This is a genomic window from Psychrobacillus vulpis, from assembly GCF_006861825.1.
Lineage (GTDB): Bacteria > Bacillota > Bacilli > Bacillales_A > Planococcaceae > Psychrobacillus > Psychrobacillus vulpis.
This window is the reverse complement of sequence record NZ_VDGI01000001.1, coordinates 248,051-305,721: the sequence shown is the minus strand read 5'-3', so window position 1 is coordinate 305,721 and position 57,671 is coordinate 248,051. Positions and strand designations below refer to the sequence as shown.

Below are 57,671 nucleotides of genomic sequence, written 5' to 3'. Positions count from 1 at the left end.
GCATCAGACACTCTAATAATCGATAAATTAGGTGAGCTAAAGGAACAAATATTAGATAATGTCCATCTTATTCGAGAAACGTGTATGGAATTACGTCCCCCTCTCTTAAGTGAGAGAGGTTTGTTGGAATCATTACATCAATTAATCCGACAAACAAAACTACGGTGTAACTTTCTTCTATATGTTTCTTTAGAAAATAAAATTCATATGAATAAGGAGTATGAACTTATTTTCTATCGAGTTTTTCAAGAGTTGCTTAATAATGCAATGAAACATTCAAATGCAACGGAGGTACACCTAAGCCTTAGCTCAATAAATGAATTGTTTGTATTGCAATATGAAGATAATGGAGTTGGATTTGATATAAATAGTGAGGGATACTCTTTTACTTCGATGGGGCTTTTGGGTATAAAAGAACGCATTAGAAGTATTGGAGGTAACATGGACATTGTATCAAAAATAGGTCAAGGAGTGAAAGTTACAATAGAAGTTAAAGGGGAGGAGGAACAAAATGATTGAGTTGCTGATAGTTGATGATCACCCTTCTGTAAGTGAAGGAACAAAAGCACTTATTAATCAGGAAAAAGATATGAATGTGACGGTCATTACAAATAGTTTAGCAGTTATGAGCCACTTGAAGCAAAAGAGCTATGACGTGTATTTATTGGATATTTATATGCCTGAATTAAATGGGTTGGAATTGTTGAAGATGATCAGGGAAAAAGAACCGGCTTCAATTATTTTAATATATACAGGATTTGATATTGACCTCCATTATAATCTGTTAGTGGAGTCGAATGTTTCGGGCTTTTTAAGTAAAACTGCATCGAGAGAACAAATTGTTACAGCTATTCGTTGTGCGCTAAGAGAAGAAGTTGTTTTGCCAGTATCTCTACTTCGCCAACTTAGAAGAATAGATGTACCTAAGGCAAAGTTGAATTTCCCATTAGTAAATGTTCGATTAACCGATAAAGAGCAAGCTGTTTTAAAAGAAGTAGATAAAGGTTCAACTAATAAAGAAATTGCAATACTCCTATGCATGAGTCAGCGAACAATAGAGCATCATTTGACGAAAATTTTTTCAAAATTAGGTGTAGAATCGAGAATGGAAGCTGTATTAAAAGCAAAAGAACATCAGCTTCTAAAGAAATAATAATTTATTTGTAGAAGAAAATAAGGGCATAATTTCGAATATAATTCCGTCATTATGCCTGTAAATAGTTTTCTATAGGATATGTGCAAAAAAGATGGCTTTCCAAAAGGTCATCTTTTTTTGTATTGCAAATATACAGATTAGAGTGATAAATTTAACATAATATATATATGTTTAAAATTTTTTACAGTAAGTAGAAAGGGTGATTACTATGAATGGAGCAGCAATGATGAAAATGACGTTATCAATGGCTATTTTCGGTTCCATCGGATTCTTCACAGGTAAGACAGGCATTCCAGCAACTGAATTAGTGTTTGTACGATGTATTTGTGCCACATTATTTCTAAGTTTGTGTTGGTTCATCTCTGGGCAGTACAAAGTGGAAGCTTGGCAGAAAAAAGAAGTTTTACAAACAATGCTATGCGGTGTTTTTTTGGTGTTAAACTGGGTGTTTTTATTCAAAGCATTTGAGGAAATGTCCATTACGGTAGCTATCACGATATATAATTTAGCGCCAATATTCGTTTTAATATTAGGTAGTTTATTCTTAAAAGAAAGGATGACGTTAACTTCACTGCTAGCAATTATTATCTGTTTTCTCGGGAGTATATTCATAATTGGTATTCAAAACTTCACCTCGGTAACGGATTTTATCGGTTCTGGATTTATATGGGCTTTACTATCGGCTGTTTGCTATGCAATGACTGTGTTACTCGGGAAAGGAATTAATGGGCTTAGTGCTTATGCAATGACGTTTATTCAGACTACCATTGGTATTCTTATTCTATTTCCTTTTATGAACTTCAGCGTTTTTCACAGTTTAAACGAAGCAAATTGGCTTTATATATTAGGTACTGGCTTGATACATACCGGATTTGTCTATTATTTATTTTTTGATAGTCTTCGAAAGTTATCAACGGTTATCATATCTGTATTAGTTTTTGTCGATCCTGTTGTTGCAATCTTACTCGATACAATTCTTTTAGATTTCCGTCCCTCTATTTTACAAACAATCGGAATTTTATTCATATTTGGTGGAATTATTTACACATTAATTAAACCAAATACTAAATCGGTGGTAGAAGTTTGAAAATAGACGTAGAAAGGAATAATGATTACTAAGGGTTAGATAAAGGAGGAGGACAAATGGGGAGACTAACAATAAAAGAGCAAATATTACTTGCCTATTATGTTTATAACTTCGAGGAGGACTCAGAGGAATCAATGAAAGAGTTAGAAGGTGTAATAGATAGTATACAGAATGGACATAAAGAAGTATTATATGAACTTGAGCGTGAAGGATTAATAAGCAGAGCACAAGAAGATAATAAGCGAAGGATTACAAATGAAGGAATTCTTTATATTGATAACATATTGAACATTCAATCGTATGCAATTGAAGGAAATAAATTAGCTTATGTGAAAGACAGCCTGCTTATTAATGAGATAGACATTTCTGCAGATCCATTGAAAGAATATATTTATCAACATGTGGGTATAGAAGATTAAACATATTATGGCACGTTAGACTACGGTATTTGTAGTCTAACGTGTTTTTTTAAAGATAAGAAAGTATATAAAATTAATGTACTATAAACCCAGTGTTTATAGTACTTTTACTAGGATTAGTAAAAACTTGTAAGGGCGTTGAAAGAGTGTCATTCCAATAAATTAGATTATCTATCAAATAGCCGCTACGAGAATTTGACGCTTTGGCATTCGCTTTCCGCGGGCGAGCGACAAGCCTCCTCCTTCGCTCTAAATTCTCTTAAATAAATACAGCAAATTGTTCCTACAAAAATACTAATTCGAGTTTTTCAGTGCCCTCCAGCGTAGCGAGGAGGCTGAGGTAACGACCGCGGAAAGGGAGCCATTTCAACGATTTTCTTATTAATTGGACTATTGGACAACCCCATCTGGCAAAGTCGAATTATAGGGACTTTTTTAGTGCCCTCACTTCGGCTTGCCACTTGCCGTCCCTCTTAAAGCTTATCCGGTAATAAGATGGCCGACATACTGTCCAAAGCACGCAAAAAAAGATGAAGAGAAGATGCTCTTAGAGGGCGCTTGCGCATTTCTTAGATGATTCGTCAATTGTAAGGTGCGGTATTTAGTATATAAAGGATGTTGTAACTCTCTATTTATATTTTCTAGCACCATATCCTCAATTGTGGTAAGATTCAATTTATGTAAAAATTGAATCGAAAAAGAAGGAATACATATGGCAACAATTGGTGCGAAGAATGGCCTTGGAGAGAAGTTGAATTTATTTCACTTAACTTGGCCAATTTTTTTAGAAGTGTTTTTATTTATGTTAATGGGAATTGCAGATACGTTTATGCTAAGTAGCCTTTCAGATGATGCAGTTTCTGGGGTAGGAGCAGCAAACCAGTATATTCATATAGCAATATTAATATTAGAGGTAGTCGGAAACGGAGCCGCTATAGTCGTTTCTCAGTATCTAGGGTCTAAGCGATACATGGAGGCTTCCAAGATTTCTGGGTTAGCTGTAACATTGAACTTAGGAGTTGGAATTCTTTTAAGCATTGGGTTCTTATTATTTTCCAAAAGTATGATGACTGCAATGAATTTGCAAGGAGATGTACTCGTACATGCTCATCGATATTTGTCTATTGTCGGTGGAGCTATTTTCCTACAAGCTGTCATTAATGCATTAGCAGCAATTATTCGAGTGCATGGATTTACAAAGCAGACAATGTTTGTTTCGTTAGGCATGAATATCATCCATGTTATTGGGAACTATGTATTAATATTTGGGAAGTTTGGTTTTCCGGAGTTAGGAGTGCAAGGTGCGGCAATTTCGTCAGTTGTCAGTCGATTTGTTGCGCTTATTGTTTTCTTTTGGTTGCTTTATCAGGTAATGGAGTACCGTGTGAAAGTACAATACTACTTCACTATTTCAAAAGAGTATATACGTAAGATATTACAGATTGGACTTCCTTCCGCATTTGAACAAATTTTATACCAAGGATGCCAAATTGTATTCTTATATTATGTAACTTATTTAGGAGCAGAATCGTTAGCTGCAAGACAATATGCAGTGAATATATCGATGTTCACGTATTTATTTGCGATTGCAATTGGAATGGGAACAGCAATTATTGTAGGTAGATTCGTTGGAGCGAATGAAAAAGAGGAAGCATACAGATCTGTGTGGTCAAGTGTAAAATGGGCTTTATTATTTACTTTGGTGATGGTTGCGATTGTAACGATATTCCGAATACCGCTTATGGGGTTATTTACGGATAATGAACAAGTTATTAAAATCGGAGCATCAGTATTAGTTTTAAGCCTGTTATTAGAAACTGGTCGTACAATGAATATTGTCATTATTAATTCATTACGAGCTGCAGGAGATGCTAAATTTCCGGTTGCCATGGGAGCTCTGTCCATGGTGATGATGAGTTTACCACTAGGGTACTTTTTAGTATTTGTATTAGATTTAGGTCTTCCAGGGATTTGGTTAGCAATTACAGCAGATGAATGGACACGAGCGACCATTATGTATTTTAGATGGAAAAGTAGACGATGGGAAAAGTTTGCACTCGTACACCCTATTGACGTAAAAGAAAGATCAAGTGAAAGCTAAACGTATTATACGTTTAACTTCCCTTGATCTTTTTTTGCTTATTGATAAGTTTTTATACTTCAAGACTTCGTGGCGAGCTCATCGCAAAGGAATATCCCTGTCGCCTGTCCTCAAATATTTTCACTGTAATGGTTTAGTAGATTGCTATTGTTCATCATTTAATTATTTACTAGGGTAGCGCAAGTTTCTATCTTTAACGATTTTAATTGTTCGACTGCTTTTTTCAATGTTTCCACATCTTGTACAAGAGCCACTCGAACGTAACCGGCACCTTCTGATCCAAATACAGTTCCAGGTACCATAACAACCCCAGTTTGGTTTATTACTTCAAAAGCAAATTCTTTATCGTCCATATCATATGGATATTTGGCCCATACAAACATTCCACCACTAGAAGGTGTTACTGTCCAACCTAAATCGGTTAAGCCTTGCATCAATACTTTATGACGTTCTGCAAAGATTTTGCGTAAACGATCAGTAATTTCCTCTGCATTATTCAAAGCAGCAATTCCAGCTTCTTGAATTGGCTCAAAAATACCAAAGTCTAAATTAGATTTAAGTTGCTTCATGATGCTAATCATTTCAGCATTTCCAACAATATATGCAATTCGTGTACCAGCTAGGCTAAAGCTTTTAGATAATGAATTAATCTCCATTCCGACTTCCTTTGCTCCAGGTGTAGTTAAGAAACTACTTGGAGTATCGCCAGTAAAGTAAAACTCAGAATAAGCAGCATCGTGAAGAATAATGACATTATATGTATTTGCAAACGCAACGACCTTTTCAAAAAACGCTGCATCAGGCATTGCTGGAACAGGATTTCCTGGTAAGTTTAATATCATTAACTTTGCTTTATAAGCAACTTCTTCTGGAATCGCATCTAAATCAGGCAAATAATTGTTCTCTTCTAATAAATTCATATAATAAGGAACTGCTCCAGCCAGTTTTATACCAGCATCATAAGCCACATATCCAGGATTGGTTGTTAACACAATATCTCCTTCGTTACAAAATGCAAGAGGGAGATGGACAAGTCCTTCTTGAGATCCCATTGTTTGAATAACTTCTGTATGAGGATCAAGGATAACGTTTGTACGTCGTTTATAATAATCTGTTACCGCTTCATAAAATCGTTTTGTACCGTTAAGCGTATAGCCATATGAATTCGCTGAGAAACTTTGTTCAGAAAGAACTTTTCTTATTTTTTCATCTGGTGGTAAATCAGGGCTACCTAAACTTAAATCGTACAGTTCAAAACCTTCTACTTTTTTAGCCGCGGCGGCTGCTTTTAAATCACCGAAAATAGCAGGTTCAAATATAGACATTTTTCTAGATGGTTCGATATTCAATTAAAAGCACTCCTCGCGTAAGAAAATAAATTTATCATTCATTTTATCACAAGTTACATCAATATTGTGAAAAATTCAAAATGGAATATATTAATATTTTCTTATTAAATGGTTTTTATAATTTACTAATAAGTAGACTCCTTTACTGTACGATTTATCCATCAAAATTTAAAAAGCTACTAGTTCACTTATATGTGAGTACTAGTAGCTTTTTGTTGTTGGCTAATTCTATGATTAGATGTTTTTGATGATAATATGAAACTTAGTTTATTAAACTAAAGAACCACCATTTTTTAGATATTTTTCAATTCCTTCTGCAGCACGGTAAGCGAGAGCACCAACCGTTCCTGTAGGATTCATACCAGAGTTATGTGGGAAAGCTGATGCACCTGGAACAAATACATTTTCACAATCCCACATTTGAAGGTAGTTATTTAATGCGCTTGTATTAGGATCTGCACCCATAATAACTCCGCCAGTGTTATGAGTAGTTTGATATTTTGTTGTATCCCAATCTCCTTGATCTCCTGGGGAATTAATGATATCTGCTCCCATTTCTTCAAGAATCTTAGTTGTTATTTCTCTTATATATTTTTGTTGATTTCTTTCATTTTCTTTATAGTTAAATGTCATACGCAATAATGGATCACCAAATTGATCTTTGTATGTTGGATCTAAATCAATATAGTTTTCTTTATTTGGCATAACGGAACCTTGAGAACCAACTGATAAGCTTCTATTAGCCCAATAAATGGATTCATCTTTAAACTCTTTACCCCAACCTGGTGTTCCTTTAGGAACAGAATTGTTTGAAATAGGGCGTTTTCCGTAATGACCAAGTGCAATGTTACCACCATGGATAAAATTCAAATCAGAGTGATCGAAATTGTCGCCATTAAAATCGTCAATAACTCCTGCAAGTGAACCTGTCCCTGCATACAGATTGAATTCTTTATCTTTAAAGAAACCAGTTGATGCTGCTGATGTCATTTGGTAAGCATAGTTTTTTCCGATTACTCCTGTTCCAGATTCCGGGTTATATGGACGACCTAGTTGAGAGTTTAATAATATTCTAATGTTATTAAGTGCATATGCAGATACAACTACAACGTCTGCTTCTTGGATAAATTCTTCTCCAGTGCGTGTATCAACATACAAAACACCAGTAGCTTTTCCGTTCGTATGTAGAACTTTACGAACAACTGAATGTGTTCTAACTTCAAAGTTTCCAGTTTCTTTTGCGACTGGTAAAACTGTTACTACTGGAGATGCCTTTGCACCATATTCACAACCAAAACGCTCACAGAAACCACAATATTGACAAGCACCACGTGAGATACCATCCGGGTTTGTATAGCTTTCAGAAAGTGTAGCAGCCGGAGCTGTGTAAGGATGGTAACCTAAGTTTTTAGAAGCTTCTCTAAACATTTTCATAGAGGGTGTTTCTTTTAGAGGAGCGGTAGGATACTTAACCTCTGGAACGTCTGGATGAGGATTAGTTTCACCCGAAATACCAGCCATTGTTTCGAACTTTTCAAAATATGGTACTAATTCATTATAAGTAATCCCCCAATCTTGAAGGGGCATATCTGCTGGAATTTTATCTTTTCCATAACGTTCTACAGTTTTTGTGTAAATTTCAAAATCGTACGGGAAAAAGCGATATGTTAAACCATTCCAGTGTTCTCCAGAACCACCTACACCATCACCGATTAAAAACGAACCGTGCTGACGATAAGGTAATGCTCTTTGAGAACGGTCATGACGTACTGTCAATGTTTCTTTTGAAAGATCTTGCATCATTTCGTTTCTTTGTTGGTATCTAAGCTCATCATGAACCATTAGATAATCTTCCGTTTTTCTCTCTTTTCCACGTTCTAAGCCTACTACTTTGTAACCTTTTCTAGTAAGTTCGGCAGCGATAATACCACCTGTCCAGCCAACACCTGCCAATACTATATCTGTTTTTGGTAATTTTTTAGCCATATCTAATTAGCTCCCTTTCGATTAATGTTTATGTTGTGAATTTAAGCTAGTTGGTTCGATTTTTACAAATTCATCTTTTTCAATGATATTTGCATAACTCATTTGGTGACCTGGGAAATTTTTCATTTTCCAACCTTGCATATCTTTATTCCCACCGTATAGTGGATCCGCATAAACGCCCTCAATAGTTGCACTTTTTAGTAATGCAAAAAAGTAACTTGAAGTTACAGCACCATTTAAGTTTACTTCTCCTGCTTCAAACGCTTTTAAAATAGCAACCTGTTCTTCTTCTTTAATTTCATGGAATTTTGCTTTATATTGTTTTAAAGCTTCTGAGTTTAAGCCCTCAATTCCTAATTCAAAAATTTGCTGTCTGTTTAGATGAGTTTGATGGCCAAATAGAGGTGTTGCTTCTGCTGGATAAAACGGTCCAGCCATGTATTCTTTTGTATTAAGACCCCAGTTCCCAGCAAGCTGATGATCGATAAAATAAGCAACAAGTAACTCTTTTGCTCCTGGTCCCACTTCAGTTTTTGGGAAAATCTGTTCAGATGCAGCATCAATTGTATCGAATTGTGCTTTGTCAAAATACATAAGCGCTTGGTTGAAGTTTGTAGTAGTTGTTTCTGAGTGGACATGTGCTTCTGTAGTTTTTGTTGTAGAATCTTTTCCTAAAAGAGTTCCAAGTGCACCACCTAAAACAACCCCTCCGACTGTTAGTCCAGAGTTTTTGATAAATGTGCGTCGAGATGAACGTTTATCTAAAAATGGAGCTTTTTTTTCTTGTTCTGACATAATAGAACCTCCTAAATAAATTGATAGAATTCTTCAAAAAAAATGTTTATCTAAGTAAATAATGAGTAAAAAAAATATGCTAATTAGTGAACAATAGTATGCCAGTTATAGACTAGAGAAAACACCGCAGTACATACCAATAAAGTGGCGATAAAGTACGTATGTTTTTTCCCTGTCCAGCAAAGAACGATAATTGCTAGGCCAATACCAGAGCCTAATAATGCAAACCACGGAAATACAGCATTATTGAAAAATAGGTATAATGCAAAATCCGCTACCAGAAATAAAGCAAGGAATACTTGATTAAACATTTTTAATTCTTCTATGTTATATTGTGTCACTTTTGTTCTCCTTTCCTTTTAGAGCTATTAACTTTTTGATTTTTTTATTATAGAAATATATTAATACAAAACAACTGTTTTATATTTTACTCCTAACTTTCATAAGATGTACACATTTTTTTTTGAAATGTACACATTTCCCTCGAATTTGTTATTGTATTTTTTTTCTGAAAATAATTTTAATGATACTTTTATTTACAAATTAACTTAGAAGGTTTAATGTGTAGTTGATACAAAACAACTATAACTTTTTTCTTTTTGATTATTATATAAACAACTTAAAGGAGGAAATACTATGCCAAACATCGGTTTACCAGGGTTAATAATTATTCTAGTAATTGCACTAATCGTTTTTGGACCATCCAAACTACCTCAGTTAGGCAAAGCAGTTGGACAAACATTAAAAGAATTCAAAAACTCCACAAAAGATATAGTAGAAGAAGTTACAAGCGAAGATAAAGAAGACGGCGATAAAAAGAAAAATTAATATAAAAAATCCAGCTATCTAAAAGATGATAGCTGGATTTTTGTATTAATGATTAATACTTTTTTTAATAGCATGTAAATTCATTAGAATTAAACTAATGATCATTAATGGTAGCCCTATTGCAATCCCCAAATGGAATGGTTCTTGTAAAAAGAAAATGCCTAACGCTATTGTAATAAAAGGAACAATAAACGTAACCATTAACGCAAGGAGGGGGCCTCCACTAGAAACGATATGATAAAAAATAACATTTCCTAATCCTGAACTTAGGCACCCTAATATGAGAAGGGGTATAATAGTATCCCATGTTCCTAAGTGAGCATAAGCTTGTGGCTCCATAAAAATACTTATTACTCCATTAATAACAGCTGAGATTAGTAGTGTCAAAAAACCTAATAATACAGCTGGTATATTTGTATAATATTTTTTTATCCAAATGGAATTTAGAGCGTATGACATCGTAACCGCGAACATGAGTAGTGCATGAAATATAGAGAATTGAATACCAGCAGCTTTGCCAGAGAAAATCATCAAGACTGTTACAGCTACAAATCCAATTAGTAAACTTGTAGTCTGATTCCAAGCAGGTTTTGTTTTCAGAATAAAAATGGAAAATATTAAAGCAAACAATGGGGTAGTGGCATTTAATATTCCACTTAAACTTGTATCAAGACCCTGTAGAGAAAAGGCCATAATGTTCCATGGAATTGCAGCTCCTAAAGCCAAAACAAGGAGAAGAAATGGTCGTATTTTGACTTTTAAACGATTTTTTTTCAACAAAACAAAAGGTAACAGAGCAACTAATCCAAACAAACATCGGAAAAATACAATGGTAGGGGGCTCAAAATAACTTAATAGCTCTTTCGTCCATAAGAATGCAGAACCCCACAGCAAACTAAGGAAAAGTAAATAAATGATGGATTTCATCATTTATTTACACGAAAAGAAGAGGGAATAGTAGGTTGTGCTCCCATTTGAGTGACAACGTATTCAGCTACTTTAGATGCATACAAAATGCTATTACGCAAAGAAAGACCGTTACATAAACCTACTGCTAAAGCTCCATTAAATGCATCGCCTGCACCAGTCGTATCTTTAACTTCCACTTGATTTGCTTGTACATGTCCTCGTTCATTGTGATTCAAATAGTAGGAACCTTTTTCACCTAATGTAACTACTACTGCTCCTACTCCTTTTTGAAGTAGTAAGGAACACGCTTGAAACAGATCTTCTTCGTTTTTTGTTTTTACCCCAGTTAGGACTTCTAATTCTGTCTCATTTGGTGTTAATATCGATACTTTACTCAATAATGAATCACTTATTTGTTGCGCAGGTGCTGGATTTAAAATAATATGTACATTTTTTTTCGCAGCAATATTGGCAGCAGCATCGACTGCTGGCATTGGGATTTCCAATTGTAAAAGAAGGACATCACTTGTTTCTATCCTTTCTTTATTTGCTTCAATTTGTTCTTGAGTGACAAGAAAATTCGCACCTGGAAAAAGAACTATGGAGTTTTCACCTGAATCTGCCAATTGGATAATTGCTTGGCCTGTCATACCAACTTCTTGTACTGCCGAAATCTTGACTCCTTTTTCTTGCAAATTTCGCTTTATTTTTTCGCCGTAATCATCTTTTCCAACATTTCCTATGAAGAAAACATCCGCTCCTAATTGGCCTGCAGTTACAGCTTGATTTGCGCCTTTACCGCCAAAAAACAATTCATGTTTTGTACTGTGCAAGGTTTCCCCTGCTTTTACAATATGCGGAACCAGGTATACAAGGTCCATATTTGTGCTTCCTACTACTGTGATGTTCATGAATAGTTCCGCTCCATTCCTATCATTGACCACGCTGTGATAAAATAACTTTTATTAATTGACCTTTTGATAAAATCCCAGAGGGGAAATCAAGTAGTTTAGCCATTTGAGCAACAGCTGGGGGTTTTAACATACTTTTTTCTAAAACCTCTGTATTATAAAAGATTTTTTGCGCGTTGTCATCTGCTACTAATTGTCGGTTCGCCATAACAACAATACGTGTAAAATAGTCCGTTACAAACTCCATATCATGGGTAATCGTGATAACAGATTTCTTTTTCTCTTCGAGTACTTGAAGTAAGTTACCGAGTATCTGCAAACCGATTTTATCTTGTCCAGCGGTAGGTTCGTCTAATATGATAATATCAGAATCCATTGCTAGTACCGATGCTATCGTAACAAACTTTCTTACAGAGTATGGTAAATTATAAGGGTTTTCATCTGCAAATTCAGATATCCCACATAAATCCATTGCCCAATGAGTCAACTCGTCTACACGTTCTGGTTCAAAACCCATATTTTTGGGTCCGAAACGAACCTCCGACTCTACATCATTATGGAATATTTGATCATCCGGATTTTGGAACACATAGCCTACTTTTCTTGAAACTTGTGCTGTCGTGAAGTCTTTTGTATTCCAGTCTCCAACTAACACAGTACCTTCCGTAGGTTTCAGTAAACCATTCATTAACTTTACCGCAGTTGTTTTTCCAGCTCCATTTTGTCCTACAATTGCAACACGCTCTCCTGTAGCAATGGAAAGAGTCAGGTTTTCAAGTGCTTTCGTTCCATCTGGATATGAAAAGCTTACATTATTCAAGTGAAGTTCAGTCATGTATAGCAACTCCAGTCCTATTTAATGCTTTAGCTAGTTCTTCATCTCGAATTGGGATGAAACTAAGAGCTGTACCCAATTTTTGTAATTGAAGTGCAATTTCCGTAACATGAGGATATTGAATTTGATACTTTTCAAACTCAGGATCAGCAAATACTTCACGTACAGGACCTTGCATAACTAGCTCGCCCTCATGCATAACAAGTAAATCGTCTGCATATTCAGCGATTAAATCCATTTTATGTTCCACTAAAATGATTGTTTTTCCACGTTCCTTCATTAGCCGGATGATATCAAATATTTGTTCCGTTCCAATTGGATCCAGTTGAGAAGTCGGTTCATCAATAACTAAAATTTCTGGGTCCATTACAATTATGGATGCTAGGGCTACTCTTTGTCTTTGGCCACCTGAAAGTTCGAAAGGGTTTTTATCACGTAAATGTTCGATTTTGACAAGTTTTAATACTTCTTCTACCCGGATTTTAATTTCTTCTACTGGGACACCAAGGTTTTCTAAACCATATGCTACTTCCTCGAATACATTATCCTTTACCCCTGACACTTGAATAAATGGATTTTGGAATACATAACCTACTTTTTCTCCGAGTTGCCCTAGTTGATAATCGGCCATTTTAGTTTGATCTATAATAACTTCTCCATCTAAATCACCTTTGTAAAAGTGCGGAACAAATCCGCGTATTGTATTGCATAATGTTGTTTTTCCTGAACCATTATTACCGACAATTGCAGAAAATTTGCCTTTTTCGATAGAAAAAGAAATATTTTTTAATACGAAGTCATCACTAACTGGATAGCGATAAGAGACATTTTTTAAATCGATCATAATTGTCATAAGAAAAACCTCCATACTAATAGACCTACGAGAATTACAACGTATACTATCGGTAAAATGCGGTCAGCAGAATTTTTAGTTAACTGGTGCAAGCTTGTTTTTTTAACTGGTGCTGAAAATGCTCGAGATTCAAGAGTAATCGCACGTTCTTCTGTACTTGCAATAGAGGAAAGGATAAGAGGGGTTAATGTTGGAATAAAAGCTTTTGCTCTGACAAATAAGGAGCCCTCTGTTTCTACACCTCTTGTTTTTTGTGCTTCCATAATTGTATTAGCTTGACGACGCATTTCCGGAATAATTTGAAGAGTAGATAACACAACATAAGCGCCCATCGGAGGTAGCCCTTTATCTTCCAATGATTTAACAAAATCACGGACTTCCGTCATTCGGAAAAATAGTATAAACACTGCTCCAATTGCTAAAATACGAGATGTTAACAACAAGCCGTAATCCAAACCTTCCTGTGTAATGGAGAAAATTCCTGCTTTCCATAACACTTCATCGCCAGGGTAAAAGAACATCTGCATAATGAAGACAATAACTAATACACTAAGCAGTGCTTTTAATACGATACTAAGAAATTCTTTCGTCACACCTGCTAAAATTGCAATCAATACCAGAATAGGGAAAACGGCAAAAGAAAATATATAGCCAGGTACAATGAGGACTGCGACTAAAATAAATAGAGAGAAATAGAATTTTGTCAATGGATGAAGTTGCAGTAAAAAGTTCTGTTTCAATTAAATACTCCCCCTTTAAAAAAAGCCTTCTCGTTCAGTTGTATGACTTAACGAGGTGAACGAGAAGAGCTAGAATCATTTCTTGTTATTTCGTTTCATGTACAAATAGCCGTAATTCATCTTAGATAAATAGCGATCTGACATCTTTTGGACAATAAAGTAAACAATTAAAACAGAAACAACTTTATCCGCTATTTCAGTAATAAAAGTGGAAGAGAATACAGCTGACCATAATTGTTGGCCAGATGCTAAGAATGTTGCGGTAATAAGTGATGATGTATTTCCTGTAGCTCCACCGAATACAAGAACTGTAATTGGTGCTGAGACAATAACCGCTATAAAAGTGATAATAATACCGGAAACAATGGTTTTAGGTATTTTTTTGAAGAAGCCGTATTTAGATAGTAAACCTGCTCCAACACCGATTGCCATAGATGTTAATGCATATGGTAAATATACAGGATTAAAAATAGCATTTATTAAATTCGTTATAAGTCCAGCTAGTAGTGCAACCCAAGGGCCAGCAATTACACCAACTAGAATAGTTCCAATTGTATCTAAGAAAATTGGTAAGCGGAGTACATTGGCTAACTGGAAACCTACTAAATTAACCGCTACCGCGATAGGGATAAGTAACATTGCCATCATATTAAAATCATCTTTAAAATTACGTTTCATACATTTCTCCCCTTTGTTTTTTTGCCGATTTAATGGCTCATTATTTTTACGGCATCCAGAAATTGCTCAACAAACTTTTCTCTCTGAACCGTATGTAATACTTTCACATTATGCGGAAGCCCAGTTCGTTGTTCATAATCTACAACAGTTGTTCCAGCAGTTAGTCTTCCTTCTAATTCAATTGCAACGTAACAATCATCGCCTTCAAACAATTCAGGTGTCAAAACATAAGAGACTGCACATAAATCATGTAATCGAATACGATTTTCAAAATCAGGGCTGTGGAAAGCTGTTTGCTTTGCTGCATGTACATAAAAACGGAGCATCTTAACAACTTTTTGTGCAAAATCACTCCCAATTGCCTCAATTTGATTTAACTCTTCTCGTGTGACATATGCTTTATGAGTGACATCAAGTCCGCTCATTACAATTGGGATGCCTGAACGAAATACAACGTCTGCAGCGTGTGGGTCAACATAAACGTTAAATTCAGTTGTTGGAGTCATGTTACCTCCGACTGCGGCGCCACCCATATAAGAAATATATTTAATCTTCGATTTAACCTCTGGATGTGCTAATAGAAGAGCACCTATGTTTGTCAGTGGACCTGTCGCAATAAGTATCATTTGTTCGTCACTCGATATGAGTGTTTCTTTCATTGCTTCAATTGCTGTTCGCTTGCTTAATTGAATTGTTGGTTCAGGAAACTGGACATCCCCAAGTCCATTTTCCCCATGCACTTCATCTGCAATTTCGAGTCTACGAAAAAATGGATTATCCAATCCTCTAGCAATCTCTATGTTTTTCTTCATATAACTAGTAAAAGCAAGTGCGTTGTAAATAGTTTTTGCTTGTGTTTGGTTTCCTGGTTCTGTTGTGATTAATTTGATATCCAATTCCGGATGGGCAAAAGCAAGTGTTAATGCCATCACATCATCAATACCTGGATCACAATCAATAATTACTGGAATTGCCATTAATCTATACCTCATTTTTTATGAAATTGTCTAGCTCTTAATCTCTTCTAATTTGTTCTGTGCTTTCTCGAACGATTAAAGTAGGTTCAAAGACTACTTCTTCAGAAGAGTTGTTCTCTATCTTATTAATAAGTAGCTCTATTGCTTTTCTTCCCATTTCGTATGTACCTTGCCTAATAGTAGTTAGTTTTGGGATTAAAGCAGTTACTAATGGAATATCATCAAATCCAATAATAGATAGTTGTTCAGGTATTTGAATTCCTATTTCATGAGCAGCTCGGTAAATACCACATGCCATTAGATCATTACAAGCAAATATTGCAGTTACATTGTTATTTTGTAGAAAATCTTTTGCTACTCGGTATGCTGTATCCATTTGAAAATCACCATCTAAAATGAATGATCCAAGTAGATTAACAGAATTCTCCATTAAAGCTTGTTGAAATCCCAAAAGTCGTTGTTGTGAATTTCGAATATCTTGTGGACCGGTCATACATGCAATTTTGGTATGTCCTAAATCAGTCAAGTGTTTCCCAGCAAGATAACCACCTTTTTCATTATCTAAAAAAACACCTGAATAATTATTTCCTTCTTCTCCTCGGTCAAATAAGACATAAGGAATTTTGCCACTTTGCAATTGATTTTTACTAGTTTTAGATAAACGATCTTTACTGGATAGTAAAATTCCGTCTACTTGTTGTTCTTTTAACAACCGTAAATAGTTTTCTTCCTTTTGGGTTTGATCATCTGAATTACAAATGATGAGACTGTATTGTCTTTTATTTGCTTCATCCTCTGCACCCCTACATAGCTCTGGGAAAAAAGGGTTGGATATATTCGGTACGATTAATCCCAGCATATTGGATCGTTTTGTTACTAAACCGCGTGCTAGTTTGTTTGGTTGATAATTCAACTCTTCCATTACTCTTAGAACTTTCTCACGAGTTTCTTGTGACATGCCTTCTTCTTTTTTATTCAACACCCGTGAAACGGTTGTTATTGAAACACCTGCCTCTCTGGCAATATCTTTGATAGTTAACTTTCCCATACATTATCACCTGTTTCTATCGTTAGGAAAACGTTTTACGAAAACGTTTTCTCTAATTAATATTCAGATTATTGTAAACGATTTCATTTGTCAATTAAATTTTTTATCCAATACCGTCAAGTAGTTGTAAGAGCCAACTAAGTAATTGCTGTTGTGAAGCTTGTATCTAACTAATATGGACGTAAAAAATAAAACGTTCATTATAAATCAAAATACAAGGGAGGATAGTACAAAACGAAGGAAATATGGTATGATAAAATTAGTAACTGGTACTAATAATAGGTACGGTATATTCGAATAATAATTGGAGGTTCATATGAAAGATTTAATTAAACTAAAAGATAAAAATATTGTAGTAATGGGAGTTGCGAATGAGCGTAGTCTTGCTTGGGGAGTTGCGAAGTCTCTATTTGAAGTAGGAGCTAATGTAATTTTCACTTATCGAAAAGAACGTTCGTTAGGGAAGATTGAAAAGTTATTAGTAGATAATAATTATGAAGCAAAATTAGTAGTTGAGTGTGATGTTAACAGTGATGATAGTATTAAAGCTTCATTCGAAACGATTGGTAAAGAAGTAGGAGTGATTCATGGAGTTGTCCATTCAGTTGCTTTTGCAAATGCGGAAGATTTAAAGAACGACTTCATTCAAACTACTAGAGAGGGCTATGCGTTTGCACAAGATACAAGTGCATACTCTCTAATTGCTGCCGCTCGAGAAGCGGCGCCATTCATGACCGAAGGCGGCTCTATTGTTACTATGACGTATTTAGGAGCAGAGCGCGTATTAGAAGGATACAACGTGATGGGAGTTGCCAAAGCATCATTAGAAGCTTCTGTTAAATATTTGGCTCTTGATCTAGGGAAAAATAACATTCGAGTTAATGCCGTTTCTGCTGGAGCAGTGCGCACACTAGCAGCAAAAGGAATTTCTTCATTCAATACTATTTTGCATAAGATTGAAGAAACAGCACCACTAAAACGTAACGTAACACAAGAAGAAGTGGGCGATATGACAGTTGCACTTCTGAGTAATTTATCTAGCGGTGTAACTGGAGAAATCGTTTACGTAGATGCTGGCTACAATATTATGGGCTGACCACAAAAAAATAGCAAAACCGGATGAAGAGTGAGTATCTTCATCCGGTTTTATTTTTATCTTTCTCAAGGGCGGATAACGCTAATTTTTTTATAGTCATATCATCCATTGGTGGGTTGTGTAGACCTGCTCGGACATCTCGATAGTAGCGCTGTAATGGGTTGGTACGTTGTAAACTCTTTGCTCCAACTAAGCGCATGGCTTTATCGACAACTGTGATGGCTGAATTTGTAACAATATGCTTAGCGACTCCAATTTCATTGGATATTAGGTTTTTTGTTGTTACATCATCATAGGATGATGCAGCTCCGTATAGAACAAACCTAGCTTTTGAAAGCTCCAAATCAATCTCACCAATTAGCTGCTGAACATTTGGTAACTGTGAAATCGTGCCATTCAAGCTATTTGGTGCATGTGTGTTAGCGAAATGAACTGCGTAATCACGAGCAGCTTGCGCAACACCGAGATAAGTAGCTGGGATATGGAGTAACCAGCCATTTACATTTCCTCCATTGGAATAATCGGGAATCTCTACTAAATCAGAATCAGGTAGACGAACATCCTCTAGTATTAAATCATTGCTACTCGTTCCACGCATCGACACAACGTCCCATGTTTCTTCTATGGATACTCCTGATAAATCTCGGTGTACTAAGAAAAAACCAATTTTTTGTTTTTCTTCAATCCAAGCAGAAGTTAAAAAGTATGTGAGTACTGGAGACGCGGTTGTGAATATTTTGCGCCCGTTAAGAACCCAAGTATTGTCCTTTTTTACAGCGGTTGTACCGGGAAGACCACCGCGGGTTGGACTTCCTGTTTGTTCCTCACTGACTGAGCGATTAATAAGTGCTCCATTTAGAACTTCCTTCGCTAAAAAGTTTAATTTCTCTTGTTTCCACATCTTCTTTTCGAATAATTCACCAACTACCCCTAAACTCCATCCAATAGAAAGCGCTGTGTTAGCATCAAAGCTTGCTAGAGTTTCTTGCAACAGCACCATATCATAAACTGAAAGTCCTTCACCACCATATTTTTTCGGTAATGTAAGGCTCGTATAGCCAATCCCTACTAATTCATGCACATTTTCTATTGGAAAGACGGCTAGCTCATCAATCTCAGCAGATTTACTTTTAATCTTGTTTTCCAATGTATACAAACAATTGAGCCACTTTTGTTGTAATTCATTTTTGATAAACAAATTATTCACAGTCTATTAACCCCTTTACAAACTATTCAATAATAGAAGGCATGGCCCTTACTTAGGGACATGCCTCAGACTGTAGACAAATTCTTTTTACAATGAATAGAGATGTATAAGAGAATCAGCGGGGCCCGCCACTTTGCTTTCCGTGGGCTTGGCTTCAGCCTCTTCGTCACTGGAAAAACATGTGCTCCTGTGGTTACTCGTCGCAAAGACACTGGCCAAATAAAGTTCGGCCAGTGTCTTTCCTACGGGGTCTTCAGCTCAAGCTATTCCCACAGGAGTCTCCGTGGCGCGAGCCCGCGGAAAGCGCCCGCCTGGAGCGATTGCTACAGGAAAAGCACAATAATAACTATGTTCTTAATACATTTTTTGATTCATAATAATACATTTGTCGACATGCCTTTTACTGTAATTTATTTAGGTTTAGCAATTCGTGGCCATATGAAGTACGAAATAGATATGACAAAGTCAATTCCAAGAATAAGTCCCCAAAGTTTCAATGTACCTGATAAAACCTCTGATCTTGAAGGGTCATTAATAAAATAAATTAATATGAGAAGGAGACCTCCCCCAATAATGTATGCAAGGAGATGTTGAAGAGTACCTTTTAACGAATGCCGAGCATATTCCATTCCAGTTTTGCGAACAGGTTTTACTCCTACTTTTTGGACATAATATAGGAATTTTTCATCTGCCCAGCGAATCATGCTCTTACCAAATGCTATAGATGATCCTAGATAGACTGCTGCTATAGCGTGAACACCAGTTGCGGTTGCTCCGTTGTAAAGATCGGTTGCTGTAATAGCAAGTAAAATTAAATCAATAACTGGTGTTAAAGCAAGAAAGAAAAGACCAAGTCGTTCTTTTTTAAATATATATCTTGTGATTAGACCTAGTAAAATAACAATCCAAAATCCGATTTCACAAGCAATTATTGTCCATGCGATGAAATTCAAAACAACACCTCTTTAAGGATTAATAACTAACCAATGCACGTTTCATTATATTCATTCTGACTTTTGATTCAGGTTAACAAGTAGAGAAGAAATTTGTTGGTATTTCAAAAAGTCTTCTGTTGAGTATTGATCTAACTTATTTAAAAGTTTATGGCACTGTCTCTAAATTTTTTGGAACAAACGAAGAATTTGTTATTTGTATTGTAACATATTGGATATTTTACAAATAGTTTTGTTTGCAGAAACATTTTGTACTTAAAGGTTCAAATGCATATACCATTTTAATCAGGAATATTCTGATTAATGTATTTGATGACAAATTCTTTAGGTGCTAAACTACTTTTCACTGAAGAGTAAATAAGTACTATTTCATGAAAGTCAGAGGACTAGTTTAAGCTATCAAGAAGATTTAATAAAATTGAAAGGTGGGTACTACATGAAATACAACTTTGATGAAATTGTAAATCGAAGAGGAACTTACTCTCTTAAATGGGACGGCGGTGAATTGATTAAGGAGATAGGTATTACAGAGCGATATGATGAAGAGACATTACCCCTCTTTACTGCAGACATGGATTTACCAGTACCACAGCCGTTAATAGATGCTTTGCATAAAACAGTGGATCATAAAATATTTGGTTATTCTGTTTTTCCAGATGAATACTATGAAGCTATTCAACATTGGTTTAAAAAGAGACATAATTGGGAAATTAAAAAGGACGAAATTGTATATAGTCCTGGAACAGTTCACGCTTTGAATATTGCTGTAAGAGCATTCACAGATCCGGGAGATGGCGTTATCATTCAGCGCCCGGTGTATCCACCATTTACAGTGGCGATAGAAAAAAACGGAAGAAAAGTTGTGAATAATGAACTAAAATGTGATGACGAAGGCTATTATTCTATTGATTTTGAAGATTTCGAAACGAAAGCAAAGGATGAAAAGACAAAACTGTTTATCCTTTGTAATCCGCACAATCCTGTAGGAAGAGTCTTTCATCAAGAAGAACTTCGAAAGCTATCCGATATTTGCGCAGCAAATAATGTGTTAATTATTGCTGACGAAATTCACGGTGACCTAATTAGACATGAAAATACATTTAATCCAATCGCAAAAGTCATTGAAAATACAGATCATATTATTACATGTACGGCTATTAACAAAACATTTAACGTTGCGGGACTTCATTGTACAAATGTGATTATATCTAATCCTAGGCTAAGAAAAACGTTCAGTGATACGATGGGCTTTCAATTAGCTTCCCCTTTTACAATAGCTGCACTCATAGCGGTTTACAACGAAGGTGAAGATTGGTTAGCGCAATTGAAAGAATATATCGATGGCACAATAGACTGGGTAGTACAATTTCTTACAGAAAGGATGCCTCAGGTGAAAGTAAAAGTACCAGAAGGGACTTATGTGATGTGGATGGACTTCAGTGCTTTTGGACTTTCGCCGGAAGAAGTACATGATCGCATCTACAATAAAGCGAATGTGCTTCTAGAAGACGGCAGTATGTTTGGAGAAGAAGGTTTACAATACCAAAGAATCTGTCTACCCTCACCTAGAGCAATAATTAGAGAAGCATTTGAAAGAATCGCAAAAGAATTTGAAGACATTCGTGTAGATAATTCATTAAGAAGTGTAGTTAATAGTGAATAAAGAGGTTAATTTAAAAAGGTATTAGGTATGGCGAGTAGTGGATCACTACAATTCCTTAATTTTTCTATTGAATCTTCATAAAAATTATTACTACTTCCTTTACTTGTTGATTTGATTTTGATATATTCTCATAAACATAATATTTCAATATGCTATGAAGAGAAAAGTAAAATGATGTTGTTTTTTTAAAGAGAGCTTCGTCTGCTGAAAAGAAGCAAAAAACACTTATTTGAAAATGGCCTCTGAGCTTCGTACTGAACGTTTAACTTTGTTAGGTGTTTATCGAGATAACTCGATAAGAATCTTGGCGATACGCCGAGGCATAGTTGATCACTAGTAAGCTACGACAAGAGTCGACACTTGTTATAAAAGTCGGAGTATTATATTTGATACTCACTAAGGTAAGCAACGAGAGTTGCTTATAAATTTAGGTGGTACCACGAGCATAACCTCGTCCTTTTTTAGGACGGGGTTTTTTGTTTTTTTTTATTAAAAAAGGAGGATGTCAAAATGAGTATTTTTATTGGAGGAGCTTGGCCATACGCAAATGGATCACTGCACTTAGGGCATATTGCAGCATTATTACCTGGTGATATATTAGCAAGATACTATCGTTTAAAAGGAGAGAAGGTATTATACGTTTCTGGAAGTGATTGCAATGGAACGCCTATTTCCATAAGAGCAAATCAAGAAGGTGTGAGGACAAAAGAAATCGCAGATCGTTATCACGAAGAATTTCTAGACAGTTTTAGAAAATTAGGATTCACATATGATTTATATACAAGAACGGATGAAAAATTTCATCACGAGGTTGTACAAAAAATCTTCTTAACATTATTAGATAACGGTCATATTTATAAAAAAGAAATAAATCAAACATATTGTGAATATGATAAGCAGTTTCTTCCCGATCGATATGTAGAAGGGATATGTCCTAATTGTTCTCATCCTTCTAGAGGAGATCAGTGTGATAACTGCTCAACCATTCTAGATCCATTAGACCTAATAGACCCGAAGTGCAAAATTTGTGGAAATGAACCAACAGTGAGAAAGACAGAGCATTTTTATTTCGCTTTAAGTAAATTTCAAGAAGAAATGGAATCTTATATACACAAAGCAAGAGCAGAAGACAATTGGAGAGAAAATGCACTGAACTTATCAGAAAGATATCTTCAAGAAGGACTCCTTGATCGAGCGGTTTCAAGGGATTTGCCAAATGGCGTTAGTGTACCTGTGAAAGGCTATGAAGATAAAAAAATTTATGTATGGATTGAGGCTGTATCTGGTTACTATTCCGCAAGTAAAGAATGGGCTTCTCTTCATCAGTCGAATGATAAAGAGTTTTGGGATGAAAACACTACTTCGTACTATGTACATGGTAAAGACAATATCCCATTTCATTCAATTATCTGGCCTGCAATATTATTAGGGATAAATAATCAAACATTACCTACCCATATTGTCTCAAATGAATATTTAACGTTAGAGAAAAAGAAACTTTCTACGAGCAAGAATTGGGCAGTATGGGTTCCCTATATTTTAGAGAAGTATCACCCAGATTCTATCAGATATTTTTTAACAACCAATGCTCCTGAAAACCGTGATACAGATTTTTCTTGGAGAGAATTCATTTTAAGTCACAATTCAGAACTGCTTGGAGCATACGGGAATTTTATTAATCGTACGTTAAAATTTATAGAAAAATCGTATGGCAACACCATATCAAGTGGTGTAATAAATGAAGCAATAAAGTACAAAATTCAAAACTTGTATGAGACAGTTGGAGGTTTGATAGAATCTGGTAGCTTTAAACAAGCGATTGACGAGATTTTTGAGTTCATACGATCTGCAAATAAATATTTTGATTCGGAGCAGCCGTGGAAACAATTTAATGAAAACAAAGATTCGTGTGATAATACGCTTCTAACTTGTGTATTTATCATTGTAAATGTCTCACAAGTATTAGAACCGTTTCTTCCTTTCTCTAGTGCAAAGGTTAAAGACATGTTGAATCTCGGGGAGTACAATTGGGAAGTCATTCAGAAAACTGACTACACATTGAAATTCGTTCATCCTTTATTTGAACGAGTAGATACGAAGCTGATTGAAGAAGAAATTCAATACTTGGAGAGTCAAGTACGGGAATAGATAAATAGAAAAGGATTAGAAATTGTATTAAAGAAGTGTTGACTATTTAGAATTTGTTGAATATACTATAAAAAATATTTATAAAGAGTAATCAAGCGAAGAAAAGGACATGAATCACTTTTAATTTTCTTATCAGAGAACAGGGTCGTTGGCTGAGAGCCCTGAAGAAAAAAGAATGATTTACCACCTTGGAGCTATTATGGGGAAAAGCGATGCTGAGTATCTGTAATCGGGAAAACCGTTATCTTTTTAAGAGAGTGACACGTTTATTTGTGTTGCAAAATTAGGGTGGAACCACGACCACACTCGTCCCTTACCAGGGATGGGTGTGGTTTTTTGTATTTAAAATTAAATGAATTAAGCAAAGAAAAGGACACGAATCTTCGTTATTTTCTTATCAGAGAACAGGGTCATTGGCTGAGAGCCCTGAAGAAAAAAGAATGATTTACCACCTTCGAGCTATTATGGGGAAAAGCGAAGCTGAGTATCTGTAATCGGGAAAACCGTTATCTTTTTAAGAGAGTAGCACGTTTTTGTGTTGCAAAATTAGGGTGGAACCACGACCACACTCGTCCCTTGTATGGGATGAGTGTGGTCTTTTGTATTTTATAACTGAATAAATGAAGCGAGGAAGAGGACACGAGTCATCATTTATAATTTTCTTATCAGAGAACAGGGTCATTGGCTGAGAGCCCTGAAGAAAAAAGGATGATTTACCACCTTGAAGCTATTATGGGGAAAGGCAAAGCTGGAGTAACCATAATCGGGAAGACCGTTATCGATTTTTGAGAGCAATACATATTTTTTTGTGTTGCAAAATTAGGGTGGAACCACGACCACACTCGTCCCTTGTATGGGATGAGTGTGGTCTTTTTTAATACAAATTTAGGAGGAATTAAAATGTCAGCAAAAGCAGAAGAAAGAGTTAGTCATCAGAAGTTAGGTCAGCAATTAGAGTTATTTATGTCCAGTGAAGAAGCACCGGGAATGCCGTTTTATTTGCCAAAAGGTATGGTGTTACGAAATGAGCTTGAAAATCTTTGGAGAATAAAGCATCAGCGAGCAGGATATCAGGAAATAAAAACTCCAATAATGATGAAGCAAGAGCTTTGGGAGCAGTCAGGTCATTGGGATCATTACCATGAAAATATGTATTTCTCAAATGTCGATGAACAAAAATATGCGATTAAACCAATGAGTTGCCCAGGTGCATTACTCATTTTCAACAGTAAGAGAAGGAGTTATAGAGAGCTGCCGATTCGTTATGGAGAGCTTGGCTTAGTTCATCGACATGAGTTATCAGGTTCGTTAAATGGACTTTTACGAGTTCGAGCTTTTACACAAGATGATGCGCACCTTTTCGTACGTGAAGACCAAATAGAAAGTGAAGTAGACAAAGTACTCGATTTGGTGGATGAATTTTATTCGGAGTTTGGTTTTAGTTATAAAATAGAGCTTTCTACTCGACCAGAAGATTTTATGGGGTCAGTTGAAGTTTGGGACCAAGCAGAGCAAGCACTTGAATCGGTACTAAAGAAAAAACAATTAGATTATCAAGTAAATGAAGGAGATGGAGCATTTTATGGTCCGAAAATTGATTTTCACATTTTAGATTCACTAGGACGTAGCTGGCAATGCGGAACTGTACAACTCGATTTCCAAATGCCAGAAAAGTTTAACTGTCAGTACATTGATGAAGAAAATAATTTGCGTCAACCAATTATGATTCATCGTGCCATTTATGGCTCTATTGAGCGTTTCATGGCAATTCTTTTAGAATATTTCCAAGGGAATTTTCCACTTTGGTTAGCCCCTGTTCAAATAAAGATTTTACCTATAGCAGATGCACATGTTTCGTATGCAGAAGAAATGAAGCAACAACTTGAAAAAGAAGGTTACCGCGTGGAAATCGATGATCGAGTGGAGAAAATCGGCTTAAAAATTCGAGAATCCGCTATGCAAAAACATCCGTATATGCTGATTGTTGGAGATCAAGAAATAGAGAACGATGTAGTAAACGTAAGAAAACATAAACTAGGAAGCATAGGTGAAATGAAGTTGGGTGAATTGATAGGACATTTAAAAGCGGAAAAAAGGAATTAATTGAAAGAATTGCTCTGCTATTGTTCTTAGAAAAGGATTTTTCACTTTCCTTCACGAATAAAACCTTAGAGGGGGATTTCATGAATATATTAAATAACTTTCCACGATTAGAAACAGAAAGGTTTAAATTGCGCCGAATAGAAGTGAAAGATGCAGTTGAAATATTTAACTACTTTTCACGAGATGAAGTGACAAAATACTATGATTTGGATACGTTTATGAACATTACAGAAGCCATCCAATTAATAGAAAACTGGGAGAAACGATTTGTTAATAACGAGGGTATTCGCTGGGGTATCGCCACAAAAGCAGATAATAGAATAATCGGAAGTTGTGGTTTTCATAATTGGCAAAAAGAACATTTCAAAGCGGAAGTAGGGTTTGAAGTGACTCCAGAGTTTTGGCAGCAGGGGGTCATGACAGAAGTATTAAAGTATGTATTGCAATACGGCTTTGAAGAAATGGAACTCTACCGAATCGAAGCCCTTTATGATCCTGAAAACACTGCTTCTAAAAAGACGCTCGAAAAAGCTGGATTTATTTATGAAGGTACTTTACGGAAATCATCCTTTGAAAAAGGAAGCTTTTGTGATGCAGCGATATGTTCCATTTTGAAAGAGGAATATAACAAATAAGGAGCTATCATTTTGATTAACCAATTACCAATAAGTGTTCAAAACTTTATGCAAAATTATCTAAATGCTCTTAATAAAAACTTGCCTTCGAATTTAATCGAAGGCGTATACATATACGGTTCAATAGCTTTAGGAGCTTTTAATGAAGCAAAGAGCGATATCGATTTTATTGTATCATTAAAACGATCAGCAAATGCTAAAGAATTGGAATTCATTACAAATGTCCATTCACAAATGAACAATACGGAATATGGAAAAAGAATGGACGGGGTATACGTACGGGCTAGCTTAGTGGGCAAAACAAATGAAGAATTGTCGACCTATCTATTTTGCGCAGAAGGAACAGTAAGTTTAGGTCATTGGGATCTTAATCACATTACTTGGTGGATTTTAAAAGAGGATGGGATTACTTTGCAAGGTACACCAATAGCTGAATTGGCTATTCCTACTGAATGGATAGATGTACTAAATACGTTGAAATATAATATGAACCAATATTGGTTCAATAAGACCAAAAATGCTGATGAATTTTTGGCTGATGAGATGGTTGAATTCACGACTACTACAATTTGCAGAATCATATGCTCTTTAGAACAGCGAGATATTATATCGAAAGATAAAGCAGTTAACGAGTGTCTAAAGACTTTACCGGAAAGATGGAGCCTATTATTAAAAGAAGGTGCTCGAATCCGTAATGATATTAGTGCGGAATCGTTTTATAAAAGCAACGTGAAAAGAGCGGAAGAGTGCCGAGAATTTATTTTATATGCACATAAGTTATGTAATGAAAAATTTTTTAACGAGGAGTAAGCAATGAAGATAAAATTATTAACACCAGCAGATGCTAGTGCATACTGGGAATTAAGATTAGAAGCTTTACAACAAAGCCCTGAAGCATTCGGTACAAGCTACGAAGAAGCTATAAAAAGACCAAATCCGATTGAACAAGTGGAAAATATTCTTGCAACAGAAGGGAATTATACTTTTGGAGCATTCTATGAGAATAAGCTTGTTGGAATGGTTACGCTAGTGCAAGAAAGATCTCTTAAAATGAAACATCGAGCGAATATATTTGCAATGTATGTAAGCCCTCAGGTGCGAGGTCAAGGAGTAGGTAAAGGACTACTTATGAAAGCGATAAATAAAGCAAAAACGATTGATGAAATTGAAAAGGTGAATTTGTCTGTTGTATCGACCAATGAAAAAGCGAAAAAACTTTATATTCACCTAGGGTTCAAAGTGTTCGGAGTAGAAGAATATGCACTTAAGGTGAACCAACAATATTACGCCGAAGATCATATGTCACTTCTATTAAAATAGACCTGTGTATTAAAAGGAATTGTTAAAGCGCCGAAGTTACTATCGAATCATGCGAAGGAGGAAGATATTTTGGAAAAGGAAAAGTTAGCTGAAAGTTCAAATGACGATGGTAAGCAATCCATTTACCATTCACCTATTCGATCTGTATTCAATAAATTCTCTCATAGCAAGGACGCCTCATTAGTTTATGGTGAACCTATTGATCTTGATAGTAAACGAGTACTTCCAGTTGCTAAAGTTAATTATTATGTTGGCGGTAGTGGGGGGTATTCTGCTAAAAATGAAAATGAGTTAGCTGTTCAGGGTGAGGGGGCAGGAGGCTTTTTTTCTATTAAGCTGGTAGGAGTGTTTGAAATCACACCTAAAAAAGTTAAATTTAAACCTATTATTAATATTTATTTTATTCTAACGGTTTGTAGTGTTGTTACGCATGGACTTGGCTTTCTACTGAAGAAATCTCGCAAATTAAATTAACAGAAAGAAAATCTGCTAAAGGATTATTCGTTAGCGGATTTTCTTTGTTTTATTACCAGTTGAATACATGTCCATAATAAAAGTGCCGTAAACGCACCAGCAGTATCAAGCATCACATCTTGAGCGGAAGCCGTGCGTCCACTTGTTAATGATTGATGGAATTCATCCGCTATTGCAAAGAGCATCGTGAGGACACCTGCTGTAAATATACGGTATTTAAATCTAGGTAATGCAGCATAAATGGCAAGAGCAATTACCCCAAAATAAAAGAAATGTGTCCCTTTCCGAATTAAGAACTCTATAAAACGATAGTAGCCTCGTTCATCTATAGACACCATTATGCCCCAGTAAGGGATTTGGAGTTTGGAAAGTAAAGATTCGAATGGCTTATTCGGTAACCACTTTTCCAGTATTGGGAGAAGTGATTGTTGTTCAGATGTTTGTCCGGATGAAACAAATACAATAATAAGTAGAAATAAAAGAGGGACAATTTTTTTCATATTAAAAATACCCGTACGTTAATTTATAGATAAATTTGATTAACGCTTCTTGTTCGATTAGTTGTTTACAGCTTTCACTTTTTAAGCTGTTTTACCCGTTTGGTTTTATTTTATTGTAAGAAGAAGATTTCGTCTAAGAAGATGCTTTACTCATTAATTATGTTAAAATGAAATCAAAAATCATGTGCATACATACTTAGTTGATAAAAATACAATATAAAGGGGCTTATTCGACATGACTAAAGTTACACCATTTTTAATGTTTCAAGGAAAAGCAGAAGAAGCAATCAACTTCTATACAATGATTTTCAAAGATTCTAAAATAATTCATCTTGATCGTTACGGTGTAGGTGGTCCTGGAAAAGAAGGAGAAGTGTCACGAGCTAAATTTTCCCATTAACGGCCAAGAATTTTTATGTACGGATAGTACTGTTCAACATACTTTTACTTTTACGCCATCGATTTCATTATTTGTTGAATGTGATTCAGAAGAGGAAATTGATCAAGTTTGCTAAACTTGCAGAAGAGGGACAACCTTTAATGCCGATAGACAACTATCCGTTTAGTAAAAAGTTTGGATGGGTACAAGACAAGTTTGGTGTTTCGTGGCAATTGAATTTTAGTTAATTAAACCACAATCGGATAGTAGATTGTGATAATCGGATGATAGCACTGAATAATCGGATAATAAATAGTAAATATCGGATAATACCTCTACATTAGAACCCGAGAAGCAATTTATATGCTCCTCGGATTTCATTTTACTTAATAGGAATCCATATTTCCGAATAATAATCTTCATTATTCGGATTTTCATTGGAATACACTTCTAATTCTGGTGTGCCCGCTGGTACATAAGGATTAGATGGAAACCATTCTGAATATATTTGTTTCCAAGTATTTTGCATTGCATGTGGCATCGGACCGTGAACTTCAAATATCACCCATTTCGAAGCAGGAATTTCCAGCGCTAATAGATTTTCAGGAATGTCTCCTATATGTGCAGAGCCTATCCAATAGTCCATTAAGCCACTATCTTTCTGGCTTTCATCTACAACACAAACTCCTAACACACCCTCGATTTCTCCATTGTTTAATTGAAAGAGTACATCATCTGTGCCGTTTGTGTTCACTTCGTCCCAAAATAGCGGGATACCTTTCAAATTTTCACCCGTTTTACAATTATACGTTCTTTTCATACCTACAACTTGGAAACTTTCTTTCTCTACAATTTTATACTTCATCGGTTCGGCTCCTTTCAATCTAACCTGGATCACCAGGCGATTGTATGATTGTATATTACCTAATTTCTTTCGAGCGTCGCTTGGCGTCACACCATGCTGCTTGCGAAAGGCTTTCGTAAAAGCTTCGGGAGTGTCATAGCCATATTTGTAGGAGAGGTCGATAATCTTGTTATCAGTATTTATTAAATCTTGTGCAGCTAAAGTTAATCTTCTACGACGAATATAATCTGCAATTGACATATCCGTTAAAATTGAAAAAGTACGTTGGAAATGAAATGTAGATGCATGTGCTTCTTTTGCTATCTGATCAATCGAAAGATTTTCTAGCAAATTTGTTTCCATATAATCAATTGCTCTCTGTATCGACTCTACCCAACCCATTATGCTCACTCCTTGTATGTATCATAATTTATATTTTTCATGTAATCCTGTCTTGCTGTGCTCACCTTGGACTGTTTAAAGAGAAAGGAGGATATCTACGATTTCTTTAGGTCTCACTTCTATTAAAGGTAGATGATCTATTTCAATCCACATAGGCTCATAGGTCCCTCGTTTAACAGAAGTATGATTATACTCTTCACCTGTACCTGACCCAAATGTACCACTCACAATATTCGCGAGGAAAAAATATTGAGTACCATTGAGTTCTAGCTTTTTAAGAAGTCGTTGAATCTGCACATTTACCCCAAGTTCTTCATAGGTTTCTCGAATTGCAGCTTCTTCTGGAGTTTCCCCGCTTTCAATGCCTCCGCCTGGAAATACAAAATAAGTTCTATAAGGTTTAGTTCGTTTAATTAAAGCGATACGACCATTTTCAATAATTACTGTAGCCCCTCTGTTTCTAATACGGATTCACCTTCCCATTTGTGTAATAGTAGACAGAACATTCTTACTCATACTATGATTATTATATAACAACTAAATGGATTCAATATATTAATAAAATGAAAAGGAGTGCTTAAATGAAAGAAAATAATAAAAAAGAACTCGTATCTTGGATTAAAACAATTATTTTTGCATTCATCCTTGTTTTCGTATGTCGACAGTTTTTGTTTTCACCAATAACCGTAAAGGGAGAGTCAATGTCTCCGACTTTTGAAGACAATAACAAAGTAGTAATTAGTAAAACAAGCACAATTGGTCGATTTGATATTATCGTTTTCAAATCTCCGGATAAGAAAGACAACTATATAAAAAGAGTGATTGGTCTGCCAGGAGATCAAATTGAAGTGAAAGATGATGTTCTCTATATAAATGGAAAGTTGTATGAAGAACCTTATTTACAAATGAAGAAAAAAGATTTATTATTCGGGCAGTTAACAGAAGACTTCTCATTGGAACAGATTACAGGTAAAACTAAAGTCCCTAAAGGTTATTATTTTGTCATGGGAGACAACCGATTGCAAAGTTATGACAGTAGAATTTTTGGATTCATCTCTGAAGAGGCATTATTAGGAGAAGTAAAATTTCGATTATTTCCTTTAATTAATGAAAAAACTCATAAATAAACAAAGACCTTAATGTAAAGATATCTTTACATTAAGGTCTTTTTAGTATAGCATCAATGTAAAGATATCTTTACATATGCATCAGGGGGACGTAGTTAATGACAAAGGTGATTAATCATATTAAGGAAATCCGTTTGAAAAGAGGAATCACCCAAATACAGATGGCGGAGGATTTGCAAATAACGAGGCAAACAATAACGGCAATTGAAAATAATAAATACAATCCTAGTTTAGAGCTTGCTCTAAAGCTTATTCAATATTTGGGTGTTCCTATCGAAGAATTGTTCTACTTAGAGGAGGATGAAGTATGAAGAAACGAACTGAAATAATTATTTATGCAGTTGTTGTAGGGTCAATAATAATTGGTGGCTTACTTGGTATATATATCATTGGAAGTGAAGATGGAACCTATAACTTTGAGTTGTTCTTGCCGATAGTAATAGGGGCTTTAGGAGGATTTATGGTTTTCCTATTCCTTTCAAAATGGCGTCAAAAACGTAATGGTAATGTCCCAGAAGTAGATGAACGTACTATAACATTGATGAAAAAGTATTTTTCTATTTCCCTGTACATAGTATTGTTTGGTAGTGGTGCACTCCTTTTAGTTCTATTTGCAATGGGTGTAGAGTCAATCGAAACAGGAATGCTAATTGTGTATATGATGATAATATATTTTTTTGTTGGTATAGGAGCATTTGTGACAAAGCAATTATAAAATGATATTTTAGGGGGATATAAAATGGAGATTATAGAGATTCAACAAAGACCAGAGTTATTTGATGAAGCAGTTAAAGTATTTTGGGAACAATGGGGTAGTGAAAGTAACTTCAAATTTTATGAGGATTGCATTCGCCATTCTGGAAATACGAGTGATTCCATTCCAAGTTTTTATATTGCATTAGAAAATGAGAAAATTATTGGGACATACGCATTACTTCGAAATGATATTAATAGTCGTCAAGATTTGTTTCCATGGTTAGGATGTTTATACGTAGATCCGGCATATAGAGGCAATTCTATTGGTGAACAGCTCTTACAACATGGATTACAAATGATTTCTCAACTTGGTTATGAAAAACTGTATTTATCAAGTGATTTAGAAGGATATTATGAGAAATATGGTTGGACTAATACGTGTTTAACTTACGGACCTTCTGGGGGGGCAATCAAGGTATACGAAAAATCAGCAAAGTAAGAAAGGATGTTATAGGATGATTCATGTGTTATTTGTTTGTCTAGGAAATATATGCCGTTCTCCTATGGCAGAGGCAGTTTTTAGACATTTAGTAGAAAATGAAAAATTAAGCAATCAAATTAATATAGACTCTGCTGCAACAAGTTCTTGGCATATTGGAGATCCACCGCATAGAGGCACGGTTGCAAAGCTAAAGGAATACAAAATTTCTTCAGAAGGTCTTGCTGGACGTCAGTTGCAAAAAGAGGACTTTGAGAAATTTGATTATATTGTTGGTATGGATACAAGCAATGTGAGTAATATTAGACAAATGCTTGGTCAGCCGGATCATCCGAAAATTTTACGTTTTTTAGACTTATCTGATCATCGAAAAGACGTGCCAGACCCTTATTACACAGGAGATTTCCAAGAAACGTATGATCTTGTGCTAGAGGGCTGTTATGCACTTTTAGAAAAAGCAAAGCTAGAACATAAAGAGCTATCCAGTTGATAGCTCATCAGATTGAAGATATTGCGGGAATGTTGGACATGTCGCTTAGCGGCTCTGGAGGAAAAAGCCGCGAGACTCCTGCGGAAAAACGGAGCGTCAAGGCACCAGCACGAGCGAAGCGAGGACACTGAAAAGTCGCTATAACCCAACTTTGCCACATGGGGTTGTCCAATAAATCAATTAATAAGAAAATCGTTGAAATAGCTCCCTTTCCGCGGGCGTTGCCTCAGCCTCCTCGCTTTGCTCCGGGGTCTTCGACTAACGCTATTCCCGCAGGAGTGTCGCCTTTTTCAACGATTTTCTAGAAATGAAAAATGCATTTATTCTAAAAATAGACAGTTTGTCAGTGCCCTCTGTGAAGCGAGGAGGTGACTTGACGATTCGCCCGCGGAAAGCGAGTGACTTTTTCTGGAATCAATAAGGTTTCATTCTATATGTAAAAGGACGTAACCACTCTATTTAATCACGTTCATTTTGGTTGGTTCTGGCCATCTTGGATAGCAAATCCTTGAATCTATACGTAGGAAAAAGCCGCGAGACTCCTGCGGGAAAGCGAGACAGACGAGACCCCGCACGAAGCGAAGCGTAGGAGGAGGCTCGTCGCTCGCCCGCGGAAAGCGAATGCCAAAGCGCTAAATTCTCTTAGGACTATTTGATAGATAATTTATATGAATGACACTTTTTCAGTGCCTCGAAGCGAGGAGGAGACTTGGCGATTCGTCCGCGGAAAGCGAGTGGCTTTTTCCGGACTCAATTAGTCTTCGTTCTATTTTATAAGGAAAAAATGTAGGCAAACCGATTTTATCGAGTCTGTTTACCTTCTGAAAGAGCTATTCAGGTGATAGCTCTTTTTCTATTTCAATTGGTAAAAGCCAAAGTTTAAAGGATAATTACAATATATGTCTAATACTATGAATAGTGGAAACAGAAAGGGAGGGCTAAAATGGCGGAGAATCAATCTTTAGAAAAGCGAGTGGAATATTTGGAAAAGCGCGTTCGCTTTTTAGAAGAAGCGTTACAAGTGAAAGCTTCAATTGTTCCGTCTCAAGAAACTATCATACATAATAAACAACACGATAAAAAATCAATTGAATGGGATGTTCTTATCTTTCAGAAAATCCTCCCACCTTTATTTATAATTGTTTTTATTGTCGGTATTGTTTGGGCATTCAAGGCTGTCTCAGACTACGGTATTTTAAATGAACAAGTAAAAGTTGTACTTGGATATGTGGTTGCAGGTGCATTAATTGGTCTAGGTGCATGGCAAATAAAACAAAGTCGAAATGTTTTAGGGCAAATGCTTTTAGGTGGAGCTATCCCAATTTTAATGTTGACTACTTTTGCTATGCATCAACTTTATAATATAACTGGGCCTGTCCTATCATTTGTATTAAATGTCATTTGGATTTCATTAGGATTGTTTTTAACATATAAGTACAAATCACAAGGTATTGGTATCGTTTCCACAGTAGGTGGAGTTTTTGTGCCATTTTTAATAAAAAGTACTTTTACAAACATTCCTGTGTTTTCTTTCTATGAAGCAATACTATTCACACTTTTTTTGTGGATTGCACTCCGGTATAAATATAAAATTTTATTCTATGTTTCTGTCGCTTTTTTACAAATAGCGTTATTAGTATTCTTTATTTTTACGAATGTACCGGAAGGATTAAAATGGATTGCTGTTTTACCGATATTTGTACAACATAGTGTATTATTGATTTGTTTTTTGAAGACAAAGCACATGTTAAAAGACCAGGCATATATGCTTTTTTCCATTATGCTTTTCACTACAATGTGGATTCGAATTATTTTGACTGAAAATGAAGCATCAATTACAGTAGCAGTCATTGCACTTGTTTATGGAATTTGCCTGTACATGTATCAAAAGGATTTGATACGTACACCTATTTTTATAGCAAATGGAACAATAGCTTTGCTGAATTTTATGCAGCTTCTTATAGATAATTTATTGATAGAAGGCATAATTGGATTGAGTGTCATTTACTTTCTTGTATATAGGAAGTTCAACCATATCTTACACTCAATTCTTAGTGGGATTACCTACATCATCGCAGTATTTTATGTATTCTTCCAACCAATTAATAATTGGATTTCGTGGGGGATGCTGCATTGGATTATATTTATTATAGCAACGAGCTACGGAATTTACTTGCTAGCGACAATGGACAAACAACAAAAACACATCGTTTTAAATATTGGTGTAACATATGTTGGAGGTTTACTTTTATACTTTTTCCATATGATTGCTGTTCTATTTTCAGGAGAAATAGGAAGTAATATGGAACGAGTTTTTACTAGCACACTATGGATTACTGTATCAATTCTATTGATGTTATTAAGTCGCCGCTTTTCATTGCAGCAAGGGAAATACGTAGGTGTAGGTATTCTATTTTTTACATTAGCGAAAATTATTTTATTTGATATTTCATTTGTGTCTGTTGCAGTTAAAGCACTTTTATTCATTGTTCTAGGAGTAGTTGGGTTACTTGTATCCCGCGCTTATTATAAAAAGTAAACTCTATGATAAAAGCTAAAATAGATAATGGAGCAATTGGAATTATGGAGGTAATACATATGAAACCAGATATTTTTAAAGTGATAAGAACGATGGAGTTATTTTCAAACGAAGCAATTATTAGATGGACAAAAGCATTTGATCGGAACATTGGACTGTCTCCTATTCTCGTATTAGTGGAATTAAGAAAAAAAGGGCCTCAAAAACAAACTGTATTAGCTACCTCGTTGGGGTACACTCCTGGTGCAATAACAAATACATCTACTAAGCTAGTGAAAGAACAGTATGCAGAGCGACTATACAATGAAGAAGACCGCCGCAATGTATTACTGAAAATCACCCCAAAAGGAGAGGCGTTACTTGAAGAAGCTAGAGAAGTAGGAGAAGCATTATACTTAGAATTATTTAGTGTACTAGATGATGAAGAATTGAATCAATTGCTCTACTTATATGAAAAAATGGTGAAAAATTTAGAGCTGGAAGAGAGCAAAAGCTAGAGTTATATCCTTGGGGAAAAGAAGTACTAAGAGTGATGTATCTATAGAGGTTGTTTAGTCCTGCAAAGATAAAAAAAATCTTAAAATTTACAAAAAAAACATAAATGAAAGTCGATATATTTTAACTATTATATAGATCTAAATACACTCACTAAATGAAAATAAAGTAATTTAAAACCCACTCATTGGTATAATATACATTTTTTTGACTTAAATATGTTATTTTTTACAATAAAAAAGTGTTTATTTACTAATAAGGCTATGTTTTAATATTAATAAATAGTGAGGTGAAATATGGTTCAAAATGGAAGATAAATGTGTCTTTTAATCCTTTTTGCCTAATAATTCTCTTCAGTATTTGACAAAAATAATAGTTTCTATGAACGGGAGAAAAGTAAAATGAGATTTTTAAAAAATTTAAAGATTAAACAAAAATTGTTAATCTTAATTGCAATTAGTATGCTATCCTCAGCATGTATAGGTATCATAGGACTTATAGATCTTGGGAAAATGGAAAAAAATTCAATAAAGGTATTTAACGAGATATTAAAACCAACACAATGGCTTGGTGATGTACGATTTCAACTCGCAATTATTGATAATAGCTTATTGAGTTTAACTTTAACTGAAGATGTAAGTGAGAATGCGCGATTGAAAGAAGATATAGATGCTTCTACTAAAATTATAATTGCAAAAATAAATGAGTACAGAGAACTGGAGTTACTTGATCGTGAGAAGGAAACTTTAGCTGAATATGATCGAATGCTACCTGAATTTAAAGAACCAAGAGAAAGGATGATTGCATATGCTGAGAAAAATGAGAATACAAAAGCATATGAGGTTTATATAAATGAATTAAAACAACAGAGAGAATCATTAGACGAACTGTTGTTAATTTTGCAACAATCCAATATCGAATATGCACAAGAAGTTAATCAACAAAACCAGAAAGATATTGATAACGCAACAATTATATTAGTTGTCATATTTGCTATTAGTATCGTTGTTACATTATTTATCAGTTTTGTTATTCTGAAAATGATTGTTAGTCCAACAAATGAACTTAAAGAACTTCTTTCTAAAGCGGAGGAGGGAGACTTTACTGTTCAAGGTAGCTATCAATCAAAGGATGAACTTGGAGCTTTAACAGCATCATTTAACAAAATGATTAGTGGAGTTAGAGGAATTATTCAAACAGTTGCAGATACATCACAGCAGGTAGCGGCAGCGTCTGAGGAGCTTACTGCTAGTGCAGAGCAAACTGCAGCTGCAACGAATCATGTTGCTTCTGCTATAGAAGAAATTGCAACAGGAGCAGAGCATTCTACTACTAAAATAGAAAAAAATTCGAATGAGATGCAAGATGTTTTAAAAGGTATTAACGAAATAGCTGATGGTTCTGCCCAAGTTTCAGAGGTAGCTAGAGAAACTTCTAAAGAAGCAGAAGAAGGAAATAAAATAGTTGAAAATAACTTACATCAAATGAGCAATATTCATGCTTCTGTCCAAAAGTCTCATGAAGTTATTTCTTCTCTTTCCCAGCGTTCAAATGAAGTAGGGCAAATATTAGATGTAATTAATGATATTGCAGCCCAAACAAATCTATTGGCACTTAATGCAGCAATTGAAGCTGCACGTGCAGGAGAGCATGGGAAAGGTTTTGCTGTTGTTGCGGACGAAGTAAGAAAACTTGCTGAGCAATCTCTCTCTTCTACAAAATTAATAGCAGAAATTATTACTAGTATTCAAAATGATTCAAACCAATCCGTGAAATACATGGGTGAAGTAATGACAAACGCAAAAGTAGGTATGGAAATTACGACAGAAACAGCAGACAAGTTTGTACAAATTCTCGAAAAAACTAGAAGTATTACACCTCAAATTGAAGGAATTACGTCTACCGTTCAAGATATAGTACAGAGTATCGAAACTGTCTCTGGTGTTGCAGAAGAGCTTGCTGCATTTGCACAAGAAAATGCTTCAAGTTCAGAAGAGGTTGCTGCGTCAACTGAACAGCAATTAGCCTCTATGGAAGAGATTAATAGTTCCTCTAAATCATTAGCTAAGATGGCTGAACAATTAAATGAAATGGTTAGTAAATTTAAAATCTAAAGCAGATTTGAACGGGATAAGGCAATTTTTCTATTTCCTTCTGGTCTACTATAAAAAGCAAAGGAGGCGGATAGTATGGAATACGAATACTTTCAAGAAATACCAAATCCTGTTGTAATGGCTTCTGTTTTGAAACTGCACAAACATGTTTTTGATGGGGCAGAGTTAGAATTAAAGAAGTTAGAAGAGAAGAAAAATATACTAATTCTTGTAGCAAAAGACGCCGATCAAGTAGTTGGCTTTAAGATTGGTTGTGAAATCGATAATCAGAAATTTTACAGTTGGTTAGGTGGAGTACATTCTGATTATCGAGGAAAAGGGATTGCATCCCATCTTATGCGACAACAACACGACCTTGTAAAATCACTCGGATATACTAAAATACGGACTATTTCTCGAAATAAGAGACGTGAAATGTTATTACTAAATATTAAGTTTGGTTTCAATGTGATAGAAACTTTTACGAGTGAAAAAGGGACACATAAAATTGTTTTAGAAAAGGAATTATAACCTAAAAGGAGTACTCCATCAGGAATGCTCCTTTTACTTTTCTTCAACTATTGATTTTATTATTTTCTTAACATACTTCATCGTTCTTTCATGTGCTTCTTCAGGTGAATAAAATGCTCGGTTATTTAACAAATTAGAGAACATCCCTTGCCATACTAGATTAGTGAGTTCATTGAGCTCTTCTGCTTTTTCTTCGCTTAAAATTCCAGCTGCAACAATTCCGCTTAGAGCAAAACGTCCTCGGGATGATATATTGCGATCAAAAAGGAGTGGGTGCAGTTCCTCAGGTATCTCTAATAAGTCGGAGGGATAAAGCTCATAATAACGATCAAGTAAATTTTCAGGATGATCCCCTAAATCCATTAGAAATACTGCATTAAAAATCTCAGGATTATTAAATGAGTATTCACTATAACATTCCCAAGCAACGATATACTTCTGAATTGGATCTTCTTCCTTCTTCATTTCCTTTGTTACCTTTTCTAAATATGGTCTCAAAAACTTGAAAGATGCAAAAAAGAGTAGATGAGAGAATTCTCCAAAATAGTTATATAAAGTAGCACTATTATACCCAGCCTTTTCTGCAACATTTCGTATAGTGACCTGTTGGAATCCCTCCGTTTTTATTAATTCTTCCGTCGCATCTATAAAATAAGTCCACATTCTCCTGCGTTTTATTTCTTTCTTATTCATTCAACAAATCACACCTGTCTATCTAGTAAAATAAATTTTCTGAAAATATATTGCTACATACTATTGTACCATGTTAAAATAATCGAGTAATAAAAATAATCATGATTATAAAATAATCGTGGTTAATTATACCATAAATGAAGGGGTAATTTATATGGAAAAGGGAATGGGAAAAGTTAAAATTGATCCACTTGTATTTTGGTCTTCTTTAGTTGTCATAGTTGCGGCAACGTTGTTGTTAGTAATATTTCAGGATTCTGCCGAACCAATTTTAAACACATTAATGACAGATATTACTTATAAGTTAGACTGGGCATTTCAATTTTTAACATTTGGTTTATTTGTCCTGTTAATGTGGTTAGTTTTTAGTAAGTATGGAAACGTAAGATTAGGTGATGAAAAACCTGAATTTTCTACTTTTAGTTGGGGAGCAATGCTCTTCTGTGCAGGTATGGGAACTAGTATTATGTTTTGGTCTATGATGGAACCAATTTACTACTATATGGGACCACCTTTTGGAATTGAGCCTAACTCAAATGAAGCGGCAGGATGGGCTGTTGCATACGGAATGTTCCATTGGGGAATATCTGCATGGTGTTTATATGCAATGCCAACCGTGACAATTGCTTATTCATTTTTCGTGAAAAAGAATCATTCTTTAAAAATCAGTACTGCTTGCAGGGGAATATTGGGAAAACATGCGGATGGGATTGTTGGTCAGATTATTGATATTTTAGTTATTTGGAGCCTAGTAGGAGGTCTTGGTACTTCACTAGGTTTAGGGGTTCCGATGATTTCAGCTGTAATTGGTGAAGTATTTGGTGTTCAGCAATCTATGATGCTAAGTATTATTATCATTGTAATATGGACAATTATTTATTGTGCTAGTGCTTATATGGGTCTATATAAAGGTATTCGTAAACTAAGTGATTGGAATGTATACATGGCTTTAGGACTTGCAATTTTTGTATTAATTGCCGGACCAACATTATTTATCCTATCAAACTTTACAAACAGTTTTGGAATTATGCTTCAAAATTTTGCAATGATGAGTTTTTCAACGGATCCGATAAACAAAGGTGGATTTCCTCAAGGATGGACGGTGTTTTACTGGGCTTGGTTTGCAGCAACTGCACCATTTATGGGATTGTTCGTTGCTCGAATTTCGAGAGGCCGCACGATTCGAGAGTTAATTACACATATTTTACTTTGGGGTTCATTAGGAAGCTGGATTTATTTTGGAATTTTTGGAGGTTACACATTAAATCTACAATTAACTGATACGTTAAATGTTGCAGATGTTTTAAATAATGAAGGGGGTCCAGCTGCAATTGTTGCAGTTCTAAAAACATTACCGCTTAGTAAGCTTGTAATGCCATTCTTTATCGTCTTAGGATTTATCTTCTTAGCAACATCGCTAGATTCTGCGACATATATATTATCTGCTATTGCAACAAAGAAATTGGTTGGAAATCAAGAGCCTGCGCGTTGGCACCGTATGCTTTGGGGTGCAATTTTAGCAGCTTTAGCAATTTCTTTATTGCTAATTGGTGGTTTAAAAGTTATTCAAACATCAGCAGTTATTGTATCCGTACCTGTAATTATTATTTACTTATTACTTGCGACATCACTAATACGATGGTTAAAACAAGATTATCCGGGTGATATTTTAAAACCGTTGAAAGAGGGAGATAAGTAATGGTTTTTAATGTTCGAGAAAGTACAAGATCTATTAAGAGTGATTTTCCGTTTGAAGTGGAGGTAACAGATCATATTTGGATTCCAATGTCAGATGGTACAAGATTATCTGCAAAACTATGGATTCCAAAAGAAGCTTATAATAATCCGGTTCCGGTCATTTTAGAATATATTCCATATCGTAAAAATGAATTTACAGCTTTGCGTGATTCGATTCGACATCCTTATTTTGCAGGTCATGGATATGCTTGTGTGCGGGTAGATATTCGGGGGTGCGGAGATTCAGAAGGAATTCTATACGATGAATATTTAAAGTTAGAGCAAGACGACGCACTAGAAATTTTAGATTGGATAACGAAACAGGAATGGTCAACTGGTTCTGTTGGAATGATCGGAAAGTCTTGGGGTGGTTTTAACGGTCTTCAAGTGGCAGCTAGGCAGCATCCAGCCTTAAAAACAATTATTACGTTATGCTCTACGGATGATCGTTATGCTGATGACGTGCATTACAAAGGTGGTGCGTTACTCGCATCTGATATGTTGTGGTGGGCTTCCACGATGCTTGTATATAATGCACGCCCGGCTGATCCTATGCATGTTGGAGAAAAATGGAGAGAAAATTGGTTAGATCGTTTAAAGAAAACTCCTCCATTTGTTGAGGAATGGATGCGTCATCAACGAAGAGATGAATTTTGGAAACACGGTTCTGTATGTGAGAATTATGATGACATAAAAATCCCTGTATATGCCGTAGGAGGTTGGGCAGACGGATATACTAATGCCATCTTTCGATTAATGAAGAATTTGAAGGGGCCAAAAAAAGGGCTTATTGGTCCTTGGGCACACGAATATCCAGAGGTTGCAGTTCCTGGGCCACAAATTGGCTTTTTGCAAGAATGTATTCGTTGGTGGGATCGATGGTTAAAGGATGAAGATAATGGAATTATGGATGAGCCAATTTTCCGAGCATATATTCAAGATGCAGTTCCTCCCAAAACAGATTACTATACCCGTCCAGGAGAGTGGATTGTAGAAAATAGTTGGCCAACACAAAGTGTAGAAAACATAACCTATTATTTTGGTGGCCAAACGTTAATAGAGCAGCCAAATAATAGTATAGAACAACTGAAGTCTCATCAACAGCATGGGTTATATGCAGGGGTGTTTTGTCCATTTGGGCAAGAAGGAGATATGGCATCCGATCAAAACATAGAAAATGGACTTTCCACTACATTTACTAGTGAAGAGTTAACAGATGAATTCGCTATCTTAGGATTTCCCAAAGTGCAATTGAAGCTTTTATGTGATAAAAAACAAGCAAATATAGCAATTCGACTAAGTGACTTGTCACCAGAAGGTACATCCAAACTAATTACATGGGGTCAATTAAATTTAACTCATCGCAATAGTGACGAGTTCCCTGAGGATGTTCCGGTAAATCAAGAATTTATAGTTTCAATTGAGTTAGATGCAATAGGCTATAAAGTACCTAGTGGGCACAAGCTTCAAGTATCTGTTTCTCCGACGTATTGGCCACATGCATGGCCGTCAGCAGAGGAAGCGATCATTCAAATCATTAAAGATAAAGACTCTAAAATATTACTGCCTGTTTACACAAAATTAGGTGAAGTTCAAGACATTCGACCATTTGAACAGCCTGAAACAGCGGAAGTAATGGATAGAGAGATTTTAAGAGAAGCAGGGCGAACTAGAGAAATAAGACATAATACCATTACAAATGAGTGGATTTTAGATGATTTTTCTGATGAGGGCTGCCGACGCCTTCCTTATAATGGACTCGAATATGGCAGTGAAAATCATAATGTTTATAAAATTATAGAGGGGGACCCTTTATCTGCTTATGTGCAATGTGATTGGAAATTAACGGTTGGAAGAAAAGAATGGCAAACAAGACTAGAATCAACTAGTACTATGAAATCCGATGAAACTAGGTTTTACATTACGAATCATTTAAAAGCTTTTGAGGGAGAAGAAGTTGTATACGATGAACTGAAAACCTTTGAAGTGGAACGTGATTTTGTTTAATTCATTATTAATAGAGAAAGCTGGAAAAGAATGTGGATTCAATCATTTTGCTCATAATTATTATCAATGTAACATATATGACACTCACAACATTACGTTTAATATTAGTTATTAAAGGTTATAGAGTAGTAGCATCATTTTTATCAATGGCAGAAGTGTTTGTCTATTTGATGGGGTTGACTATGGTATTAGATAATCTGGACAGACCGTTAAATATTGTTGCTTATTGCATTGGTTGGGGTCTCGGAGTATATTGTGGAAGTATTATTGAAAGTCGATTAGCACTTGGTTATGTTGTATTTGAAGTGATTGTAGATTCATTAGAAATTGAGCTACCTAGTCAAGTTCGTGCAAAAGGGTATGGCGTAACATCTTGGACTGCAGATGGAAAAGACGGTAAGAGGCTTTGTATGAAAGTATTGGCTAAACGTAAAAATGAGCAGAAGTTAAGGAATTATATTGTATCTCTATCTCCAAAAGCATTTATTATTTCATATGAACCCACTAGATTCAATGGTGGGTTCTTTGTGAAATTAGTGGAATAGAGAAGAGTTATATGCTAAAAACAATTTCCCCCTCGGAAATAGTATACCGTAGACGGATGCTTAATTCGGAGGTGTTTTTGTGTGGGCAAAAAGTGAATACAATTAAGTTTTTTCATTTGCATAAGAACACACAATTTTTATATCCAAAAGAAAAAGCAACTTAATACCATTTCAAATAAAATACTGTATAATGATTTGGATACTTGAAAGAAGCCACGGGATTTCGAAAGAAAGGTGGAAGTGAATATGAATTCTATCATTTTACTTATTATTGTTATTAATGTCGCATATATGACACTTACTACACTACGTTTAATATTAGTTATCAAAGGATACAGAGTAGTAGCATCATTTTTATCAATGGCAGAAGTGTTTGTCTATTTGATGGGGTTAACTATGGTATTAGATAATCTGGACGAACCGTTAAATATTGTTGCTTATTGTATTGGTTGGGGTCTCGGAGTATATTGTGGAAGCATTATTGAAAATCGCTTAGCACTTGGTTACGTAGTATTTGATGTAATTGTTGACTCCCTAGAAATAGAACTTCCGATTCAAGTTCGTTCGAAGGGCTACGGTGTAACGTCGTGGGTAGCGGATGGAAAAGATGGAAAAAGACTTTGTATGAAAGTATTGGCTAAACGAAAAAATGAATTAAAACTTAGAGACTACATTTTGTCTTTATCGCCTAAAGCTTTTATCATTTCGTATGAGCCAACTAGATTTAACGGAGGTTTCTTAGTGAAACCACCTAAATAGAATTAGGACGAGCTATTTTTCGATGAATCGAGAAAGGCTCGTTTTTATATAAGAGGATTTACAAAACACTGCTAGAATATTAGAAGAAGCAGAAAAACTATTTTTTGAAGGAGGAAGTACAGTTGGCTAAATACGAACAAAAGACGAAAGAAACGAATCATGATGTAGTGGAGTTCATTGAAAGAGTAGATAGCCCGAAAAAGAAGGAAGATGCCTATAAACTCTTGGAGATATTCGAACAGACATCAGGTTTTGAAGCGAAAATGTGGGGACCAAGTATTATAGGTTTTGGTTCATATCACTACAAGTATGCGACGGGTCATGAAGGAGATGCTCCATTAGTAGGATTCTCTCCTCGCAAAGCAAAAATTAGTTTGTATTTTGCAACAGGCGATACGGTTCGAGAAGCAATACTAGATAGATTCGGGAAGCATACTTCTGGAAAAGCATGTGTGTACATTAATAAAGTGGACGATATAGATGTAGATGTATTAAAAGAATTGATAACACAGTCGATAACATTTTTACAAAATTTATATCCAGACAATTAATGTACGATGGAAGTTAATGTATTTATTTTTGCTACTTAATATGAAATTAATGTATAATACTACAGTATAAATTCAAAGTAGAAAATGAATCGAAAGAGAGTGTGACTTTATGGGTCGTAAGTGGAATAATATTAAGGAAAAGAAAGCTTCCAAAGATGCAAATACTAGCCGTATTTATGCAAAGTTTGGACGTGAAATATATGTAGCTGCAAGACAAGGCGAGCCAGATCCTGTTTCGAACCAAGCATTGAAAGTAGTATTAGAACGTGCAAAAACATACAGCGTTCCAAGGCATATTATTGATAAAGCAATTGAAAAGGCAAAAGGCGGATCAGAAGAAAGCTATGATGAGCTTCGCTATGAAGGTTTCGGTCCAAGCGGTTCTATGGTAATCGTAGATGCGTTAACAAACAATGTAAATCGTACGGCATCTGATGTACGCGCTGCGTTTGGTAAAAATGGCGGTAACATGGGTGTCAGTGGTTCTGTTGCTTACATGTTCGATGCAACTGCTGTTATTGGAGTCGAAGGAAAAAGCGCTGATGAAGTGCTAGAACTACTGATGGAAGCAGACGTAGATGCTCGTGATATTTTAGACGAAGATGATTCTGTTATTATTTATGCAGAACCAGATCAATTCCATGCTGTACAAGAAGCATTGAGAGCTGCTGGTGTTACAGATTTCACAGTAGCCGAGCTTACAATGCTTGCTCAAAATGACATCGCATTAGATGCAGATGCACAAGCACAATTTGAAAAGATGATTGATGCTTTGGAAGATTTAGAAGATGTTCAACAAGTCTACCACAATGTAGATTTAGGAGAATAATAGAGAAAAAAGGTTGTCTCACGAGTAGTTTTGCTACTTGGAGGCAACCTTTTCTCTTTTTAAGGATATGGAAATAGTGCTAAGTTGGAAAAACAGATGATTTAGTTGGAATATAATTGAATCCAATATAAGTAAAAAGTGGAACGGAAATATGGGTAGAACGTCCAATACCTTTAAAGGAGTGATTATTAATTGAAGACGAAGCATTTATTTACTTATGCAGTTGTCTTAATGCTCTGTTCGTCGATTTTATTTCCAAGTAAATCGCTTGCGTCTTGGGCATATGCATTTGTCGTTTGGGATGGATATGTGTATGTTATTACGGATGAAAAGGTAAATGAAGTCGAGAAAGAAATCGGCCATGTGACGAAGTATTCCGATATAGAAGGAACCTATTCTGGCAACTTCTCAAATGTTTATCCGAAAGGGACTAAGTATTATTCCATCGTTGGGGTCAGTACAGATGCAGCAATTGCTGTTGAAGATGAAAATGGTTATTACATAAAAGCAACTAGAGATGGAGAATATGCCGGGAATATCAAAGACATGCTGAAAACAAGTTTTCCTACTATTATTTTATGGGCTTTTATATTTATGATTATTGCAGCTTTAGGTATTTACTTTATTGGTAAGAGGAGACGCTGAATTGATAACGAGAAAAACAAAGAAAACGATTATAGTAATAACATTCCCCATTTTACTGGTCGGTGGGCTATTAAGTTTTGTTGTTTATTGGGCGTTCTTTGATATGAATAGGTTGCCTACAGGTGAATTTTTGACTGAAGAATCCTCCCCAGACGGGAAGTATACGTTGAAAGCATATATCTCAGATGGAGGGGCTACAACGAACTATGCAATCCGTGGTGAACTAGTATTTAATGAAGAAAAGAAAAAGAAGAAAAATATTTACTGGAATTATCGTGAAGAGTCGGCGGATATATCTTGGTTAGACAATGCCACCGTTGTAATTAATGGTCATGAATTAGATGTCCCTAGGGATAAATATGATTATCGGCACAATTAAGGGAGGGGTTTATCATGAAAAAATGGTTGGTGCCACTCTTAAGTGTTTTTGTTTTATTTTTAATTGGCTGCACGGAAAACGAGTCTGTGAGCAAACTAACTAGAGTCGATGTTTTAAAAGAAAATAAGGATGAAATGATTATCTCGGATCAACATATTCTTAATGAATTAAGCCAGGTATTTGAACAGATTGAATGGGAACAAAATGTAAAAGTAGAGATGTCGAGAAAAGAAGATGTAAAAGCAGTATTGTTTATGGAAGTTGAAGAGAATATGCCGGAACGATTAGTTGAATACTTCATATGGTTTGAAGGAAATGGAACGGCGACTATTATTAATAGAGATGAGAGTTCTCTAGCGAAACTAGATGAAGAAAGCACAAGTATATTAAAAATTAATTTCAACTATGAGTAGTTGACATCATTTTAGTAATTGTTTATCATTTAAAGCGTAACAATTACGATTTATGAGAGGCGGTATAGGTATGAGAGTTAATATTACGTTAGCGTGCACAGAAACAGGGGACAGAAATTATATAACGAAAAAAAATAAACGAAATAATCCAGAGCGTATTGAACTGAAAAAGTACTGTCCACGTTTGAAAAAAGTAACACTTCACCGAGAAACTAAATAATCATTCTTGATGAATAGAATAAACAGCCTTTCCAATTGTGGAAAGGCTGTTTTATTATTGTGTCGCTGAATTTTTTCTTCGATAATTCCATTGCTGATACTGGAAGCGTACGAAGCAACCAATACAAAATCCTAGAATTGCGATGAGTGCAGCTAGGCCAACCATCACTGTAGCTAAATTAAATAATATTGCCCAATTAAATAAATAACTGATACTTGCAATGAAAAGGAAACTAACAGCCAGCCATTGGTTAAATCTTAATTGAGCGTAATCTTCTTGTATATATTGATTTGCTGGTTTTGATAAGAAGCGTTTTACTATAACTAAAACAGGGTGAAATCCAGTTAATAAGCTTAACAGATTAGCGAAAAGTGGAATGAATAAGATCCACGCTGATTGCGAAATAAGAGCAATGATTACAGACAAAACAATAGTCCATTGATTTGCCATGACTAGAGGTTTTGGAATTGTTTTCATTTTAAAACCTACTTTTCTTATTGGATTTATTATATTATATGTTTGATTAAGATAAATGTAAATATAAGAGCAACTGAAATAGAAAAATGACTACCTATCGAGGGTAGTCATTACATGTTTGAAGGAAATTAATTCTGAATTACATGAATGTAACTGCATCCTTTTATGATTGCTTTTCTAATTCACAAATCTCAATCCATTTCTGCAAAGAAACAATCACTTCTTTGAAGGCAATCCCGCTTTCAGTTAGCTCATATTCTACTTTTTTTGTAGAGGAATCAATAAACTTTTTATTGACCAGTTTTGCATCAACTAGATCATTTAATCTTTCTGTAAGCAATCGGTCAGATATTCCCGGAATGTTCGTTAGAATTTCATTATATCGTTTAGAGCCAGATAATAGTGTGTAAATGATCATTCCCATCCAACGTTTTCCTATGAATTCAATTGCTTGATGATAATTACTACAATATTGGCTACATGTATTGTCATTACTCGTTTTATCCAATAAAAAAACCTCCATTAATTCATTAGTTTTCTTTTATTGTAGCATAAAGAATTTTTTTATTTGACGAATAAACTTACTAATGGTAAGCTTTTTCTTGTAAAAAAACTTACTTATAGTAAGTTTAAGGAGGAAATAATATGTAGACAGAAAAAGATTCAAATTTATATACTATTATGCATGCTAGAAAATCAGTTAGAGTGTACGATCCTAACTTTAAAATTTCACAGAAAGATTTAGAAGATATTATTAAAGAGGCTACAACTGCACCATCATCTAGTAATCTTCAAGCATGGAAATTCCTTGTCATTCAAGATGAAAAAACAAAAGTAGAACTTCGTGAAATAGCAAACAATCAAGAACAAGCAGAAACCTCATCTGCAATTATTGCAGTATTAGGTAATGCTGAAATGTATAAAAATGTTGAACAAATCTACACTCAAAATGTAGCAGAAGGCTATATGGATGAGGCTACGAAGGATATGATGATTAACAATACAAATCGTACTTATCCTTTCGCTTCATTGGAAACGAGAAAAAATATCGCAACTTTTGATGCTGGGCTTATTGCTATGCAATTGATGTTAGTTGCAAAAGAAAAGGGATACGATACTGTAACAATGGGCGGATTTGACAAAGTTAAATTTGCTGAGAGATTCGAATTACCTGAACATATTTTCCCGATTGCACTCATTGCTATTGGCAAAGCAGCTGCACCAGCATATGGGTCATCACGTTTACCGCTAAGTAAAATTGTTCAATTTATTTAATATATACAAGTACCTCTTAGTAAAGCTTTGGACTGTATACGATTCCTTAGAAAAGGATATGTATACAATTGATGGGAGCATGATGAATGGGATATATGTGTACTAAAAGAAAAATGCACTCCTAGTAGTCCATATGTCGAAAACGTAATGAAAGTAAAATCTCAGATAACCTTTCATTCCTATATTTCCCGGGAAATTGACAAAACGAGACGAAAATTGAGTGGATACAACACAGAAAAAGAAGGGGCTGTCCTAAAAATCATTGAAATATGATTTTTAGGATAGCCCCATCCTATGTCAGCCATCCTGTTTTTTTCCGAAGCATGCGCTCGCTTTCCACGGACGAACTGTCATGCTTCTCGCTCGTACCTCGAGAGCACTGAAAAACTCGAATTAGTATTTTTGTAGGAACAATTTGCTGTATTTATTTAAGAGAATTTAGCGCGACGCATGAGACTCCTGCGGGAAAGCGAGACAGACGAGACCCCGCACGAAGCAGAGCGAAGGAGGAGGCTCGTAGCTCGCCCGCGGAAAGCGAATGCCAAAGCGCAAAATTCTCCTAGGACTATTTGATAGAAAATTTATTAGAATAACACTTTTTCAGTGCCCTCGTACCTCACTGCGGGATCTTGGCAGCCCGTTTTTCCGCAGGAGTCACGCACATGCTTCTCCAAACAATAGATATCTGTATAAAAATAAAAAATAGAGGGGGAGCTTCAATAATTCCCACACTCTACTTTTTCCTTTCTAGAAAATCGTTGAAAAAGGAGATGCTCCCGCGGAAAGGGAGCCGTTTCAACGATTTTCTTACTTATTGGACAGCTTCTTCCATTGTTATTTTTTCTTTAACTCATTAATCTGCTTTGTCAGCATTATAAACTGTTGGTCCAATTCTCCGTATTTAGGATGATTTTTCTGCAAATAGCTTAGTTCTCCTAGGACCGCTTGTCGTTCTGTTTCTAATTTCAATAAATCTTTTTCAAGTAGTGATTCATCGTTTTTATGCATCCATTCATTGTAGCTCATTTCTAATTTTCGAATCGTTTTATTTTCAAAAACGAGAAGTTTATTCGTTAGCTTTTCTAAAAAGTAACGGTCATGTGTGACTAATAAAATGGTTCCAGGATAAGTGGAGAGTGTTTTCTCCAATTGTTCCCTAGAAGGAAGATCCAAATGGTTTGTTGGTTCATCTAAAAGTAAAACATCCTTTTGATCCAACATAAACTCCATTAATTTTAATTTTACCCGTTCTCCCATACTCATCGTGTGAATGGGGCGAGACCAATGATCTTTTGAGAATCCTAAATTCATCATAAGAGTTTGAATTTGTCCACGTGTGTCATAGTCAGTCGGACCAAAAAAATCAAAAGGTGTTTTTTCCTCAGGTAAGTCGAATACAGTTTGACGTAAATAGCCGATATTCATAGCTTCTGACTTCCATAGCTCACCTTGAACGGTTTCCTCACCTAACAACATGCGGAAAAATGTCGACTTGCCACTTCCGTTTGAGCCTAAAATTCCAATACGTTCTTGAGATTGCATAGTAAAGGACGCATTTTTGAATAGTAGATGATCTCCAAAGCTTTTGCACATGTTTTTCGCTTCAATTACTCGTTTACCTTTTTTCTTGCTCCCTTCGATTGAAAAAGATACTTCTCTTTCCTCTTCGGGTTTATCTATTGTATTCTTGGAAAGTTCAAGTTCTAATCGTTTCTTTTTGGAGCGGATTTGAACGTCCATTTTCTTGGACTTAACACGATAATATTCTTTATTGAATTCTTGTTTTGTAGACTCTGCGTGTGCTTTGGACGACCAATTACGAAGCTCTGATATTTGTTTCTCTACTTGTTGGATTTTAGATTGCTGTGCATCATAAAGTCTTTGCTGAGTTAGCTGGGATTCTTCTTTCTTTTTCCGATATGCAGAGTAGTTTCCCGGATATACTGTTAATTTATTATTCTCGACTTCCCAAACCCAAGTAGCTACTTCATCTAAGAAATAACGATCATGAGATACTAAAATAATCGTTCCAGGATAAGAATGTATCTGTTTTTTTAGAAATGACAAGCTTTCTTGATCTAGATGATTAGTCGGTTCATCCAACAATAAAAGCTGTGATTTTTCAGCAAATACGTAAGAAAGCCTTCTCTTCATTTTTTCACCACCGCTCAGATCGGTGTAATCACGTTCTCGTGGTACAGACCATTTACTAAAATATACTTCTTCATCACCTACAAGGTCATTATTACTAAATTGATCGTCCTCTTGCTTAAAATAACTGATAGCTGGTGTACTTCCGAACCATTCAATTTGTCCACTTGAAGGTATAGTCTCACTAGCTAGTACAGAAAGTAGGGAGGACTTTCCTTCTCCATTACCTCCTACAATTCCAATAATGGCACCGGCTACTATATCAGCTTTTATATTCTTTAAAATAACCTTATCACCAAATATGATAGACATATCTACTAATTTCCCATGTAATGTCATACAATCATCTCCTTTTGGAGGGATAAAAAAAACCCTCCGACATGAATCGGAAGGATTGCTGACCATTAATTGAATACGCAAAAAACCACTACAAAATAGCTATATTGTAGAGAATAATGCGTTTTGAATTGAAAAATGGGCAGACTAATCCTATTTCCGATTTTGCAAAAAATATTTTCTTCTGCGGATATTCGTCGCAGAAAATTGTTTGCTAAGAAATAAGATTATATTTCCATTGTCCACCCATCGTCCCTTCAAAATTGTTAACACAATTATAACATACTACTACACTCAATTGTTACAAATATGTTACTGGTGCCTGGCACCATGATTTAAGATAAAACTTGGCTTGTAGATGAACTTTCCAATTCATATTCATCTTCATCTTCTGTACGTTGTTTTTGGATAAACCAAATTGCTACAATCAGAACAGCTCCGATCAAGGTGCTTACGATTTCAGGTACAATGAGCATAATACCTGCTCCAAATAAGACAAACCTTTCCCAAATTCTCGAATTTCGTATAAAGTATCCAATCATGGAGCTGCTAACAGCAATCATACCGATTAGAGCAGCAACTACTGAGAACACTAACATAAATGGTTCAACATCTACCATGACTAAAATTGGGTTGTATATAAAAATATAAGGAACTATAAATGCTGCAATAGCTAACTTTACTGCATTCATTCCAGTTTTAAATGGATTGGCTCCTGCAATTCCAGCACCAGCATATGCAGCTAAGCATACTGGCGGAGTAATATCAGCAGCGATTCCGAAATAGAAGACGAACATATGGGCAGCTATTGGAGCTACTCCGAATTCATTGATAAGTACTGGAGCAGCAATGGTTGCTGTCACGACATAGTTTGCCGTTGTAGGTAATCCCATTCCTAAAACAAGGCATGCAATCATAGTGAAAATGAGCGCAAGAATTAGATAACCGTTTGATAATGCAATAACTCCTGCAGCAAATTTTGAACCAAGTCCCGTCATACTTACGACGCCTGCAATGACCCCAGCAGTAGCTACAGCAGCTATGACTGGGAGTGCTACTCTCGTACCTTGCTCTAGAACGTTTACCGTCTTTTTTAACGACATTCTTGTTTCTTTTCGGATAAGGCTAACTAAAAATGCAGAGATGATCCCAAAAAGGGCCGCACGCTGCGGGGTAAAACCATACATTATCGTTGAAATGATAACGAATAATGGAAGAAGCATAAACCAATTTCTCTTTAAAAGTTTTCTAAAGGATGGTAATTGAGATTTAGGTAAACCAAATATTTTTAACCTTTTTGCCTCAAAATGCGTTCCTATGAAAATACCTGTGAAATAGAGGATGGCTGGAATAACAGCCGCTAACATAATTACCCCATATGAAACTCCCAAATACTCCATCATGATAAAAGCAGCGGCCCCCATCATAGGTGGCATAATTTGCCCTCCGGTTGATGCGGCTGCTTCTGTTGCCCCTGCAAATTCAGGTTTGAACCCAGCTTTCTTCATCATCGGAATCGTAAAGGATCCAGTTGCAACTGTATTACCAACAGAGCTACCAGAGACAGTTCCTTGTAAAGCACTTGCTACTACTGCCGTTTTTGCTGTTCCACCTGTATAGCGACCAGTTAATGCAAATGCGAGGTCATTGAAGAACTTTCCAATATTTGTTTGTACGAGCATTACCCCAAAAAATAGAAATAGGAAAATAAATTTCGCTGAGATTTGAACCGGAGTTCCGAACACGCCACTCTCTTTATACCAAAGAGTTGTCGCTGTTCTATCAACTGAAAAGCCAGGATGTGAAAGGATTTGTGTAGGTACAAAATTTCCGAAAATTGCATAAAGCATTGCTACTACCGCCACGATAACAATTGGTAAGCCAACAGTTCTCCTAGTAGCTTCAAGCACGAGAAGTATACCTAGAACTGAAATGATGACATCAGGAATAGCATAACCAGAAATTCGACTTTGCAGAATTGAATCAAAGAAAATGATTTTATGATATGTTACATACATTGCAGTAAAGGCAAGTAAAATATCATACCATGGCACTGTTTTCTGTACTTTTTGCATACCTTTTTTAAAAGGATACAAAAGAAAGATAACCCCAAGTGCAGTTCCTAAATGAACGGCACCTTGCTTTTGAGTAGGAAGCGTACCGAAATACGCGGTATATAAATGAAATACAGTGAGAGAAACCCCTAATAATGTTACAACCCATGCCCATTTACCAATATTAGTACGAAATTGGTTTTCTTTATCGTATTTTTCTAAAATCTCTTGTGCATCAACTGTTTGCTGATCACGCATTTGCCCACCTCTCATTCAATATAGAGTTTTTTGTTCTTTGAAGTTTTATTTCAAATCATCTAAGCTTTTAATACCACTTTTTTCACGAGTAACAATTTGAATAACTTCAGGATAAATATGTCCAATAAATGCCGCATTTGGAACTTCATTTCCTTCAAAGGAAGCCTCTCCATTTACTGCTTGTAATGCTGGGACATGTACTGTCATTCCTAAATCCATATGACCGTCACGAATGCTTGATAAGTTTTCCACAGATGCTCCAGTTTCCGTGTTCGTAACGTTAACGCCATCTAAATATTTGTTCCAAATGCTTGCCATTTCACCCCCGAGTGGATAGTAAGTACCACCCTGACTGCCCGTACCAAGAATAAATTCACTCTTCCGGCTACTATCCTTTGCGGTTATCTCAGCAACAAGATTATTCACTGTCAAACCTTGTTCCTCATAATAACGTTTAGCTCCCGGATGGATTGGAAGACCTTCCGCACCTCGCAAAGCATTTTCTAAAATCATTTGTTTAGCTTGAGCATGGGTGTTTTCATTAGCCTTTTCAATCATTATTTTTGCCAGCTCATAACCTAGTTCTTCATCGATTGTATCGGTATTACCCATAAGGATGGCATATGCCGTAACCGTTTCAATATCCGACTCTAGAAAATCGTATGTGTCCTTAGGAATTGTGTGCCTTCTATACCCACTGCTTTCTTCAATCTTTGCAATTGCATCGTCAGAGAGACTAATCATTACAACGTCACCAACAGATGCTTGCAAACTTTCAATACTTGCAGCAGGAAGTCCTAAAATTCCAATTGAAATGTCGATGTTACCATCCTGTACACCATCAGCAGCGTCCCCAAAACCTTCTTGATATTCGTTATAGTCGCCGTCCTCAAGCCCATATGCCCCCAAGATAATTTTGGAAACCGAATTTGTCTCGCTCGCAGGAGGTCCTATCGCAATATTGGTCTTGTCTCCACTACATGCGGTCAATAAAAACAGTATACTAAGAAGTACAGTCGTAAACCTGAACAGATTTTTCCTCAACTTTCTCCCCCCAAAAACTGTTATTTTCTTACCTCCTAATTGATGTGATAGCGCTTTCATTATCAAATGAAATGTAAAACATTGGAGTTAATGTCATATCAAATAGAAGATTAACATTATTATACTTTTCCTAACTTAATTTACAACCTTTTTTCTGTATTTTCTGATAATTCGACAAATGTTGTCGATATTTGCAAAAGATAAAATTGTAGCTTGGAATGGGAAACAGTAGAGTTTGTATAAGCAGTTAATACTTTAAAGTATTTGTATTTCAGATATGGGTATTATAAATATAATTCTTATCCTCAGCCTGAAATAACTTTTTTTTCAATTAAATATCAAAAAATGTATATAAATTCGTGATTTTTTATAAAAATTACTGTACAATTAGCACATATTTTTTAGGGGGTATGGATTGTGAAACAATTAGACGCGTATGAAATTATTTCTTATATTCAACATGCAAAAAAAACAACACAAGTAAAGGTGTACATAAAAGGAAAAGGAATTGAGAGCCTTTATTTTGGAGAAAATACAAAAGTATTTGGAGAAGGAAATTCACTTGTTTTATTCGGAGAATGGTCTGAAATTGAACCAGTCCTAAATGAAAACAAGGATGTAATCGAGGATATAGTAGTAGAGAATGAAAGTCGAAATTCAGCGATTCCACTATTAGATACGAAGGGAATTAATGCACGTATCGAACCAGGAGCTGTTATTCGGGATCAAGTGAGTATTGGCGATAATAGTATTATTATGTTAGGTGCTGTCATTAATATAGGTGCTGTTATTGGTGAAGGTTCGATGATTGACATGGGGGCGATTCTTGGAGGTCGTGCTACGGTAGGTAAGAACTGTCATATCGGAGCTGGAGCTGTCCTAGCAGGTGTTATTGAACCACCGTCTGCAATGCCAGTTATTATTGAAGATGATGTACTGATTGGTGCGAACGCAGTTGTTTTAGAAGGATGTAAAGTAGGTAAAGGAGCTGTTGTTGCTGCTGGAGCAGTAGTAACGAAGGATGTTCCCCCATATACAGTAGTTGCTGGAACACCGGCAAAAATTATTAAAGAAATTGATGATCAGACTAGATCTAAAACGGAAATTATGCAAGAACTACGTCAATTATAAGAAGGTGCTATATGAAATCCCTATTAGAAATTCGGAGAGATCTGCATCGTATACCGGAGTTAGGTTTTGAAGAAGTGAAAACGAATGCTTATTTGTTGGAGCAAATTGATGCACTTCCTCAAGATAGACTATCTATTACTACTTGGAGAACGGGTATTATTGTGAAGGTACAAGGTACACAACCTAAACAAACTATTGGCTGGAGAACAGATATAGATGGATTACCTATAGCAGAGTCAACAGGTCTCGCTTGTCAGTCTGTTCACGGTGGGAAAATGCATGCTTGTGGACATGATATTCATATGACAGTGGCATTAGGTTTATTAAAATGTCTAGTAGAAAATCCGATTAATGATGATGTCGTTATTATTTTTCAACCAGCTGAGGAAAGTCCAGGTGGTGCTTTACCGATGAGAGAATGGATGAAAAAAGAGCGACCAGATCTTATTCCAAATCAAATATACGCATTTCATATTGCACCAGAATATCCAGTAGGAACTATAGCTACCCGACCAGGTTTGTTATTTGCTAATACATCCGAGCTGTTTATAGACTTAGTTGGGAAGGAAGGTCATGCCGCTTTTCCGCATCAAGCAAGAGATATGTCTGTTGCAGCAGCTACTCTTTTATTGCAATTACAAACAATTGTTAGTAGGTCGGTAAATCCGATGGAATCGGCAGTTGTTACTATTGGAAAAATGACATCTGGTACTGTTCAAAATATTATTTCTGGACAAGCTCGGTTAGAAGGAACTATTCGAACGATGAATGCAGAAATGATGTCTACCATAAAAGAAAAGATTGAGTCTTTTTGTAAGGCAACTAAAATAGCATTTGATTGTGAAGTTCAAATTAATTACGGCTCTTCATACTATCAAGTTAAAAATGATTCTGCACTCACAAATGAATTCTTATCATTTGCTGAACAAGATGTGAATACTAACGCCATATTATGTGATGCTGCTATGACTGGCGAAGATTTCGGATATTTTCTACAAGAAATACCGGGAATGTTGTTTTGGGCAGGGGTAGACTCTCCGTTCGGATTGCACCATGCCAAGTTGAATCCAAATGAAGCTATTATTGATTATGTTGTTCCATTTATAGAATCATATTTTCGTAAAATAGGAAATGAATAAAAAAGGAACCTGCACCGTAAATTCGGACAGGTTCTTTTTGGTGTTAATCTACAAGCTGCACATTGTAATCTTTAAACCAAATATGCATCTGTGCTAAATATGCTAGTAGTTGCGGTCCTGACATTAATTGGCCAAACCAAGGAACTTTAAAAGCATCGCCAT

The 57,671-nt window shown here is 35.6% G+C and carries 60 protein-coding genes, 1 pseudogene and 4 other annotated features (2 of these 65 running past the window's edge); of the genes and pseudogenes, 37 read left to right on the top strand and 24 right to left on the bottom strand.

Annotation, left to right across the window (positions count from 1 at the left end):
- The 5 genes from FG384_RS01525 to FG384_RS01505 form a co-directional block, all read left to right on the top strand.
- Positions 1–519: the end of a sensor histidine kinase gene (locus tag FG384_RS01525; RefSeq protein WP_166462345.1), read on the top strand. It extends 1,797 nt beyond the left edge of the window; the window shows 519 of its 2,316 coding nt (coding positions 1,798–2,316); the start codon falls outside the window, past its left edge; it ends in the stop codon at positions 517–519.
- On the top strand, positions 512–1,153 hold the full coding sequence (locus tag FG384_RS01520; protein WP_142640787.1) for a response regulator transcription factor: 642 nt from the start codon (positions 512–514) through the stop codon (positions 1,151–1,153). The genes FG384_RS01525 and FG384_RS01520 overlap by 8 nt, the downstream gene beginning before the upstream one ends.
- A 211-nt stretch (positions 1,154–1,364) precedes the next feature.
- Positions 1,365–2,243 carry a DMT family transporter gene (locus FG384_RS01515; protein WP_142640786.1) on the top strand — a complete coding sequence of 293 codons (879 nt, stop codon included), beginning with the start codon at positions 1,365–1,367 and terminating at the stop codon, positions 2,241–2,243.
- A gap of 56 nt (positions 2,244–2,299) precedes the next feature.
- Positions 2,300–2,662, top strand: a complete 363-nt coding sequence (locus FG384_RS01510) for a hypothetical protein (protein ID WP_142640785.1) — start codon at positions 2,300–2,302, stop codon at positions 2,660–2,662.
- 712 nt (positions 2,663–3,374) lie between these two features.
- Positions 3,375–4,763, top strand: coding sequence for an MATE family efflux transporter (locus tag FG384_RS01505; RefSeq protein ID WP_142640784.1), 1,389 nt, complete (start codon positions 3,375–3,377; stop codon positions 4,761–4,763).
- 158 nt (positions 4,764–4,921) lie between these two features.
- On the opposite strand, the gene FG384_RS01500 is transcribed toward FG384_RS01505, so the two are convergent.
- From FG384_RS01500 to FG384_RS01485, 4 genes are all read right to left on the bottom strand, one after another.
- Complete coding sequence (locus FG384_RS01500) at positions 4,922–6,112, bottom strand: aminotransferase class I/II-fold pyridoxal phosphate-dependent enzyme (RefSeq protein ID WP_142640783.1); 1,191 nt, start codon at positions 6,110–6,112, stop codon at positions 4,922–4,924.
- Positions 6,113–6,382: 270 nt separating this feature from the next.
- On the bottom strand, positions 6,383–8,098 hold the full coding sequence (locus FG384_RS01495) for a GMC family oxidoreductase (RefSeq protein ID WP_142640782.1): 1,716 nt from the start codon (positions 8,096–8,098) through the stop codon (positions 6,383–6,385).
- 21 nt (positions 8,099–8,119) lie between these two features.
- A complete protein-coding gene (locus FG384_RS01490) occupies positions 8,120–8,893 on the bottom strand; it encodes a gluconate 2-dehydrogenase subunit 3 family protein (protein ID WP_142640781.1) in 774 nt (257 codons plus the stop codon).
- Between the two features lie 83 nt (positions 8,894–8,976).
- Complete coding sequence (locus FG384_RS01485; RefSeq protein ID WP_142640780.1) at positions 8,977–9,234, bottom strand: hypothetical protein; 258 nt, start codon at positions 9,232–9,234, stop codon at positions 8,977–8,979.
- A 295-nt stretch (positions 9,235–9,529) separates the two neighbouring features.
- Between FG384_RS01485 and tatA the strand changes: the two genes are divergently transcribed.
- Positions 9,530–9,721, top strand: coding sequence for a twin-arginine translocase TatA/TatE family subunit (gene tatA / locus FG384_RS01480; protein WP_142640779.1), 192 nt, complete (start codon positions 9,530–9,532; stop codon positions 9,719–9,721).
- A gap of 45 nt (positions 9,722–9,766) precedes the next feature.
- Here the strand turns inward: tatA and FG384_RS01475 are convergent, their stop codons facing one another.
- The 8 genes from FG384_RS01475 to FG384_RS01440 all read right to left on the bottom strand — a co-directional run bounded on the left by FG384_RS01475 (position 9,767) and on the right by FG384_RS01440 (position 16,672).
- Positions 9,767–10,651, bottom strand: a complete 885-nt coding sequence (locus FG384_RS01475) for a DMT family transporter (protein ID WP_142640778.1) — start codon at positions 10,649–10,651, stop codon at positions 9,767–9,769.
- Positions 10,648–11,541 carry a ribokinase gene (gene rbsK / locus FG384_RS01470; RefSeq protein ID WP_142640777.1) on the bottom strand — a complete coding sequence of 298 codons (894 nt, stop codon included), beginning with the start codon at positions 11,539–11,541 and terminating at the stop codon, positions 10,648–10,650. Before rbsK ends, FG384_RS01475 begins: the two co-directional genes overlap by 4 nt.
- Before the next feature lie 22 nt (positions 11,542–11,563).
- Positions 11,564–12,376: an energy-coupling factor ABC transporter ATP-binding protein gene (locus FG384_RS01465; protein ID WP_142640776.1), complete on the bottom strand. Its 813-nt coding sequence runs from the start codon at positions 12,374–12,376 to the stop codon at positions 11,564–11,566.
- On the bottom strand, positions 12,369–13,229 hold the full coding sequence (locus FG384_RS01460) for an energy-coupling factor ABC transporter ATP-binding protein (protein ID WP_142640775.1): 861 nt from the start codon (positions 13,227–13,229) through the stop codon (positions 12,369–12,371). The genes FG384_RS01465 and FG384_RS01460 overlap by 8 nt, the downstream gene beginning before the upstream one ends.
- Positions 13,226–13,969 carry an energy-coupling factor transporter transmembrane component T family protein gene (locus FG384_RS01455; RefSeq protein ID WP_142640774.1) on the bottom strand — a complete coding sequence of 248 codons (744 nt, stop codon included), beginning with the start codon at positions 13,967–13,969 and terminating at the stop codon, positions 13,226–13,228. The genes FG384_RS01460 and FG384_RS01455 overlap by 4 nt, the downstream gene beginning before the upstream one ends.
- 75 nt (positions 13,970–14,044) lie before the next feature.
- On the bottom strand, positions 14,045–14,647 hold the full coding sequence (locus tag FG384_RS01450) for an ECF transporter S component (protein WP_142640773.1): 603 nt from the start codon (positions 14,645–14,647) through the stop codon (positions 14,045–14,047).
- A gap of 29 nt (positions 14,648–14,676) precedes the next feature.
- On the bottom strand, positions 14,677–15,624 hold the full coding sequence (locus FG384_RS01445) for a nucleoside hydrolase (RefSeq protein WP_240793314.1): 948 nt from the start codon (positions 15,622–15,624) through the stop codon (positions 14,677–14,679).
- A 37-nt stretch (positions 15,625–15,661) separates the two neighbouring features.
- On the bottom strand, positions 15,662–16,672 hold the full coding sequence (locus tag FG384_RS01440) for a LacI family DNA-binding transcriptional regulator (RefSeq protein ID WP_142640771.1): 1,011 nt from the start codon (positions 16,670–16,672) through the stop codon (positions 15,662–15,664).
- Between the two features lie 316 nt (positions 16,673–16,988).
- Between FG384_RS01440 and fabI the strand changes: the two genes are divergently transcribed.
- Positions 16,989–17,768 carry an enoyl-ACP reductase FabI gene (gene fabI / locus FG384_RS01435; RefSeq protein WP_142640770.1) on the top strand — a complete coding sequence of 260 codons (780 nt, stop codon included), beginning with the start codon at positions 16,989–16,991 and terminating at the stop codon, positions 17,766–17,768.
- A gap of 40 nt (positions 17,769–17,808) precedes the next feature.
- Here fabI and FG384_RS01430 read toward each other — a convergent pair whose 3' ends face one another.
- Positions 17,809–18,975, bottom strand: coding sequence for an acyl-CoA dehydrogenase family protein (locus FG384_RS01430; RefSeq protein ID WP_142640769.1), 1,167 nt, complete (start codon positions 18,973–18,975; stop codon positions 17,809–17,811).
- A gap of 410 nt (positions 18,976–19,385) precedes the next feature.
- Positions 19,386–19,928: a hypothetical protein gene (locus FG384_RS01425; protein ID WP_142640768.1), complete on the bottom strand. Its 543-nt coding sequence runs from the start codon at positions 19,926–19,928 to the stop codon at positions 19,386–19,388.
- Between the two features lie 436 nt (positions 19,929–20,364).
- On the opposite strand from FG384_RS01425, the gene FG384_RS01420 reads away from it, so the two are divergent.
- The 7 genes from FG384_RS01420 to FG384_RS01390 all read left to right on the top strand — a co-directional run bounded on the left by FG384_RS01420 (position 20,365) and on the right by FG384_RS01390 (position 28,271).
- Positions 20,365–21,591: a MalY/PatB family protein gene (locus tag FG384_RS01420; protein ID WP_142640767.1), complete on the top strand. Its 1,227-nt coding sequence runs from the start codon at positions 20,365–20,367 to the stop codon at positions 21,589–21,591.
- Between the two features lie 145 nt (positions 21,592–21,736).
- Positions 21,737–22,053, top strand: a binding site (T-box leader).
- A gap of 48 nt (positions 22,054–22,101) precedes the next feature.
- On the top strand, positions 22,102–23,739 hold the full coding sequence (gene metG / locus FG384_RS01415) for a methionine--tRNA ligase (protein WP_142640766.1): 1,638 nt from the start codon (positions 22,102–22,104) through the stop codon (positions 23,737–23,739).
- Between the two features lie 89 nt (positions 23,740–23,828).
- Positions 23,829–24,056: a binding site (T-box leader), on the top strand.
- Between the two features lie 38 nt (positions 24,057–24,094).
- Positions 24,095–24,319: a binding site (T-box leader), on the top strand.
- Positions 24,320–24,358: 39 nt separating this feature from the next.
- Positions 24,359–24,592: a binding site (T-box leader), on the top strand.
- A gap of 47 nt (positions 24,593–24,639) precedes the next feature.
- Positions 24,640–25,842 (top strand): threonine--tRNA ligase, encoded by a 1,203-nt coding sequence (gene thrS, locus FG384_RS01410; protein WP_142640765.1) that lies wholly within the window; start codon positions 24,640–24,642, stop codon positions 25,840–25,842.
- An 80-nt stretch (positions 25,843–25,922) separates the two neighbouring features.
- Entirely contained in the window at positions 25,923–26,477 is a 555-nt protein-coding gene (locus tag FG384_RS01405) for a GNAT family N-acetyltransferase (protein WP_142640764.1), read from the top strand.
- A gap of 12 nt (positions 26,478–26,489) precedes the next feature.
- On the top strand, positions 26,490–27,287 hold the full coding sequence (locus FG384_RS01400) for a nucleotidyltransferase domain-containing protein (protein ID WP_142640763.1): 798 nt from the start codon (positions 26,490–26,492) through the stop codon (positions 27,285–27,287).
- Positions 27,288–27,290: 3 nt separating this feature from the next.
- Positions 27,291–27,797 carry a GNAT family N-acetyltransferase gene (locus tag FG384_RS01395; protein WP_142640762.1) on the top strand — a complete coding sequence of 169 codons (507 nt, stop codon included), beginning with the start codon at positions 27,291–27,293 and terminating at the stop codon, positions 27,795–27,797.
- A gap of 69 nt (positions 27,798–27,866) precedes the next feature.
- Entirely contained in the window at positions 27,867–28,271 is a 405-nt protein-coding gene (locus tag FG384_RS01390; RefSeq protein ID WP_142640761.1) for a hypothetical protein, read from the top strand.
- 23 nt (positions 28,272–28,294) lie between these two features.
- Here the strand turns inward: FG384_RS01390 and FG384_RS01385 are convergent, their stop codons facing one another.
- Entirely contained in the window at positions 28,295–28,771 is a 477-nt protein-coding gene (locus FG384_RS01385; RefSeq protein WP_142640760.1) for a VanZ family protein, read from the bottom strand.
- Between the two features lie 235 nt (positions 28,772–29,006).
- On the opposite strand from FG384_RS01385, the pseudogene FG384_RS01380 reads away from it, so the two are divergent.
- Positions 29,007–29,398, top strand: a pseudogene (locus FG384_RS01380) (VOC family protein).
- 134 nt (positions 29,399–29,532) lie between these two features.
- On the opposite strand, the gene FG384_RS01375 reads toward FG384_RS01380, so the two are convergent.
- Positions 29,533–30,396, bottom strand: coding sequence for an AraC family transcriptional regulator (locus tag FG384_RS01375; RefSeq protein ID WP_142640759.1), 864 nt, complete (start codon positions 30,394–30,396; stop codon positions 29,533–29,535).
- 75 nt (positions 30,397–30,471) lie between these two features.
- Positions 30,472–30,861 carry an NUDIX hydrolase gene (locus FG384_RS01370; RefSeq protein ID WP_142640758.1) on the bottom strand — a complete coding sequence of 130 codons (390 nt, stop codon included), beginning with the start codon at positions 30,859–30,861 and terminating at the stop codon, positions 30,472–30,474.
- A 116-nt stretch (positions 30,862–30,977) separates the two neighbouring features.
- Between FG384_RS01370 and lepB the strand changes: the two genes are divergently transcribed.
- The 9 genes from lepB to FG384_RS01325 all read left to right on the top strand — a co-directional run bounded on the left by lepB (position 30,978) and on the right by FG384_RS01325 (position 38,866).
- A complete protein-coding gene (gene lepB, locus FG384_RS01365) occupies positions 30,978–31,523 on the top strand; it encodes a signal peptidase I (protein ID WP_142640757.1) in 546 nt (181 codons plus the stop codon).
- 98 nt (positions 31,524–31,621) lie between these two features.
- Positions 31,622–31,834 carry a helix-turn-helix transcriptional regulator gene (locus FG384_RS01360; RefSeq protein WP_142640756.1) on the top strand — a complete coding sequence of 71 codons (213 nt, stop codon included), beginning with the start codon at positions 31,622–31,624 and terminating at the stop codon, positions 31,832–31,834.
- Positions 31,831–32,238 carry a hypothetical protein gene (locus FG384_RS01355; protein WP_142640755.1) on the top strand — a complete coding sequence of 136 codons (408 nt, stop codon included), beginning with the start codon at positions 31,831–31,833 and terminating at the stop codon, positions 32,236–32,238. The genes FG384_RS01360 and FG384_RS01355 overlap by 4 nt, the downstream gene beginning before the upstream one ends.
- Before the next feature lie 24 nt (positions 32,239–32,262).
- Positions 32,263–32,718: a GNAT family N-acetyltransferase gene (locus FG384_RS01350; protein WP_142640754.1), complete on the top strand. Its 456-nt coding sequence runs from the start codon at positions 32,263–32,265 to the stop codon at positions 32,716–32,718.
- A gap of 16 nt (positions 32,719–32,734) precedes the next feature.
- Positions 32,735–33,208, top strand: a complete 474-nt coding sequence (locus FG384_RS01345) for a low molecular weight protein-tyrosine-phosphatase (RefSeq protein WP_142640753.1) — start codon at positions 32,735–32,737, stop codon at positions 33,206–33,208.
- 943 nt (positions 33,209–34,151) lie between these two features.
- Complete coding sequence (locus FG384_RS01340; RefSeq protein WP_142640752.1) at positions 34,152–35,747, top strand: DUF2339 domain-containing protein; 1,596 nt, start codon at positions 34,152–34,154, stop codon at positions 35,745–35,747.
- A 59-nt stretch (positions 35,748–35,806) separates the two neighbouring features.
- On the top strand, positions 35,807–36,244 hold the full coding sequence (locus FG384_RS01335) for a MarR family winged helix-turn-helix transcriptional regulator (protein WP_142640751.1): 438 nt from the start codon (positions 35,807–35,809) through the stop codon (positions 36,242–36,244).
- A 399-nt stretch (positions 36,245–36,643) separates the two neighbouring features.
- Complete coding sequence (locus FG384_RS01330; protein ID WP_142640750.1) at positions 36,644–38,356, top strand: methyl-accepting chemotaxis protein; 1,713 nt, start codon at positions 36,644–36,646, stop codon at positions 38,354–38,356.
- Between the two features lie 75 nt (positions 38,357–38,431).
- Entirely contained in the window at positions 38,432–38,866 is a 435-nt protein-coding gene (locus FG384_RS01325; RefSeq protein WP_142640749.1) for a GNAT family N-acetyltransferase, read from the top strand.
- A 33-nt stretch (positions 38,867–38,899) separates the two neighbouring features.
- Here the strand turns inward: FG384_RS01325 and FG384_RS01320 are convergent, their stop codons facing one another.
- On the bottom strand, positions 38,900–39,559 hold the full coding sequence (locus tag FG384_RS01320) for a TetR/AcrR family transcriptional regulator (RefSeq protein ID WP_142640748.1): 660 nt from the start codon (positions 39,557–39,559) through the stop codon (positions 38,900–38,902).
- A 154-nt stretch (positions 39,560–39,713) separates the two neighbouring features.
- On the opposite strand from FG384_RS01320, the gene FG384_RS01315 reads away from it, so the two are divergent.
- From FG384_RS01315 to rpmG, 10 genes are all read left to right on the top strand, one after another.
- Entirely contained in the window at positions 39,714–41,258 is a 1,545-nt protein-coding gene (locus FG384_RS01315; protein WP_240793313.1) for a BCCT family transporter, read from the top strand.
- A complete protein-coding gene (locus FG384_RS01310; protein ID WP_142640747.1) occupies positions 41,258–43,303 on the top strand; it encodes a CocE/NonD family hydrolase in 2,046 nt (681 codons plus the stop codon). The genes FG384_RS01315 and FG384_RS01310 overlap by 1 nt, the downstream gene beginning before the upstream one ends.
- Positions 43,304–43,335: 32 nt before the next feature.
- Complete coding sequence (locus FG384_RS01305) at positions 43,336–43,848, top strand: DUF2179 domain-containing protein (RefSeq protein ID WP_142640746.1); 513 nt, start codon at positions 43,336–43,338, stop codon at positions 43,846–43,848.
- A 246-nt stretch (positions 43,849–44,094) separates the two neighbouring features.
- Entirely contained in the window at positions 44,095–44,607 is a 513-nt protein-coding gene (locus tag FG384_RS01300) for a DUF2179 domain-containing protein (protein ID WP_142640745.1), read from the top strand.
- Positions 44,608–44,729: 122 nt separating this feature from the next.
- A complete protein-coding gene (locus tag FG384_RS01295; RefSeq protein ID WP_142640744.1) occupies positions 44,730–45,158 on the top strand; it encodes a DUF1801 domain-containing protein in 429 nt (142 codons plus the stop codon).
- A gap of 109 nt (positions 45,159–45,267) precedes the next feature.
- Positions 45,268–45,987: a YebC/PmpR family DNA-binding transcriptional regulator gene (locus FG384_RS01290; RefSeq protein WP_142640743.1), complete on the top strand. Its 720-nt coding sequence runs from the start codon at positions 45,268–45,270 to the stop codon at positions 45,985–45,987.
- A 192-nt stretch (positions 45,988–46,179) separates the two neighbouring features.
- The gene (locus FG384_RS19970) at positions 46,180–46,632 is read left to right on the top strand and encodes a hypothetical protein (protein WP_205961724.1); all 453 of its coding nucleotides are present in this window, start codon (positions 46,180–46,182) and stop codon (positions 46,630–46,632) included.
- A 1-nt stretch (position 46,633) separates the two neighbouring features.
- Positions 46,634–47,011: a DUF5412 domain-containing protein gene (locus tag FG384_RS01280; RefSeq protein ID WP_142640742.1), complete on the top strand. Its 378-nt coding sequence runs from the start codon at positions 46,634–46,636 to the stop codon at positions 47,009–47,011.
- Positions 47,012–47,025: 14 nt separating this feature from the next.
- Positions 47,026–47,424: a hypothetical protein gene (locus FG384_RS01275; RefSeq protein ID WP_142640741.1), complete on the top strand. Its 399-nt coding sequence runs from the start codon at positions 47,026–47,028 to the stop codon at positions 47,422–47,424.
- A gap of 70 nt (positions 47,425–47,494) precedes the next feature.
- Entirely contained in the window at positions 47,495–47,644 is a 150-nt protein-coding gene (rpmG, locus tag FG384_RS01270; RefSeq protein WP_142640740.1) for a 50S ribosomal protein L33, read from the top strand.
- Positions 47,645–47,698: 54 nt separating this feature from the next.
- On the opposite strand, the gene FG384_RS01265 is transcribed toward rpmG, so the two are convergent.
- Positions 47,699–48,121, bottom strand: a complete 423-nt coding sequence (locus FG384_RS01265; protein WP_142640739.1) for a DUF4395 domain-containing protein — start codon at positions 48,119–48,121, stop codon at positions 47,699–47,701.
- Positions 48,122–48,284: 163 nt separating this feature from the next.
- Complete coding sequence (locus tag FG384_RS01260; protein ID WP_240793312.1) at positions 48,285–48,629, bottom strand: winged helix-turn-helix transcriptional regulator; 345 nt, start codon at positions 48,627–48,629, stop codon at positions 48,285–48,287.
- A 173-nt stretch (positions 48,630–48,802) separates the two neighbouring features.
- Between FG384_RS01260 and FG384_RS01255 the strand changes: the two genes are divergently transcribed.
- Entirely contained in the window at positions 48,803–49,396 is a 594-nt protein-coding gene (locus FG384_RS01255; RefSeq protein WP_142640737.1) for a nitroreductase family protein, read from the top strand.
- Between the two features lie 834 nt (positions 49,397–50,230).
- Here FG384_RS01255 and abc-f read toward each other — a convergent pair.
- The 3 genes from abc-f to FG384_RS01240 all read right to left on the bottom strand — a co-directional run bounded on the left by abc-f (position 50,231) and on the right by FG384_RS01240 (position 55,239).
- Positions 50,231–51,886, bottom strand: a complete 1,656-nt coding sequence (abc-f, locus tag FG384_RS01250; protein WP_142640736.1) for a ribosomal protection-like ABC-F family protein — start codon at positions 51,884–51,886, stop codon at positions 50,231–50,233.
- A 332-nt stretch (positions 51,887–52,218) separates the two neighbouring features.
- Positions 52,219–54,195: a TRAP transporter permease gene (locus tag FG384_RS01245; protein ID WP_142640735.1), complete on the bottom strand. Its 1,977-nt coding sequence runs from the start codon at positions 54,193–54,195 to the stop codon at positions 52,219–52,221.
- Positions 54,196–54,240: 45 nt separating this feature from the next.
- Positions 54,241–55,239 (bottom strand): TAXI family TRAP transporter solute-binding subunit, encoded by a 999-nt coding sequence (locus FG384_RS01240; RefSeq protein ID WP_240793311.1) that lies wholly within the window; start codon positions 55,237–55,239, stop codon positions 54,241–54,243.
- Between the two features lie 417 nt (positions 55,240–55,656).
- Here FG384_RS01240 and dapD point away from each other — a divergent pair, with 417 nt between their 5' ends.
- Together dapD and FG384_RS01230 are read left to right on the top strand one after the other, a co-directional pair.
- Complete coding sequence (gene dapD / locus FG384_RS01235; protein ID WP_142640734.1) at positions 55,657–56,370, top strand: 2,3,4,5-tetrahydropyridine-2,6-dicarboxylate N-acetyltransferase; 714 nt, start codon at positions 55,657–55,659, stop codon at positions 56,368–56,370.
- An 11-nt stretch (positions 56,371–56,381) separates the two neighbouring features.
- Positions 56,382–57,509 (top strand): N-acetyldiaminopimelate deacetylase, encoded by a 1,128-nt coding sequence (locus tag FG384_RS01230; protein WP_142640733.1) that lies wholly within the window; start codon positions 56,382–56,384, stop codon positions 57,507–57,509.
- Positions 57,510–57,552: 43 nt separating this feature from the next.
- Here FG384_RS01230 and asnB read toward each other — a convergent pair whose 3' ends face one another.
- Positions 57,553–57,671: the end of an asparagine synthase (glutamine-hydrolyzing) gene (gene asnB / locus FG384_RS01225; protein ID WP_142640732.1), read on the bottom strand. 1,726 nt of this gene lie beyond the right edge of the window; 119 of the gene's 1,845 nt are visible here — the last part of the coding sequence; the start codon falls outside the window, past its right edge — the gene reads right to left on this strand; the stop codon is at positions 57,553–57,555.

Bases quoted from the DNA above. Each gene is read 5' to 3' on its own strand.
- FG384_RS01520 (WP_142640787.1), top strand. From the start codon at position 512: ATGATTGAGTTGCTGATAGTTGATGATCACCCTTCTGTAAGTGAAGGA.
- FG384_RS01515 (WP_142640786.1), top strand. From the start codon at position 1,365: ATGAATGGAGCAGCAATGATGAAAATGACGTTATCAATGGCTATTTTC.
- FG384_RS01510 (WP_142640785.1), top strand. From the start codon at position 2,300: ATGGGGAGACTAACAATAAAAGAGCAAATATTACTTGCCTATTATGTT.
- FG384_RS01505 (WP_142640784.1), top strand. From the start codon at position 3,375: ATGGCAACAATTGGTGCGAAGAATGGCCTTGGAGAGAAGTTGAATTTA.
- FG384_RS01495 (WP_142640782.1), bottom strand. From the start codon at position 8,098: ATGGCTAAAAAATTACCAAAAACAGATATAGTATTGGCAGGTGTTGGC.
- FG384_RS01490 (WP_142640781.1), bottom strand. From the start codon at position 8,893: ATGTCAGAACAAGAAAAAAAAGCTCCATTTTTAGATAAACGTTCATCT.
- tatA (WP_142640779.1), top strand. From the start codon at position 9,530: ATGCCAAACATCGGTTTACCAGGGTTAATAATTATTCTAGTAATTGCA.
- FG384_RS01475 (WP_142640778.1), bottom strand. From the start codon at position 10,651: ATGATGAAATCCATCATTTATTTACTTTTCCTTAGTTTGCTGTGGGGT.
- rbsK (WP_142640777.1), bottom strand. From the start codon at position 11,541: ATGAACATCACAGTAGTAGGAAGCACAAATATGGACCTTGTATACCTG.
- FG384_RS01465 (WP_142640776.1), bottom strand. From the start codon at position 12,376: ATGACTGAACTTCACTTGAATAATGTAAGCTTTTCATATCCAGATGGA.
- FG384_RS01460 (WP_142640775.1), bottom strand. From the start codon at position 13,229: ATGACAATTATGATCGATTTAAAAAATGTCTCTTATCGCTATCCAGTT.
- FG384_RS01450 (WP_142640773.1), bottom strand. From the start codon at position 14,647: ATGAAACGTAATTTTAAAGATGATTTTAATATGATGGCAATGTTACTT.
- FG384_RS01445 (WP_240793314.1), bottom strand. From the start codon at position 15,624: ATGGCAATTCCAGTAATTATTGATTGTGATCCAGGTATTGATGATGTG.
- FG384_RS01440 (WP_142640771.1), bottom strand. From the start codon at position 16,672: ATGGGAAAGTTAACTATCAAAGATATTGCCAGAGAGGCAGGTGTTTCA.
- fabI (WP_142640770.1), top strand. From the start codon at position 16,989: ATGAAAGATTTAATTAAACTAAAAGATAAAAATATTGTAGTAATGGGA.
- FG384_RS01420 (WP_142640767.1), top strand. From the start codon at position 20,365: ATGAAATACAACTTTGATGAAATTGTAAATCGAAGAGGAACTTACTCT.
- metG (WP_142640766.1), top strand. From the start codon at position 22,102: ATGAGTATTTTTATTGGAGGAGCTTGGCCATACGCAAATGGATCACTG.
- thrS (WP_142640765.1), top strand. From the start codon at position 24,640: ATGTCAGCAAAAGCAGAAGAAAGAGTTAGTCATCAGAAGTTAGGTCAG.
- FG384_RS01405 (WP_142640764.1), top strand. From the start codon at position 25,923: ATGAATATATTAAATAACTTTCCACGATTAGAAACAGAAAGGTTTAAA.
- FG384_RS01395 (WP_142640762.1), top strand. From the start codon at position 27,291: ATGAAGATAAAATTATTAACACCAGCAGATGCTAGTGCATACTGGGAA.
- FG384_RS01385 (WP_142640760.1), bottom strand. From the start codon at position 28,771: ATGAAAAAAATTGTCCCTCTTTTATTTCTACTTATTATTGTATTTGTT.
- FG384_RS01375 (WP_142640759.1), bottom strand. From the start codon at position 30,396: ATGGGTTGGGTAGAGTCGATACAGAGAGCAATTGATTATATGGAAACA.
- lepB (WP_142640757.1), top strand. From the start codon at position 30,978: ATGAAAGAAAATAATAAAAAAGAACTCGTATCTTGGATTAAAACAATT.
- FG384_RS01360 (WP_142640756.1), top strand. From the start codon at position 31,622: ATGACAAAGGTGATTAATCATATTAAGGAAATCCGTTTGAAAAGAGGA.
- FG384_RS01355 (WP_142640755.1), top strand. From the start codon at position 31,831: ATGAAGAAACGAACTGAAATAATTATTTATGCAGTTGTTGTAGGGTCA.
- FG384_RS01350 (WP_142640754.1), top strand. From the start codon at position 32,263: ATGGAGATTATAGAGATTCAACAAAGACCAGAGTTATTTGATGAAGCA.
- FG384_RS01345 (WP_142640753.1), top strand. From the start codon at position 32,735: ATGATTCATGTGTTATTTGTTTGTCTAGGAAATATATGCCGTTCTCCT.
- FG384_RS01340 (WP_142640752.1), top strand. From the start codon at position 34,152: ATGGCGGAGAATCAATCTTTAGAAAAGCGAGTGGAATATTTGGAAAAG.
- FG384_RS01335 (WP_142640751.1), top strand. From the start codon at position 35,807: ATGAAACCAGATATTTTTAAAGTGATAAGAACGATGGAGTTATTTTCA.
- FG384_RS01330 (WP_142640750.1), top strand. From the start codon at position 36,644: ATGAGATTTTTAAAAAATTTAAAGATTAAACAAAAATTGTTAATCTTA.
- FG384_RS01325 (WP_142640749.1), top strand. From the start codon at position 38,432: ATGGAATACGAATACTTTCAAGAAATACCAAATCCTGTTGTAATGGCT.
- FG384_RS01320 (WP_142640748.1), bottom strand. From the start codon at position 39,559: ATGAATAAGAAAGAAATAAAACGCAGGAGAATGTGGACTTATTTTATA.
- FG384_RS01315 (WP_240793313.1), top strand. From the start codon at position 39,714: ATGGAAAAGGGAATGGGAAAAGTTAAAATTGATCCACTTGTATTTTGG.
- FG384_RS01310 (WP_142640747.1), top strand. From the start codon at position 41,258: ATGGTTTTTAATGTTCGAGAAAGTACAAGATCTATTAAGAGTGATTTT.
- FG384_RS01300 (WP_142640745.1), top strand. From the start codon at position 44,095: ATGAATTCTATCATTTTACTTATTATTGTTATTAATGTCGCATATATG.
- FG384_RS01290 (WP_142640743.1), top strand. From the start codon at position 45,268: ATGGGTCGTAAGTGGAATAATATTAAGGAAAAGAAAGCTTCCAAAGAT.
- FG384_RS01275 (WP_142640741.1), top strand. From the start codon at position 47,026: ATGAAAAAATGGTTGGTGCCACTCTTAAGTGTTTTTGTTTTATTTTTA.
- rpmG (WP_142640740.1), top strand. From the start codon at position 47,495: ATGAGAGTTAATATTACGTTAGCGTGCACAGAAACAGGGGACAGAAAT.
- FG384_RS01265 (WP_142640739.1), bottom strand. From the start codon at position 48,121: ATGAAAACAATTCCAAAACCTCTAGTCATGGCAAATCAATGGACTATT.
- FG384_RS01255 (WP_142640737.1), top strand. From the start codon at position 48,803: ATGCATGCTAGAAAATCAGTTAGAGTGTACGATCCTAACTTTAAAATT.
- abc-f (WP_142640736.1), bottom strand. From the start codon at position 51,886: ATGACATTACATGGGAAATTAGTAGATATGTCTATCATATTTGGTGAT.
- FG384_RS01245 (WP_142640735.1), bottom strand. From the start codon at position 54,195: ATGCGTGATCAGCAAACAGTTGATGCACAAGAGATTTTAGAAAAATAC.
- FG384_RS01230 (WP_142640733.1), top strand. From the start codon at position 56,382: ATGAAATCCCTATTAGAAATTCGGAGAGATCTGCATCGTATACCGGAG.